The organism is Kouleothrix sp. 19917, assembly GCF_057073505.1.
Map to the genome: position 1 here is coordinate 2,941,125 of NZ_CP097099.1, position 57,671 is coordinate 2,998,795.

49 protein-coding genes and 1 pseudogene (2 of these 50 cut by a window edge) are annotated in these 57,671 nt (G+C 64.0%); 23 read left to right on the plus strand and 27 right to left on the minus strand.

Annotated elements, in window-relative coordinates; translation table 11 throughout:
• From M1P90_RS11975 to M1P90_RS12040, 14 genes are all read right to left on the minus strand, one after another.
• Positions 1–324, minus strand: the 5' portion of a protein-coding gene (locus M1P90_RS11975; RefSeq protein WP_483702886.1) for a hydrogenase maturation nickel metallochaperone HypA/HybF. The gene continues 21 nt to the left of window position 1, outside the view; 324 of the gene's 345 nt are visible here — the first part of the coding sequence; its start codon is at positions 322–324; its stop codon lies off the left edge, out of view.
• Between the two features lie 151 nt (positions 325–475).
• Positions 476–691, minus strand: a complete 216-nt coding sequence (locus M1P90_RS11980; RefSeq protein WP_483702887.1) for a hypothetical protein — start codon at positions 689–691, stop codon at positions 476–478.
• Positions 684–1,838, minus strand: coding sequence for an NHL repeat-containing protein (locus M1P90_RS11985; protein WP_483702888.1), 1,155 nt, complete (start codon positions 1,836–1,838; stop codon positions 684–686). Before M1P90_RS11985 ends, M1P90_RS11980 begins: the two co-directional genes overlap by 8 nt.
• Positions 1,839–1,934: 96 nt before the next feature.
• A complete protein-coding gene (locus M1P90_RS11990) occupies positions 1,935–2,915 on the minus strand; it encodes an IS110 family RNA-guided transposase (protein ID WP_483698797.1) in 981 nt (326 codons plus the stop codon).
• 366 nt (positions 2,916–3,281) lie between these two features.
• On the minus strand, positions 3,282–4,166 hold the full coding sequence (locus M1P90_RS11995; RefSeq protein WP_483702889.1) for a NifU family protein: 885 nt from the start codon (positions 4,164–4,166) through the stop codon (positions 3,282–3,284).
• 197 nt (positions 4,167–4,363) lie between these two features.
• Entirely contained in the window at positions 4,364–4,597 is a 234-nt protein-coding gene (locus tag M1P90_RS12000) for a hypothetical protein (RefSeq protein WP_483702890.1), read from the minus strand.
• A gap of 60 nt (positions 4,598–4,657) precedes the next feature.
• Entirely contained in the window at positions 4,658–4,852 is a 195-nt protein-coding gene (locus tag M1P90_RS12005) for a hypothetical protein (RefSeq protein ID WP_483702891.1), read from the minus strand.
• 73 nt (positions 4,853–4,925) lie between these two features.
• Entirely contained in the window at positions 4,926–6,530 is a 1,605-nt protein-coding gene (locus M1P90_RS12010) for a hypothetical protein (RefSeq protein ID WP_483702892.1), read from the minus strand.
• A 247-nt stretch (positions 6,531–6,777) separates the two neighbouring features.
• The gene (locus M1P90_RS12015; protein WP_483702893.1) at positions 6,778–7,122 is read right to left on the minus strand and encodes a hypothetical protein; all 345 of its coding nucleotides are present in this window, start codon (positions 7,120–7,122) and stop codon (positions 6,778–6,780) included.
• A complete protein-coding gene (locus M1P90_RS12020) occupies positions 7,106–7,573 on the minus strand; it encodes a hydrogenase maturation protease (RefSeq protein WP_483702894.1) in 468 nt (155 codons plus the stop codon). The genes M1P90_RS12015 and M1P90_RS12020 overlap by 17 nt, the downstream gene beginning before the upstream one ends.
• Positions 7,574–7,655: 82 nt before the next feature.
• On the minus strand, positions 7,656–9,233 hold the full coding sequence (locus M1P90_RS12025) for a nickel-dependent hydrogenase large subunit (protein WP_483702895.1): 1,578 nt from the start codon (positions 9,231–9,233) through the stop codon (positions 7,656–7,658).
• An 11-nt stretch (positions 9,234–9,244) separates the two neighbouring features.
• Complete coding sequence (locus tag M1P90_RS12030) at positions 9,245–10,207, minus strand: NADH-quinone oxidoreductase subunit B family protein (protein ID WP_483702896.1); 963 nt, start codon at positions 10,205–10,207, stop codon at positions 9,245–9,247.
• A gap of 434 nt (positions 10,208–10,641) precedes the next feature.
• Positions 10,642–12,009, minus strand: a complete 1,368-nt coding sequence (locus M1P90_RS12035; RefSeq protein ID WP_483702897.1) for a tetratricopeptide repeat protein — start codon at positions 12,007–12,009, stop codon at positions 10,642–10,644.
• A gap of 273 nt (positions 12,010–12,282) precedes the next feature.
• On the minus strand, positions 12,283–13,239 hold the full coding sequence (locus M1P90_RS12040) for an NADH-quinone oxidoreductase subunit B family protein (RefSeq protein ID WP_483702898.1): 957 nt from the start codon (positions 13,237–13,239) through the stop codon (positions 12,283–12,285).
• Between the two features lie 407 nt (positions 13,240–13,646).
• On the opposite strand from M1P90_RS12040, the gene M1P90_RS12045 reads away from it, so the two are divergent.
• Together M1P90_RS12045 and M1P90_RS12050 are read left to right on the plus strand one after the other, a co-directional pair.
• Positions 13,647–14,705, plus strand: coding sequence for a LacI family DNA-binding transcriptional regulator (locus M1P90_RS12045; protein WP_483702899.1), 1,059 nt, complete (start codon positions 13,647–13,649; stop codon positions 14,703–14,705).
• A gap of 356 nt (positions 14,706–15,061) precedes the next feature.
• Positions 15,062–15,628, plus strand: coding sequence for a hypothetical protein (locus M1P90_RS12050; RefSeq protein ID WP_483702900.1), 567 nt, complete (start codon positions 15,062–15,064; stop codon positions 15,626–15,628).
• Between the two features lie 70 nt (positions 15,629–15,698).
• Here M1P90_RS12050 and M1P90_RS12055 read toward each other — a convergent pair whose 3' ends face one another.
• Positions 15,699–16,661 carry a DMT family transporter gene (locus M1P90_RS12055; protein WP_483702901.1) on the minus strand — a complete coding sequence of 321 codons (963 nt, stop codon included), beginning with the start codon at positions 16,659–16,661 and terminating at the stop codon, positions 15,699–15,701.
• A gap of 184 nt (positions 16,662–16,845) precedes the next feature.
• On the minus strand, positions 16,846–18,336 hold the full coding sequence (locus M1P90_RS12060; protein ID WP_483702902.1) for a zinc ribbon domain-containing protein: 1,491 nt from the start codon (positions 18,334–18,336) through the stop codon (positions 16,846–16,848).
• A 306-nt stretch (positions 18,337–18,642) separates the two neighbouring features.
• Between M1P90_RS12060 and M1P90_RS12065 the strand changes: the two genes are divergently transcribed.
• The 3 genes from M1P90_RS12065 (at position 18,643) to M1P90_RS12075 (ending at position 23,237) form a co-directional block, all read left to right on the plus strand.
• On the plus strand, positions 18,643–19,449 hold the full coding sequence (locus M1P90_RS12065; protein WP_483702903.1) for a sigma-70 family RNA polymerase sigma factor: 807 nt from the start codon (positions 18,643–18,645) through the stop codon (positions 19,447–19,449).
• A gap of 118 nt (positions 19,450–19,567) precedes the next feature.
• Complete coding sequence (locus M1P90_RS12070; RefSeq protein ID WP_483702904.1) at positions 19,568–20,299, plus strand: hypothetical protein; 732 nt, start codon at positions 19,568–19,570, stop codon at positions 20,297–20,299.
• A complete protein-coding gene (locus tag M1P90_RS12075; RefSeq protein WP_483702905.1) occupies positions 20,289–23,237 on the plus strand; it encodes a CHAT domain-containing protein in 2,949 nt (982 codons plus the stop codon). The genes M1P90_RS12070 and M1P90_RS12075 overlap by 11 nt, the downstream gene beginning before the upstream one ends.
• Here M1P90_RS12075 and M1P90_RS12080 read toward each other — a convergent pair.
• The gene (locus M1P90_RS12080; protein ID WP_483702906.1) at positions 23,196–23,342 is read right to left on the minus strand and encodes a hypothetical protein; all 147 of its coding nucleotides are present in this window, start codon (positions 23,340–23,342) and stop codon (positions 23,196–23,198) included. The genes M1P90_RS12075 and M1P90_RS12080 overlap by 42 nt on opposite strands.
• A gap of 147 nt (positions 23,343–23,489) precedes the next feature.
• Here M1P90_RS12080 and M1P90_RS12085 point away from each other — a divergent pair, with 147 nt between their 5' ends.
• The 4 genes from M1P90_RS12085 to M1P90_RS12100 all read left to right on the plus strand — a co-directional run bounded on the left by M1P90_RS12085 (position 23,490) and on the right by M1P90_RS12100 (position 30,015).
• The gene (locus M1P90_RS12085) at positions 23,490–25,979 is read left to right on the plus strand and encodes a tetratricopeptide repeat protein (RefSeq protein ID WP_483702907.1); all 2,490 of its coding nucleotides are present in this window, start codon (positions 23,490–23,492) and stop codon (positions 25,977–25,979) included.
• 28 nt (positions 25,980–26,007) lie between these two features.
• Positions 26,008–28,218, plus strand: coding sequence for a S8 family serine peptidase (locus tag M1P90_RS12090; protein WP_483702908.1), 2,211 nt, complete (start codon positions 26,008–26,010; stop codon positions 28,216–28,218).
• A gap of 81 nt (positions 28,219–28,299) precedes the next feature.
• Positions 28,300–29,505, plus strand: a complete 1,206-nt coding sequence (locus M1P90_RS12095) for a glycosyltransferase family 4 protein (RefSeq protein WP_483702909.1) — start codon at positions 28,300–28,302, stop codon at positions 29,503–29,505.
• 87 nt (positions 29,506–29,592) lie between these two features.
• Positions 29,593–30,015, plus strand: a complete 423-nt coding sequence (locus M1P90_RS12100; RefSeq protein ID WP_483702910.1) for a YccF domain-containing protein — start codon at positions 29,593–29,595, stop codon at positions 30,013–30,015.
• A gap of 91 nt (positions 30,016–30,106) precedes the next feature.
• Here the strand turns inward: M1P90_RS12100 and M1P90_RS12105 are convergent, their stop codons facing one another.
• Entirely contained in the window at positions 30,107–31,876 is a 1,770-nt protein-coding gene (locus M1P90_RS12105) for a lamin tail domain-containing protein (RefSeq protein WP_483702911.1), read from the minus strand.
• Positions 31,877–32,222: 346 nt separating this feature from the next.
• Entirely contained in the window at positions 32,223–32,543 is a 321-nt protein-coding gene (locus tag M1P90_RS12110; protein ID WP_483702912.1) for a hypothetical protein, read from the minus strand.
• A 91-nt stretch (positions 32,544–32,634) separates the two neighbouring features.
• Between M1P90_RS12110 and M1P90_RS12115 the strand changes: the two genes are divergently transcribed.
• The 4 genes and pseudogenes from M1P90_RS12115 to aspS form a co-directional block, all read left to right on the plus strand.
• On the plus strand, positions 32,635–33,018 hold the full coding sequence (locus tag M1P90_RS12115; RefSeq protein WP_483702913.1) for a MerR family transcriptional regulator: 384 nt from the start codon (positions 32,635–32,637) through the stop codon (positions 33,016–33,018).
• Positions 33,015–33,899 carry a helix-turn-helix domain-containing protein gene (locus M1P90_RS12120; RefSeq protein WP_483702914.1) on the plus strand — a complete coding sequence of 295 codons (885 nt, stop codon included), beginning with the start codon at positions 33,015–33,017 and terminating at the stop codon, positions 33,897–33,899. The genes M1P90_RS12115 and M1P90_RS12120 overlap by 4 nt, the downstream gene beginning before the upstream one ends.
• A gap of 95 nt (positions 33,900–33,994) precedes the next feature.
• Entirely contained in the window at positions 33,995–34,429 is a 435-nt protein-coding gene (locus tag M1P90_RS12125) for a DUF6069 family protein (protein ID WP_483702915.1), read from the plus strand.
• 514 nt (positions 34,430–34,943) lie between these two features.
• Positions 34,944–36,716 (plus strand): annotated as a pseudogene (aspS, locus tag M1P90_RS12130) (aspartate--tRNA ligase); the annotation flags it as partial.
• Between the two features lie 312 nt (positions 36,717–37,028).
• Here the strand turns inward: aspS and M1P90_RS12135 are convergent.
• The gene (locus M1P90_RS12135; RefSeq protein WP_483702916.1) at positions 37,029–37,472 is read right to left on the minus strand and encodes a hypothetical protein; all 444 of its coding nucleotides are present in this window, start codon (positions 37,470–37,472) and stop codon (positions 37,029–37,031) included.
• A gap of 127 nt (positions 37,473–37,599) precedes the next feature.
• Between M1P90_RS12135 and M1P90_RS12140 the strand changes: the two genes are divergently transcribed.
• The 7 genes from M1P90_RS12140 to M1P90_RS12170 all read left to right on the plus strand — a co-directional run bounded on the left by M1P90_RS12140 (position 37,600) and on the right by M1P90_RS12170 (position 46,967).
• Complete coding sequence (locus M1P90_RS12140) at positions 37,600–38,481, plus strand: NAD(P)-dependent oxidoreductase (protein WP_483702917.1); 882 nt, start codon at positions 37,600–37,602, stop codon at positions 38,479–38,481.
• 63 nt (positions 38,482–38,544) lie between these two features.
• Positions 38,545–38,751, plus strand: a complete 207-nt coding sequence (locus tag M1P90_RS12145) for a helix-turn-helix domain-containing protein (protein ID WP_483702918.1) — start codon at positions 38,545–38,547, stop codon at positions 38,749–38,751.
• A 247-nt stretch (positions 38,752–38,998) separates the two neighbouring features.
• On the plus strand, positions 38,999–39,232 hold the full coding sequence (locus M1P90_RS12150) for a hypothetical protein (protein WP_483702919.1): 234 nt from the start codon (positions 38,999–39,001) through the stop codon (positions 39,230–39,232).
• A complete protein-coding gene (locus M1P90_RS12155) occupies positions 39,216–41,786 on the plus strand; it encodes an RtcB family protein (RefSeq protein WP_483702920.1) in 2,571 nt (856 codons plus the stop codon). The genes M1P90_RS12150 and M1P90_RS12155 overlap by 17 nt, the downstream gene beginning before the upstream one ends.
• Positions 41,787–42,169: 383 nt before the next feature.
• On the plus strand, positions 42,170–42,880 hold the full coding sequence (locus tag M1P90_RS12160) for an NAD(P)-dependent oxidoreductase (protein WP_483702921.1): 711 nt from the start codon (positions 42,170–42,172) through the stop codon (positions 42,878–42,880).
• Positions 42,881–42,896: 16 nt separating this feature from the next.
• Entirely contained in the window at positions 42,897–43,748 is an 852-nt protein-coding gene (locus tag M1P90_RS12165) for an RNA polymerase sigma-70 factor (RefSeq protein WP_483702922.1), read from the plus strand.
• A 303-nt stretch (positions 43,749–44,051) separates the two neighbouring features.
• Complete coding sequence (locus tag M1P90_RS12170; protein WP_483702923.1) at positions 44,052–46,967, plus strand: SBBP repeat-containing protein; 2,916 nt, start codon at positions 44,052–44,054, stop codon at positions 46,965–46,967.
• Positions 46,968–47,056: 89 nt separating this feature from the next.
• Here M1P90_RS12170 and M1P90_RS12175 read toward each other — a convergent pair whose 3' ends face one another.
• From M1P90_RS12175 to M1P90_RS12200, 6 genes are all read right to left on the minus strand, one after another.
• Positions 47,057–47,743, minus strand: coding sequence for a GDSL-type esterase/lipase family protein (locus M1P90_RS12175; RefSeq protein WP_483702924.1), 687 nt, complete (start codon positions 47,741–47,743; stop codon positions 47,057–47,059).
• Positions 47,744–48,035: 292 nt separating this feature from the next.
• A complete protein-coding gene (locus M1P90_RS12180) occupies positions 48,036–48,626 on the minus strand; it encodes a DUF445 domain-containing protein (protein ID WP_483702925.1) in 591 nt (196 codons plus the stop codon).
• Between the two features lie 175 nt (positions 48,627–48,801).
• The gene (locus M1P90_RS12185; RefSeq protein WP_483702926.1) at positions 48,802–49,302 is read right to left on the minus strand and encodes a DUF1810 domain-containing protein; all 501 of its coding nucleotides are present in this window, start codon (positions 49,300–49,302) and stop codon (positions 48,802–48,804) included.
• A 121-nt stretch (positions 49,303–49,423) separates the two neighbouring features.
• On the minus strand, positions 49,424–51,016 hold the full coding sequence (locus tag M1P90_RS12190) for a DUF790 family protein (protein ID WP_483702927.1): 1,593 nt from the start codon (positions 51,014–51,016) through the stop codon (positions 49,424–49,426).
• Between the two features lie 137 nt (positions 51,017–51,153).
• Positions 51,154–52,476, minus strand: a complete 1,323-nt coding sequence (locus M1P90_RS12195; RefSeq protein ID WP_483702928.1) for a DEAD/DEAH box helicase — start codon at positions 52,474–52,476, stop codon at positions 51,154–51,156.
• Between the two features lie 78 nt (positions 52,477–52,554).
• Positions 52,555–53,037, minus strand: coding sequence for a hypothetical protein (locus M1P90_RS12200; protein ID WP_483702929.1), 483 nt, complete (start codon positions 53,035–53,037; stop codon positions 52,555–52,557).
• Between the two features lie 511 nt (positions 53,038–53,548).
• Between M1P90_RS12200 and M1P90_RS12205 the strand changes: the two genes are divergently transcribed.
• Positions 53,549–53,953, plus strand: coding sequence for a response regulator (locus tag M1P90_RS12205; protein ID WP_483702930.1), 405 nt, complete (start codon positions 53,549–53,551; stop codon positions 53,951–53,953).
• The gene (locus tag M1P90_RS12210) at positions 53,940–56,597 is read left to right on the plus strand and encodes an SUMF1/EgtB/PvdO family nonheme iron enzyme (protein WP_483702931.1); all 2,658 of its coding nucleotides are present in this window, start codon (positions 53,940–53,942) and stop codon (positions 56,595–56,597) included. The genes M1P90_RS12205 and M1P90_RS12210 overlap by 14 nt, the downstream gene beginning before the upstream one ends.
• 79 nt (positions 56,598–56,676) lie before the next feature.
• Here the strand turns inward: M1P90_RS12210 and M1P90_RS12215 are convergent, their stop codons facing one another.
• Positions 56,677–57,105 carry a CoA-binding protein gene (locus tag M1P90_RS12215; protein ID WP_483702932.1) on the minus strand — a complete coding sequence of 143 codons (429 nt, stop codon included), beginning with the start codon at positions 57,103–57,105 and terminating at the stop codon, positions 56,677–56,679.
• A gap of 371 nt (positions 57,106–57,476) precedes the next feature.
• Here M1P90_RS12215 and cax point away from each other — a divergent pair, with 371 nt between their 5' ends.
• Positions 57,477–57,671, plus strand: partial view of a calcium/proton exchanger gene (cax, locus tag M1P90_RS12220; RefSeq protein ID WP_483702933.1) — the start only. It continues 921 nt past the right edge of the window; the window shows 195 of its 1,116 coding nt (coding positions 1–195); it begins with the start codon at positions 57,477–57,479; its stop codon lies off the right edge, out of view.

Genomic DNA, 57,671 nt, shown 5'->3' on the forward strand with positions numbered 1-57,671 from the left:
TTCGATCAGCAGCTCGCGGCCATCGCCAGTGGCCTGGCCGGTGACGCCGCAGTGCGGGCAGCGGAAGTGGCCCGGCTCGGGTGTGTACTCGCTGGCGCAGCCCGCGCAGCGGAAGCGCATTCTGGTGCGGCGGATGTGCAGCTGTGCGCCTTCGCTCAGGCGACCGGGCGTGAGCATGTCGAAGTAGAACAAGAGCGAGTCGTCGACAAAGCTGGTGCGCTCGCCGACCAGCAGCGTGATTGCGCGAACGCGCCGCGCGCCAGCCTCGCGAGCGTGCGCCTCGGCGGTATCGAGCAGGTAGGACATGACAGAGAGTTCGTGCATAATGATCAGCCGTCAGCAGAACCAAGAACCGCAGAACCGACGAAGGGCGTATTGCAATACGCCCAGACCAAGAACCACAGAACCAAGAGCCTCGAATTCAGCGAACTTGCAACGTTCTAACTTGCGAACGTGCAACCTGCAAACCCGTTATTTAGCCCTTCCGGTTGCCACAGCGCGGGCATTCGACTTCGAGCGCGAGGCCGAACCAGATGCCGTTGCAGCGCCGACACCACTTGCCGTAGAGCTGCTGGTCGAGCGCGCCGAGACGCACCGCCAGCGCGCCATAGCCCAGGAAGCTGTACGAGCTGCGCAACAGCTCGTTGAGCGAACCGAGCGGCGGCGGGCGTTGGTCGTCGGGCTCAGTCATCGCTGCCACCGGGGCCGTGCCACAGCAGCACGCGATTGTTGCCCGAGTCGGCGATGGCCAGCACGCCCGCGCAGGAACTGAGGCCATAGGGCCAGCACAGCGTGTCGCGCCCGGCGAGCTTCCAGCGGTTTTCGCCATTCTGCAAAAAGTCGGCCTGCCCGAACACGCCGTCGGCAGGCGCGCCGCTGCGCAGCCCGGCGCAGTCGTCCCACAGCATCAGGCGCGAATTGCCGGTGTCGGCAACGACGATCTGCTCATTCCAGAGCGCGACGGCATAGGGAAAGCGCAGCGTGGCCGCGCCAAGCCGGTAGCCCTGGTTGTCGCTCACGGCGGCGAAGTCGTTCTGGCCGAGCACCATGTCGGCGGGCTGGTTGCTTGTGCGCGGCAACTCGTTCCACACGAGCACGCGATTGTTGCCCGCGTCGGCCACCAGCAGGCGCGTGCCGTCGCTGGCGATGCTGTGCGGCCAGCGCATGCTGGCGGCGGTTGGCGCACCGCCCGCGTTTTCTTCGCCCTGCGCAAACTCGGTTTGGCCGAGCACCATGTCGGCGGGCTGGCCGCACGCGTCGGGCATGGCGTGCCACACCAGCACGCGCCGGTTGTTGCTGTCGGCCACATAGAGGCGCGTGCCGTCAGTGGCAAGGCCATAGGGCCAGTACATCGTGTCGGCGTGGGGCGAGCCGCCGCGATTCAGCTCGCCCGCGCCCAGCGTGGCCTGCCCAAGCGCGAAATCGGCCGGCTGGCCGTTTGCGTCTGGCAATGCGCGCCAGACCAGCACGCGATGGTTCCAGGCGTCGGCCACGAGCAGGCGGCCCTGCCAGAACAGCACGCCGGTTGGAACATACAGGCTGCTGGCGCTCGGCCCCGCGCCACGGTTGCGCTCGTCGCTGGTGAAGCTGCTGTGGCCCAGCACAAGGTCGGGCGGGGTGGCGTCGGCAGTGGGCAGCACGTGCCAGATCAGCACGCGATGGTTGCCGGTGTCGGCGACGATCAGCGGGCCGCCGGGCTGCGCCCAGACGCCACGCGGCCCAAACATGCTGCCGCGATCGGGCGCGGCCGACACCGGCACAAAGCGGCCGGGCTGTGTGCCCAGGATCGTATCGGCCGGGCGCAAGGCCACGCGCTGGATTGGCATTGCCTGTGTCATTGGCTTGCTTTCTGGAATCATCCACAGATTACGCAGATTACGCAGATATTGCTTTCCATTGCTGCCAGTCGCACCTTCCACCTAACCACAGAGATATTACGTTGAAGAACGGGTCGGGCCAAGGACTTTGTTTGGGTCAAAGGGCGTTTTATGCTTGAGTACACCATAGACCACGTGCAACAACTTGCGCATCACCGCACCGATGATCACACCCTTGGCTTTGCCGCGCGCTGCCAGCCGTTCCGCAAACGCCTTGAACCCTTCGCATCGTCGCATCGCCACAATTGCCGGCCAGTACAGCGCCGCTCGCACGCTCGCCTTGCCCACTTTCGAGAGGTGTGTTCGCCGCCGCACACTCGTTCCCGATTCGTGCTGCGCCGGTGTTACTCCCGCGTCTGCCGCCAGCGCCTTGGCCGATGTATACGCGTCGATATCGCAGAACTCCCCCAGCAACTTAGCGGCAGTGATTGTACCTATTCCGACAATCGCCGTGAGAAGCGCAGCTTGCTCGCCCAGGTCACGCTCGTCTTTGAGATGCTGTTTGAGTTGTGCCTCGACGCTTGTGATCTGCTCCTCTACGCTTGCCAGAACCGTTTCAAGCGACGTGCGCACCACCGTGTCGCTGGTATCGCCCAAGCGATTGGACAGTTGCGTGCGCGTTTGGAGCAAGTCGTCGCGATGGCGTGTGAGCGCACGCAAGCGGCGCTGGGCGGCAGAGGGTGGTGTCCAGGCTTCGGGCTGGCATTGCAAGCAGAACAACGCAATGATGCGGCTATCCTGTTTGTCGGTCTTGGTGCGCATCATCTGGCTTTGGGCAAAACCCTTGATACGGGCAGGGTTAACCACACTGACGATGTGCTGAGCATCGGCGAGGAAGGCAGCCAGCGCTTCCCAATAGACATTGGTTGCCTCCATACAGGCATGCACGTGCTCAATGTGCTGGGAGCGAAGCCACTGCTGGAGCTGCTCAAAACCAGCGGAGGTGTTCGGAAACTGCTTGTGGCGACGGTCGCCACCCTCACGCAGCAGGGTGACATCGAAGGTGAGTTTGGCGAGGTCAATGCCGAGAATGTGCATGATAGCTCTCCAAAGGACAAGAAAAGGAGCTTGTTTCGGACCAGTCTTGAGGCTACGTGCTCGTGGGCACTGGGATCTTACACGGTCTTGTGAAACAAGCGATACGATGCATCGAAAGCCATTCTCTGTGACAGCGTCGAGCGCATCGGTCTTTTGCGGCCTTGAGATGCATCAAGGCATAGGATAGCAGAGCCAAGCCACTTCTGCGAGCCTTCATTGGTCTTTTGTTGACCCGCCCCACTTGGCGGCTTTTTAGACAAGACACAGAGGCGCGGAGCTGAGACGAAGGCCGAAGGACAAAAGACGAATGACCATCTTGCGCTTCGTCATCGATCATAGCCACCAACGAATTTCTGAAGATCTCTGCTAGTGCGCGTTTGCTACCCCTGCCAGCCGCACCTCGACAATGCCCGCCCGCGCGCGCACCGGCACTGGTTCAAGCTGAACCTCGGGCGCGGTCAGGCACTCGCCGCTTTCCAGGTCGTACTGAAAGCCGTGCCACGGGCAGGTCAGCACGCCATTCTGCACCTCGCCGGCGTCGAGCGGCATGGCCATGTGCGCGCAAACATTGCGGTAGCACACCAGCTTGCCGTTTGGCTGCGCCAATAGCACATCCACGCCGTCGATCTCGGCGCGCATCACGCCCTCGGCGGGCAGCTGCGCCAGCGGCAGCGCCAGCCGCCAGCCGCCAGCCGGGTCGGGCAGGCGCGCGGCCGAGCCAGCCACGCCAATCGCGTCGAGCGCGATCAGCGCCCCGGCGGCGCGCTCTTCTTCCACCAGTTCGATACCCGCCAGCTCGGGCGCGTGCCGGCGCAGCGCCTGCTCCACGCCGTTGCGCAGCGTCATGGTCGAGCCGGGGCAGCCCTGGCACGCGCCCGAAAGGCGCAAACGCGCCGTGCCTTCCACGAGCTCCACCAGCTCGACATCGCCGCCGTGTGAGTGGATGTAGGGCCGCACCTCATCGAGCGCGATCTGCACGCGGGCGCTCAGCGGCGGCTTGATCAGCTCGTGGAGCATCAGCACCATGCGCACGGCCGGCTCACGGGCCAGCTCGCGCAGCGCCGCCAGCGTGGCGTCTTCTTCTTTCAGGCGGCGCACAATCTGCACCAGCGCCTCGCGGTGAATCGCCTCGACGGCTTCTTTCAGGCGAATGGCCGACTCGCGCGCGCCCTCGTCTTCGATCCGCAGCACCTCTTCAGTGAGCCGATCGACCTGCTCTGCGAGCTGCTCGAAGTCCATAGTTGCTCCCATGTGCTGCCTTCGCAACGCTTTGAAATGCGCCACTTACCACGAAGGCACGAAGACACGAAGGCCAGTACAGCACTGTAAAGTACGTTTCTGGCTGCTGAGACGAAGGACGAGGGACGAATGACCAAATTGGCTTCGTCATTCGTCTTTCGTCTTTGGTCATACCCAGCGACGCAATCTCGAAAGTAGATGAATCTCGCTCAGGCAATCTTGATATTCCGCAGCAGGTAAGGCGTGAGCGCGCTGGCCACCAGGCTGCCCAGCAGCACCGCCAGCCATAGCGGCGCGCTGGCAAACAGCAGCGCAATGCCCAGCACGGTGCCGGCCAGCGTGGCGGCGGCGGCGCGCAATACCGTGCCCCACATGTCTTGCAGCAGCGCGCCACGCAGCGCCAGCGTCGTCGACGACCACAAAAATTCGATCAGGTCTCGCATGGTTCTTTTGCTCCCTCTGGCAGGCCGAATTACACAGGTATGTCGAATAGCACGTGGCGGCTAGCGCCCGCCCAGCAGCAGCGCGACGATCAGCACCAGCACCGTGGCGGCGACGCCGCTCGGCAGGCCCATCATGCCGCCCAGGGTCGCGGCAAGGTCGGCACCCAGGGCTTTGCGGCCAATCAGCAGGCCGCCGGCCACCCCGCCCACAATCGTGGCGAGCAGGCCAACAATTCCGGCAATCAGTAGTTGCATGGTTCCCTCTCGTGTTTGGGCTGAGGCGTATTCAATACGCCTGTACGATAGCCAAAGAATGCAATACGCCCGTTTAGCGCACCGCAAGCTGACCCAGGTCGCGCCGCACCTGCGCCAGCGCCTGCTCGACGGTGGCGGCATGATCGGCGAGCTGGTGTTCCGAAAAGATCTCGTGCGCTTCGCCATAGCAGCGCTCGGCCAGGCCCAGCATCTGCTGGCGCTCCTCGGCGGGCACGTTGGCGTAGGCATTCGCCAGGTTGCTCATTGTGACGGCATATTCCACCGGCGCGCGCGTTCGGCTGCGCACGCGCAAAGCTTCGTGGTAGGCCTCGATTGCGCGGTCGAGCTTGTCGACGCGGTCGCCCGAGGGCATATACTGGTAGGCGTTGCCGAGGTTGTTCTGCACCATCGCGTACTCACGCGGGAAATCCTCAAGGGTGTAGACCTTGAGCGCCTCCTGCATCGACTGGACGGCCAGCGCCTGGCGCATGACGTCCTGCTCGCCGCCCATGGGCAGGCGCTGGTAGGCGGCGGCGAGGTTGTTGTGAATAAGCGCGTACTCGCCCGGGTGCGTCGCCAGCGTAAAGACGCGCAGGGCCTGGTGGTAGAAGTTGATCGCCTTGAGCAGCGTGCCGCGCAGGTCGCCGCCCATGCCCTGCCACGCGCTGCCCTGGTTCATCTGCACCGCCGCGAGGTCTTCGGGCGTGCCGTGCAGGGCGAACAGCGTGGCGGCGCGCTCGTAGCACGCCAGCGCGCGCTGGAGGCTGCCAGCATCCTGTGCGTGGGCCTGGATCAGATCGCCCAGGCTGGTGTGCAAACGCGCCGCCAGCAGCGGGTTGGTGTCGGCCGGGCAGCGTTCGGCGGCTTCGGCAAGCTGCGCGGCAGCTGCGTCGCGCTCGGCAGCGTCGGAATTGCCCAGCAGGCGCATGTTCGCAAGGCCCGCCAGCAGCAGCGCGGCCACCCCCGGCGCAGCTGCCATGTCGAAACGCAACAACGCCTGACCCGCCACGCGCCGCGCGCCGTCTTCGTCGCCCTGGCGCTCCAGCGCCTGCGCCTGCGCCCAGCTCGCCAGCGCGGCCTGTGGTTCCAGCCCAAGCTGGCCGAAAATTTCGGCGGCGGCGGCGGCGCGTTCGCCCGCAGCGTCGGCGGCTTCGCCCGCTTCCAGCGCAAGCACCGCCAGCGCGAATTGCGCGCAGGCCAGCTCGGCGCGCGCCAGACCGGGCCGCGCCACCAGCGCCGCCGCCAGCGCCAGCGCCGCTTCGAGCTGCTCCCACTCGCGGGCCAGCGCCGCCGCCCAGCCGGCGATCACCACGCGCCACAGTTCGGCGGCCACCGTTTCCAGCGGCGCAAGCGCGGCCTGCGCGGCAGCAGCCGCCTCGGGCGACGGGCGATCGAGCAGGGCGGCCAGCGCGCGCGTGCATTCGGCCGCCTGTTCCGGCGCAAGCACCAAGTCGTCGGGCGGCAGCAGCAGACCCAGGCCGCCCGCCACCAGCCCCAGCGGCGGCGCGGCCGGCGTGATCACCGCCGCGCCCCAGCGCGGCCACGCCACCACCCGCGCACCGCGCTCGCGCGCCAGCCCCTGCGCGTGCATCACCAGGGCCGGGCGCTCGCCCGCGCTTGGCAGGCCCGCGTCGGGCAGCCCGCCCGCGATCAGCGCTGCGCTTCGCTCGTCACTCATACACGAATCCTTTTACAGTTGCAGGTTTACAGGTTTGCAGGTTGCAGGTTGTTGCCGACGACCGACAACCAAATAATCACCACAGAGACGCAGAGGCACGGAGGTTTGGGAGTTACAAGTTTACCGGTTACAGGTTGCAAGTTTACGAGTTTCAGATTTGAAGGTTGTAAGCTCAATCCCAAAACCCCAGATCCTAAACTCCTGTGCGATTGCAGGTTGTCGGTTCTGCGCTCACCCCGTCACCCTTTCACCCCTTCACCGTCCCCGCCACCTCATGCAGCTCAAACGCCAGCCCCTGGCGCGCGGCGTCCCAGCGCGGCAGGATCTCACGCTCGCAATCGTCGGGGATGCCGTGGTCGCGGAAAAAGCCGTGCGCCGCCGCCGACCGATCGCCGCGCAGGTTGGCCTGCTTGAGCACAAAACCGCCCGCCCGCGCCGCCCGCACCGGCAGCACCCACAGCCGCTGCGGCTCGGCCTCATACAGCAGCACCACGCTCTCCATGCCGCCAAAATAGCGCTCGTAGCACGCCGCGTTCAGGCGCAGGTTGCCGCGCACGAGCCATGCGCGCGGCTCGTCAGGCGCTGCGCTCATGCAGCACCTCGCCCGCAATCATGTCGGCCACCTGCGCCACCGCCTCGCGCACTGCGGGCGTCATGTCCAGCCCGAAATCCAGGCTGGCGATCTGGATCAGGTAGACGCTGATGTCGGCGGGGAAGCGATCTTTGTAGATCATCCGCCCGACCGCCAGCGCGTGCTGCCAGCGGAAGTTATGCAGCGACAGGTTGTTCGGCGGCGGCAGCGTTTCGAGCTGTTCGCCCGGCACGCGGAAAAGCGTCCCCGGCGCCGCGCCCGTCTGCGCCGCGTCGATGATAATCACGCGCTGCATGCCTTCCAGATGGAACATCACGTCCATGCCGCCCGTGCCCGCGTCGATCAGGCGCACCTCGGCTGGCAGCTCGCGCGATTGCAGCTCGTGCACCACGCGCACGCCCGCGCCGTCGTCGCTTCGGTTGGTATTGCCACAGCCAATAATTACAATCATAGTGATTTACGATTTACGATTTACGATTTACGATTTACGAGCTGCCAATCGTAAATCGTAAATCGTAAATCCGAAATAGGGCTTATGGAACCTGGAAACGCGCCAGCTCCTTGTCGGTCTTCGAGTCGTGGACATGGACGGTGCAGACCAGGCAGGAGTCGAATGAGCGCGCACAGTGGCCCACTTCCACCGGGTCGGTTGCGTCGGCGATGGGCGCGCCAATCAGCGATTGCTCGATCGGCCCGAGCTGGCCCGAAAGGTCGCGCGGGCTGACGTTGATCGTGGTGGGGGCCATGATCTGGTAGTTCTCGATCTTGCCGCCCTTGATCTTCACCCAGTGCGCCAGCGCGCCGCGAATCGCCTCGGTCGCGCCCCAGCCCTCGCCATCGGTTTCGCGCGGCTTGATGTAGAAGGGTTCGCGCAGCTCAACCGCGTCGAGCATTTCGATGGTTTTGTCGTAATACTTGCAGGCTTCGTGCATGCGCGCCCAGGCCCGCAGCATCACGCTCGGCCCGAGTTTGTCGAGCATGTCCTTGAAGAAGGGATCGTAGTCCTGCCAGTCCTGCGCGCCCGGCCGGGCGGCGATCACCTCGCGCGCCAGCGCGCCCGCCTCGACCACAAGGTCGCCATAGCGCGGCGCTTTGTCCCAGGTGTATTTGTCGGGGCCGGCGCTGGCCGGGTCGAGCGGCTCGGTCACGCCGTCGAAGGGGTGGCGCGCCGTGTTGCCGGCGTAGTACGAGTGCGCGACGTGCTCCAGCATTTTGGCCTGGTCGAAGTCCATCCAGTTCTGGCCGTCGTACACGCCGCCGCGATAGATCAGCGCGCCCTGGCGGTTGGCGATGGTTGGGCGGTTGTACTTCTGGTGGTGCGGAATGTAGCCATAGGCAATGTACTTGCCCACGCCGCCGCCATACTTGTCGAGGCCAACATCCTGGCAGAAGCGCACAAAGAAGCCCAGGTCGGAATCACGATGCTTGGGCGATTCATCCAGCCATGCCTGGAAATCGGCCCAGCTTTTGATCGCGCGGTAGCGCTCGATCGAGCAGCCCAGCCAGTATTTCTCCAGCCACTCGTTTTTCCAGTATTCCAGAATGGCCCGCGAGCGCGTCATGTCGGAAAGGGTGGGCGCGCACATCACGCCGCCCGGCACCATAAAGCTGGAATGCGGCCACTGCCCGCCGAAGATCGCATACACCTCGACCGGCTTGTTCGAGAGCGTGACGCCCGGCTCGTACGAGCTGCCCACGAAGGGCGCGAAGCGCCGCACCGCCTCAGGGTACATAGGGCTGTTGGCGTATTTCTTGTTGGTGAAGTCGATCGCGAACAGCGCGTAGAACCAGCGCGGCAGGCTTTGCAGGCTCTCGGTGAGCTGGCCGATATTGCGGATCAGAATGGCGTTCGGCGGCACTTCGGTCTTCCACGCCACGTCGAGCGCCCAGGCCGCGCAGGTCAGGTGCGAAGCGCCGCAGATGCCACACGCGCGCGGCGTGACGATCAGGCCGGCCTGCGGGTCCTTGCCCTTCAGAATGATTTCAAAGCCACGGAACAGCTCGGCCTTGGCCCAGGCGTTGGTCACAAAGCCGTTTTCGACTTCGACCTTGATGTCGAGGTCGCCCTCGACACGCCCAACCGGCGAGATATCCAGGGTTTGTACTGCCATCGTCGGTTCTCCTATACCACAAAGATGTCGTGCTCGACCCACTTCGGCGCCGAGTCCTTGGCCTTGGCGGCGTGAACAACGTACTTTTTCCGATCCACGCCTTCGGGCAGGTCCACCGGCACGCCCATCACCGTTTGTGTCTTGAACACCGTGCCGACCTTCAGGTCGTGGTGCGGGAACTCGGGCTCGGTGCAGCCGATGCACGGCATACCGGCGCGGGTTTTCGACGACTGGCGGTTCCACAGGATGCGGTTGCAGGGCGAGTGCGTCATCGGCCCGCGGCAGCCCAGGTCGTAGAACAGGCAGCCGTTGCGCTGCGCGAACTGCGTGGTGCTGACTTTGTAGGCGAAGTGCATGTTGCGCGTGCAGCCGGTTTGCGTGAAGGTGGCGAAGAAGGTCGAAGGGCGCTGCACCTCGTCGAGCGCCAGGTCTTTGGCGCGGCCAGTAGCGACGGCGACCAGCACCTGCGTGACCCAGTCGGGGTGGCAGGGGCAGCCGGGCACGTTGATCACCGGCAGGCCGGCCTTCGACTTGTAGCTCGGGCCGAGAAAGCCGCCTTTCTGGCGCTTCAGGAATTGCAGCCCAACCGACTGCGTGGGGTTTGGGTCGGTGGCGGGGATGCCGCCCCAGGTCGCGCAATCGCCCAGCGCCACGGTGAACTGCGCCACGTTCGCCAGCTCGCGCACCCAATCCTGCATCGGGCGGCCGGCGAACATGTTGAAGCGCCCGGTTTTGTTCGGGCCGGTCACCACCGTGCCTTCGAACACAAACACATCAAGCGCCAGCTTGCCGCTCACCAGGTCGTTGAGCATGGCGCGCAGGTTGTCGCCCAGCTCCAGGCCCAGCGAGGGGTGCCAGAGGATATTGAAGCCGAAATCGGTCACCAGGTCGCAGGCGCTCGGCTCTTCGGCATTGAGAAACGACATGGTATTGCCGCTACAGGCACCGCCCTGCAGCCAGAGAATGTTTGCCATAATGTGCCCTCTCTTGTGGCTCTGGGCTGGCGAACAATGCGCCGCCGCGCCCAAAACCATGCTGGCTTGCCCAATCGCGTTGGATCGGATACCATGAGGGCATCGCACGGCGAGGCTGGACTGGCAGGTTTCGCGCTCGCCGTACGGTGCCGGGGGCATAGAGCACAACTCTATGCCCTCACTTTTTATTCAGCTCGATAGGCCCCCTTCCTTTCGCCTGTTCCTGTATCCATCCGCCAGCGCGGCGATCGTTTGAATGTATCCACAGATTGCGCAGATTTCACAGATATAAACTGGCGTATTTGTGTACAGATTTTTGCGCTTTACGCGAATAATCTGTACATAGGAATAAAAACGAGCATCGAATTGCACGAAAATCGCAAATCGTCAATCGTAAATCCAAAATCGGCAATCGTAAATCCAAAATCGCACATCTACTCGGCAAATACGCCGCCCTGAATTTCGGCAAGCTGCTGGCGGGCCGCGTGAACAAGCGCCGGATCGCCGCTTAGCTCAATCGCCTGCGCGAGGTCATTCGCGGCGGCTTGCAAGTCGGTTGCTGCGGGAACAAGCTGGCCGCGTGCGCGTTCGTGGAGCGCCGCGCCCCGGTTCAGCAGCGTGCTGGCAAGCCGTTCGCCAAATGCGTCTGTGCCACCAGAAAGGCGCAACTGCTGCAAGGCGCGCGTGTAATCCTCAATTGCCGCGTCGAGGTTGCCGCTGTAGTGGTAGGCCAGCCCACGATTGTTGAAAATCTCGGCGCGGCGCTCGCGCGTTTCGGCGCGGCCCTTCAGGCCAGGGGCGCGGCGCTCGAGCTCGGCGCTGAAGTCGGCAATTGCGCCAGCGAAATCGCCGCACTGCAGGCGCGCGCAGGCCCGGTTGAAGTGCAGATGCAGCGCCTGTGGTGCCTGCCCGATCGCCCGGTCGAAGTCGGCAATCGCGTCTTCCGGCGCGCCGGCCTCCATGCGCGCCATCCCGCGAATATTGAAGCCATCCTCGATCCAGGGGTTGAGCCGCAGCGCCGCCGTGTAGTCGGCCAGCGCGCTGGCGAGGTCGCCACGCTCGGCGCGGGCGTTGCCGCGATTCATCAGGCAGTCGGCGTCGTTGGGCTGAAGTATTAGCGCGGCGTCGTAGGCCGCAATCGCGCCGGGCAAGTCGCCCTGCTGGCGCAGCAGCATGCCCTGGTTGTAGCCAATCGCGGCGCGCTGGGCGGGCGCAAGCGCGGGAAATTCAAGCGCCCTAACATAATCGGCTGCCGCGCCGGGGTAGTCGCCACGCTGAAAGCGCGCTACGCCCCGGTAGATCAGCGCGTCGGCAAGCTGTGGGTCGAGCGCGAGCGCAGCGGAGTAGTCGCTTTCGGCGGCGAGGTAGTCGCGGCGCTGGTACTGGGCGTTGCCGCGGTTGAACAGGGTTTCGGCCAGCAGCGCGGGCGCGGTTGCGGCGCGAGAGTAGAGCGCGATGGCGGTGGAGAAATCGGCAACCGCCTCGATGGCGCGGCCAGTCTGGTAGCTGATCAGGCCGTGGTAGGCGTGCGCCTCAGCCAGCGCGGGATCGCAGGCAATCGCCTGGCGGTAGTCGGCGGCGGCGGCAGGCAGCTCGCGCCGGATAAAGCGGGCGTGGCCGCGCCGGCTGAACAGTTGCGCCGCCAGCGGGGCATAGGCCGCGCGCGCCGCATCGTCGAGCGCGTCGAGGGCAGTGCTGTAGGCAGCCGCCGCGCTGGCGTGGTCGCCATGCCCGAAAAACGTTTCACCGCTCGCTAGCGCCGCAGTGGCAAGGTGCTCCCAGCTCATCGACTGCTCTGTCATGGGCGTGCTCCAGCCACGCGGGCTACACTGCTACCAAACACATACCAATTTTGGGGAAACGGCAAGCAACAGGCAGACATACGCGCTATGCACTGCAATTTGGCTTTATAGTGCGTAGTGCGGAGTACGAAGAATCGATACCTGCCAAATATTCATGAAAACTCGAAGAAACCGGGATGGATAGAAATATGAAGCCCTTCGTGTCTTCGTGGTTATCGTTCCTGCTGCCGCATCTGAAAGGTCTTGCGCGTAAAGCTGGCAACTCGCGCTGCCCTAAAACGGCTGATCGTCTTTCACCCAGTCGGGCGCGGACGACTTGGCCGCGCCGGCCAGCGCCACATATTTGGCGCGCTGCACGCCCTGCGGCAGATCTTTCGGAACGCCTAACACTGTCTGCGTTTTGAAGACCGTGCCGGGAGCCAGGTCGTAGTGTGGAAACTCGGGCTCGGTGCAGCCGATGCAGGGCATTCCAACGCGGGTTTTCGACGACTGGCGATTCCACAGGATGCGGTTGCAGGGCGAGTGGGTCATTGGCCCGCGGCAGCCGTAATCGTAAAACATACAGCCGGCGCGCTGCCCAAACTCAAAGCCGATTTTGTAGTGGTGGTGCTGCGTGCGCGGGCAGCCTGCCTGCGTGAAGGTGGCGAAAAAGGTTTTCGGGCGCTGCATCGTATCGAGCAGCACATCGTCGCCGCGCCCCGTCACCAGCGCCACCAGAATTTGCGTGATCCAGTCGGGGTGGGCCGGGCAGCCAGCGATGTTGATCACCGGCAGGCCGGCCTGGGCGCGGAAGTTGCGCCCCAGAAAGCCGCCCGCCCGCGTTTTATGAAACTGCAGCCCGGTCGAATCGGTGGGGTTGGGGGGCGTAGCCGGGATGCCGCCCCAGCACGCGCAGTCGCCAATCGCAACGACATAGCGCGCCAGCGGGGCAAGCTGCTGCAGCCAGGTTTTCATGGGCTGGCCAGCGAACATATTCATGCGCCCGCTGCCGCCCGGCCCCAGGATCACCGTGCCTTCAAACACCAGCACATCCAGCGGCTGCCGCCCAGCGATGATATTCGCCAGGATGGATTGCAGGCCGTCGCCCAGCGCCATACCCAGCGAAGGATGCCACAGGATCTCGATCCCGAAGTCGGTGACGAGATCGCACATGCTCGGCTCTTCGGCGTTGAAAAACGACATGGTGTTGCCGCTGCACGCGCCACCCTGGAGCCAAAGAAGCGTCGCCATTGTTCCGCTTGCCTCGCTGCTAGCCTGCCGCCCGGAGCCCGCCCGAGCTTATGAAACATGTTTTATTGAAACGTTTTCATTGGATGGCGGTAGTATATCTCAAAACCTTTGCTTGTCAAGTCGCAACTTTTGGCGGGCATGACGCAACCGTTTTGGCGTGGCGCACCTGGGCAGGTTGCAGTCGGCAGCATGCACGAGGCAGTTAGTTTTCCGCTCTACCACGCGTTTCTCGCAGCACATGAATGGTCAATCGTTCACCAAACCGCTGCCATACATTGCCAAAGAAAACGCATGGTGGGAACAGGTATTGAGAAATCGCGCACAATTGCCAATTTCACCCCTTCCGCCGCACACAGCGTGTTGTATAATATGGGCGCACCCAGCCATTACGACACGACGAGGAGCCCTTGGCTCGACGTACAGGCAATGTCACAATTCGCGACGTAGCGCAGCTAGCCGGCGTGGTGCCGAGCACTGTTTCGCACGCGATTAACCATACCGCGCCCGTCAGCGAAGAAACGCGCCAGCGCGTGTTTGAGGCCATCCAGAAGCTTGGGTATCGGCGGAACACGCTGGCCAGCAGCCTGCGCCAGCAGACAACGCAGACCCTCGGCTTGCTGCTGCCCAATATCGCCAACCCGCTCTGCGCCGAAATTGCGCGCGGCGTCAGCGAAGTGGCCGACGCCGAGGGCTACAGCCTGCTGATTGGCGAAACGAATGACGACCCGGCCGACGAAGATCGCCAGCTTGCGCGCATGCTCGATCGCCGCGTGGATGGGCTGGTGATCGTTTCGACCGACAGCGAGCGCCGCCTGCATGCCTACCACGACATCGACGTGCCGCTGGTGCTGGTGAACCGCCAGACGCCGCTGCCCCTGATCGACCTGCCCTCGGTTGAGATCGACAACGTTCAGGCCGGCTACCTCGCCACCCGCCACCTGATCGACCTGGGCCACAGCGCGATTGGCATCGTTACCACCTCGCTCGGCAACGAGCGCTACGAGGGCTACCGCCGCGCCCTGGAAGAAGCCCAGCTGCCACTGCGGCCCGACCTGATCTACTGCGCGACGCTTGAGGAAACCGACCTGATGGCGCAGGGCTACCTGGCGATGGATGCGCTGCTGAAACACCAGCCGATCACTGCCTGCTTTGTGGTGGACGATCTGCGCGCGATTGGCGCAATGGAGGCGCTGCGCGAGCGGCAGCTGCGCGTGCCGGAAGATATTGCGATTGTCGGCTGCGGCGACCTGAGCCTGGCCGCGCTGGTCTGCCCGCGCCTGACCACCGTCGGCCACCCCAAGCAGCACCTCGGCGCGCAGGCGGTGTACCTGCTGCTGGAGCTGTTCAACAACAGCCTGATCGATCAGCGCGTGGTGCTGCCCTGCGAGCTGGTTGTGCGCGAGTCGTGCGGCGCGCACCTGCGCCCCGACTGGCACGCCTCGCGCACGCGCCTGCGCCTGAGCTAGGCGCACGTCTTTTCAACTCACGAGAGATCGGATATTTCACCGCAAAGAGCGCAAAGGGCGCAAAGATTTGAGACACAACGCGTAACTTGCCAACCTGCAACTCGCAACCTGCTAACCTGCAACTCGCAACCTGCAACTCGCAACCTGCCAACCTGCAACTCGCAACCTGCCAACCTGCAACCTGCCAACCTGAAACTTCCGAACTGCCCCTGTTACCCACGCAATTATTTCGACTTAGGAAATAAGTACTGCCAGGCGCAGCAGAAAGCTTCACAGCTTCTTCACAACTCGCGGCTATAGTTGTTCCGACGACACAACCCGGGGCGTTCAGCGCCCCCACACAGCAAGGAGCAACCATGGCAACACCCTTCGCCGCCCGTCGCCTGACCATCGCCCTGCTTGCCGCACTGGTGGCCGTTCTGGCCAGCGCCGGCAGCGCCTTTGCCGCCCCGCGCACCGAGCGCAACGAGCCGCCCAAGCCGCAAGAGCCGCCGAAGGTGAACGTCGTGCTTTCGCGTTACTTCCGCGAAGAGCAGCAGCGCCACAAAGCGCAGGATTTCCGCCTGAAGGGCGCGCTGTATCAGGCCACCTACGTCGACAAAGTCATCGCCAGCATGCAGGCCAAAGGCAAGGACACCACCGCGCTGCAGGCAGCCGTGGACGCCTACCGCGCCGGCATCGCCAGCGCCCGCGCCGAGTGGCAGCTGGCCGACAACACCCTCGCCGCGCACGCCGGCTTCGACGCCGACGGAAAGGTCATTGATGCCGACGCCGCCCGCGCCACGCTGAAGGACGCCCACAGCCACGCCGAGCAGGCCACCAGGCTGGCGAACCAGGCCGCCGAAGCCTTCCGCAAGGCAATGGAAGCCTTCCGCAAGAGCATGACCCCCGAGCCGAAAAACCCCGAACCCAAGCGCCCGTAATACTACCCAGCAACGCGCCACAGCCCGACCACACAAACGTGGCCGGGCTGTTTTTCTGTGCTGGGGATACTTATTCCGCCAAACCCGGAACGCCTAACGTCTCAGCCGCAGGTGCGCTGGCCCGCTCGCCCCTCGCCGCGATCAGAATGCCCGCCAGCAAAATGACGAATCCAACCAGCTGCAACGGCGCAAAGCTTTGCCCGAAAATCAGCAGTGCCAGCAGCGCCGAGCCAATCGGTTCGCCCAGCGTGGCCACCGCAACGAACGTGGGCGACAGGTGGCGCAGCGACCAGTTCAGCGCGGTGTGGCCCAGCAGCTGCGGCCCCAGGCCCAGCAGCAGCGCCAGCAGGTAGGCCCAGGCCGGGAAGCCCACAAACGCCGCCACGCCGCCACCTGCCAGCAATGCCAGCAGCACCAGAAACACTGCCGAGCTGGTGTAGACCAGCGCCACATATGCCAGAGTCGAAAGGCGGCGCTGCAGCGTGCGCCCTACCAGAAAATACCCCGCCACGGCAATCGCCCCCAGCAGCGCCAGCGCGTCGCCAAGCAAGGCGTTGCGCGCATTCCCGCCGCTGCCGTCGCTATAGCCAATAATGACACTGCCGGCCATGGTACACAGCACACCCAGCCAGGTCATGCGTCCCAGCCGCTCGCGCATCAGCCAGGCCGCCAGCGCCAGCCACAGCGGCGAGCTGGTGACAAGCGCGACCGACGAGGCCACCGAGGTGTATTCCAGCGACGATATCCACGCGAAGAAGTGCACCGCCAGGCACGCGCCCGCACCCATGCCAAGCAGCAGCTCGCGGCGGCTCAGGCCAAACAGCTCGGCACGGGCGCGCAGCAGCGCCAGCGGCAGCAGCACCAGCGCGGCAAAGCCCAGGCGCAGCGCCGCAATCGTGCCCGAGGGCATGCCAAGCTGCTGCGCGCCGCGAATCATGATCGAGGCCGAGGCGACCACCAGCACGCCCCCCAGCAGCACAAAGTAGGGGGTCGAGCGCTTCACCGGCGCGCCGGGGAAAGGATTGGTTGGCATATAGCGTTCCTTTTGCGCAATTCAGGCTCGCAGTATACCGCACCTTCCTTTCTGTGTGGCTGTTTAACCTCTGCTAATCGGCAGCAGCACGCGCTCGCCGCCCAGAAATGTGCTATACAGATCATGCGACGGCCAGCTGCTCACGCCATAGTCGGCGATAATAATGCGAGGGCGCATCCTGCGCCTAGCCCAGCCGCGCGCCACAGCCGGCGCAGAACTGGTAGCCGGGCAGGTTTTCCGCCCCGCAACTGGCGCATTCTGCCGCCGTCGTGGCGGGCGCAACCGCCACCGCGCCGCCCGACACAGGCGCGGCCAGCGGCGTAAATGTGTGGCCGATCGTGCCCGCGCTCACCCGCTCGATCACCTTGCGGTACACCACAAAGTTCAGCAGGCACATCGCCGGCAGCATCACCGATCCGAGCAGCGGCACCCATTGCAGGCCCAGCAGCACCAGCGTGCCCAGCCGAATGCCCCAGCGCGCCACACAGCCGATTGCGGGCGGCACATAGCCCTTCAGGCTGGCAATTAAGTTCAGGCGGTAGTAGATAACGCCGGGGACGATGCCAACGACCGGCACAAGCCCAAACAGAAAGCAGAACAGCAGCGTCTTGGGCAGGCGCTGCGCCAGCGCGCGCAGATACACATTCACGGCAGCGGTGTCGGCAAAGGTGATGGTGCCACAGGCCGGGCAGGCTTGCCGCACAGCGCGCTCGGGCAAACGCGTGGCACAGGCCGGGCAGCGCCTGCGCCCAACCAGCGCCAGCCGGTGCGCGGCCATGTCGGCAGCAAGAACGCCAGTAGGCTGGCCGAACACGCCAACCTGCTGCACCTGTGCCTGCGGCTGGCGACAGCGCGAGCAGGCCGGGGCAGTTGGCAGAACCGGCTGGCCGCAATGAGCGCAGGGTTGGAGCATCTGGCGCTCGCGATGCTCGAAGTAGCGGCGCACTGCAAACATCGCCGCCACGGCCAGGCCAGCCAGCACCAATGTGGCAAGCGGCAGCACAACCATCAGCACCACGCCCGCCGCCACCCAGCTCGTTTCCACCCAGCGCATCACGGTCTGCAAACCGAGCGCATTGCCCTCGTCGACGGTATTCACCAGCTCGACCAGGCTGGCGCGCACCCGCCCAAGCAGCCACGCGCCCAGCGCCAGCAGGCCCGCCCAGATCAGCGCCAGTGCCGGCTTGAGCAGGGCCAGCGCGCCAGCCAGCGCCAATGCGCTACCCGCGTGCGTGCCCGCCGTGCCCGGCCCGCCCAGCGCCAGCGCCGGCGCAGCGTGCTGCTGCACCATCTCAACAAACGAGCTTAGCTCCCAGTCGGCATAGCTGTAGTTCACCACAAAAGCGCTGCCCGGCTGCAAAAAGCCAATGCCCATGTCGTACCAGTAGCGCAAATCTTCGTTCACAAACGAATACAGCTCGATCAGCGCCAAAATCAACAACACGCCAAGCGCCACGTTGCCGAGCAGCAGGGGCAGTTCGCCAGCGCGCGCCGCGCCATCGAGCACAAAGCCATTAATATTCAGGCTGGTTGCCATCGGCACGCCACCCGAATCGGCAATCAGCCGCCCGATCAGCGCCATGCCAAAGGCCGAAGCGATCGGCCGGGCAGTGAAAAAGGTAATGCTGCTGACACCCTGGAACAAAAAATTCAAAAGTGCGCTGCTCGGCTCCATGCTGCCTTCTTTCTTCTCACGTATCACAAAGCGATGATGGCTTCTCAAACGAGTGCGCACCCGGCGGGCATCGCATTCGGCGCGCATTTTGTAACACCATATTCATCAACAGCGGCCTGCTGCTCACCCGCTGTTCATCTCATGCCGCTATAATGAGCACACCCACGAAATCTTTTCAATCGCTATGTGGTATGTATCGCTTGGCGAAAAAAACGCTTATGGCACCGACGCCCGCCTGCGGTATCTGCCCGCCGCGCCGCTGTGCCTGCCCGCAGCCGGCGCGCACTGAATCTGGAGCCACAACCAGTGAATCATCGCACGCCACTTGCTCGCTGCCTGGCGGTGATTCGGGAACGCAACGCAGCGCTGCGCTGGCGTCTCGACGACGAAACTGTGCAGCAGTACGCACAGAATCTGGCCGCGCACATTTCCGAGCACACCACCGACGACATGCTTTCCGACATGGCGGTAAACTACCGGCTCGACCATGGCGTGGTGGCGGCATTGCGCGCCCACGCCCACCCCGAACACGAGGCGCAATGGGCACAGTGGATGCAGCAGGTGCTGGTGGTACTGCGCTCGGCTGGCTTGCACTGGGCCGACGACCCGGCGATCAGCGAGGACGACCTGGCGCAGATCGCGCGCGCTGAGCTGGTGCGTGCCCTGCCCGCCTACCGCTACCAGAGCCGCTTCAGCACATGGGCCTATGGCGTGGTGGTGCAGATTGTGAAACGCTACCTGCGCGACCGCCGTGCGCTCAAGCGCGCCGCCCGCCCCGAATCGCTCGACACCGTAGCGGAAAGCGCGCTGCCCGCCGGGCTGGGCCAGGCCGAAGCTGCCGCGCAAAGCGCCAGCCTGCTGGCCGCAATTAACGCCGTGCTGGGCGAACACCCGGATGGGCGACTGCGCCAGATTTTTCACCTGTGGGCCGTGGAAGATCGCCGCGTCGCCGAGATTGGCGCGCTTATTCACCTGCACCCATCGCGGGTGCGGGCACTGCTGGCGCTGGCACGCACGCTTCTGAGCGAACACCCCGACATTCGCGCATGGCGCGCGCCAGACAAGGCCCCGCCAGAAGATTCGCAGAATTTGCCACGAATTGAAACATATTGAACGGCGGGCTTAAAAGGCAGAACTATTCCTGCCGCTTTCCCACGTTTCTCCGAAAGCTTCAGAAAGCCACCAGCAGAGTGATCGCTTCTGAATACTCCAGATGAACAGGATACGCTTCATGGCAGAACCAGATTGCGCCGCGCTGCGGGCGTGGCTCACCCAATCGCAGGCGCTGCGCCCGCCACCAGCGGAACTGGCCGCGCACGTGGCTGGCTGCGCAAACTGCCGGGGCGCGCTGGCCGCGCTGCTGGCCGAACTGGCGCTGCCCGGCGGCACGCCCGCGCCACTACCCTGCGCCGATTGCCAGGAGGCGCTGCCCGCCTTCGCAGACATGGCGCGCGCGCGCGGCGAACGCGCCGCGATTGAGCGCTACCCGGCGGTGTGGTGGCATCTGTGGACATGCGAAGACTGTGCCGACGACTACCGGCTCATCCTGGCGCTGGCCGCCGCCGAAGCTGGGGGCGCGCTTGCACCGCTGCCACTTGCCACGCCGGCACTGCCACAAATTCACCTGCCGCGCAGCTTTTTGTATGGCGCGCTCGCGCCCCACGCCGCGCTTGGGGCACATTGGGGTGGCGGCGACGACGAGCTGCTGGTGGCCGAAGAACAACAGGCCGGCTACCAGATCGCAGTGCTGGTGCAGCCGCGCAACGATGCCTGGCTCGTTGGTGTGACGGTCGCGCCACCGCTGGCCGGCTGGGTCATTGCGCGCTTTCACACACAAATCTTCCGCGCGCCGCTCGACGCAAATGGCGTAGCCCACTTCACTGACGTACCGGCCGACCTGCTGACCGGCGCGGCAGGCCCCGACCTGACCATTACCATCGAGCCCGATGCCCATGCCGCCTAACGAATCCGCCACGCCATCCCAGCTGGCCGCGCGCTTCGCCCGCCTGGAATGGCTGGCCCGCCGCGACCCGCGCCGCGCCGGGCGCGTGGCTATGCGGCGGCTCGCCAGCGCCCGCAACGCCGACGCGCTCTTCGCCTGCGGCTGGGCGCTGGCGCGCTGGGAGCGCATTGCGCTGGCGCGGCCCGCGCTTGAACGCGCGCAGGCGCTGTATGCTGCCGGGGGGCAAGCCGCCGCCGCGCGCCGCTGCGAGCTTGCGCTGCTCAGCGCCCGCCAAACCATGGGCGTGGGCGCGGCGCATCAGGATGCCTGGCAGGCGCTGCTGGAACGTTGCGCCGAAACCGAAGACTGGGCGGTCGCCGCCCCGGCACGCTGCGAGCAGATCGCCCACCTGAATGTACTTGGCCGGCACGCGGCAGCGCTTGAGCTGGCCGAGCAGGCCGCTGCCCTGATCGACCAGCATGCCCCGCCCGCCGTTCAGGCGCGCTACGCCCATGTGGCAGGCGTGGCCGCCGCTGGCTGTGGCGACCTCGCGCGCGGCGAGCAGCTGCTGCACCGCGCGCTGGCCCAGTATGCCATGCTCGGCCAGCCCAGCGATCAGGCGCGCGTGCGTTTCGAGCTGGCGTGGCTCTGGCAGCGCCAGGAGCGTTTCGGCCAGGCGCGCGCCGAGCTTGAGCAGGCGCTTGCCACCTTTGAAGCGTTCGACATGCCGCTGCGCGTGGCGTTCTGCTGGAAAGACCTCGGCACCGTGGCGGGATGCGTGGGCGATTACCCCACCGCCATTGCCTATGCCGTGCGCGCCCGCGAGCAGTTTGCCCGCTGCGCACGCCACGACATGGCCGCGCGCTGCGGCCTCAACCTGGGCGTTGTGGCGCACTACAGCGGCTTGTTCGAAATTGCCCGCGCCGCCTATCGCCAGGCCGAATCTTTCTACACCGAGCTTGGCGACCAGCGGCTGGCACTGATCTGCGGGCGCAACCAGGCGCTGGCGCTGTGCGCCGAAGGCCAGGCCGCCGAGGCACTGGCACTGCTTGATGCACTCCAGCCCGCCGCGCAGGCCGCCGGCGACCGATTGGAATGCGCCGAAATACTGCTGGTGCGCGCCCGCGCCGAGCACCAGCTTGGCCTTCCAGCCAGCCTTAGGACGCTTGAAACCGCCCAGAACGAATTTCGCGCCTGCGGCAACCCGGCTGCCGCTGCCAAATGCCAGCTCGATCAGGGGTGGCAGCACGCCGCCGCCGGGCGCTGGGCCGCAGCCGAATCCTGCTTTGCCGCGGCCCAGCCCGAGCTGGCCGACCGCCCGGCGCATCGCTGGCGCATCCGGCACGGTTTGGGCCGCACCGCCGAGCAGCGCGCCGAATACGGGGCTGCGCTTGCACACTACTACGCCGCCGGAGCGGATGTGGCCACGCTGCGCCAGGGCCTCGCCAGCGAACACGCTTCGAGTGGCATTTTTGCCCAGGCCGCCCAACTCTATGCCGACGCGCTCAGCCTGGCCGCGCAGCAGAACGACGCGGCAATGGTGCTGGCCTTTGCCGAGCAGCAGCGCGCGCTGGTGCTTCAGCAGCAAATCGCAGCGTGCGCTGCCCCGCTGCCGCTCGAACAGGCCGAACGGCGCGAACAGGCCCGCCTGCACCTGCGCAATGCGCTTGCCGCATCGGATGGCGCGGTCGCGCTCGATCACGCCATGCACACCTATCTCGATGCGTTGCTGCAAACGCGCCATCTTGCGCCCGTTGCGCCGCCCAACCTTGCCACATTCGATCTGGGCGCGCTGCGCGCAACGCTGCGGGCGGCCTACGCGAACGACTGGACGGTGCTCGCGCCGATGGAGCGTGAGCACGAGCTGCTGCTTGCCATCATCACTCCGGATAGCCTGGCGCTGGCGCACGTGCCGCTCGACGCCACCCTGCGCGCCGCGCTTGCCGCGGCCAGCCAACCGCGCCAGCGCATGCTTGTTTACCGCGACCTGGCGCGGCTGCGCGGCACGCCCGCCCGCTCGTGGGATGCGCTCTGCACGCTTGGCGAACGCCTGCTGCCCCCAGAACTCTGCGCCCGTTTGCACCCCGGCCACCGCCTGCTAATCGCGCCGCACGGCGCACTGCATGCCCTGCCCTGGGCTGCCCTGCGCACCGGCGCCGGATGGCTGTGCGAACACGCCGTGATTGAGCTGCTGCCCACGCTGGCGCTACGCCCGCTGCCCGCGCGCCGGCCGGGGCCGCGCTCGCCGGCATTGCTGCTTGGCTGCGGCAGCTTTGGCGGCCGCGCCGCCAACCTGCCCGGCGTCGCCACGTCGCTCGATCGCGCGGCTGCCCACTGGCCCGGGCCGGCAACCCGGCTGGAAGGCGCGCACGCCACCCGCCAGGCGCTGCTGGCGCTGGGGCAGCACGGCGCGCTTGCCGAGTACGAGCTGATCCATATTTCCAGCCATGCGCAGCTTGGCGCAGCGGGCGGCCTGCTTGGGCATATCAAGCTCTACGACGACGATGTGTGGGTCGACGACCTGCTGCGGCTGCGGCTCAACGCCACGCTGGTGATGCTGACGGCGTGCGAAGGCGCTGCCGGCGAAGTGCTGCCCGGTGACGAAGTGCTGGGCGTGAGCCGCGCGCTGCTGGCCGCCGGGGCCGCGCGCGTGATCGCCAGCCTGTGGCCGATCTACGACCGCGCCGTGGAGCATGTGTTAGAAGCTCTGTATGCCGCCTATGCCGCGCACGGCGATGCGGCGCTGGCGCTTGCCCAGGCGCAGCGCGCGCTGATAGCAAATACATATGGCACACCGGAGATGGCGATCTTAAACACACCATTTACCTGGGCCAGCTTGGTTGCGACAAGTGTTGGCGTTGCGGCAAATGCTCCGGCGGGTGGTACCAGGCCCGCCGGGGCCAGCAATGGCGCGGCCCTAGCCGCCGCCGCCGCTGCCGTTACCGGGGTCGCTGGCTAGCAGCGGAGCCGGGGCCACGCGCGTGGCTGGCTGCGCCACCACACCCGCCGCCAGCGCCACGCCCAGCAAGCCCAGGGCCAGCCAGCGTGCCAAACGCTGTCGCATTGCAATCACCTCCTCGCTCAGTTCTGCGCGGCGCTCCAGCAGCACCGCATAGCTGAACAATAGCGGGAAGGGCCTGGAAATAACCGCCAGGGCTGGCGAAACCGCTCGCCATTTTTGGCGGGCGCGGGCGAGCAGAAGGGGCTACCAATGGCGACACAAACGCCCAAGCAGGCCGTAGCGGCGCTGATCCGCAGCTGGATCAAGCGCGCGGGCGAGCAAAAGCAGCACGTGGCGGCACGCGCCGGTTTTGCCGATTACAACGAGTTCTACCACGCCTACCTTGCCCAGGGGCGCAACCTGAACATCGACCCGTCTGACGCGATTCGGGTGGTGCGCGCCTTCACCGAGGGGCGGCCAGCCCACGCGCGCTGCACTGCCGACGAAGCGGTGGCGTTTTTCATCCTCACGCAGCTGCCACTCGATCGCTATGCCGAGGTCTGGGCGCTCGAACTGTTTCCGCCAGCCGAATGGCGCGCCGCAATCGAGCACCGCCTGGCTTTTGCGCCAGCCGAGCCAGCGGCTGCTTCCGCCGACCAGCACGAGCTGCTTGCCCAGATTGCGCGCCTGCTCGACGCCCGGCCAGCGGCTGTGCCCGAGCTTACGCTGCCCGATGGCCCTGCGATCCCGCCGCCCGCCCCGCTGCCCACGCCTTCGCGCATGCCGCTCGCGCGCAACCCACTGTTTTGTGGGCGCGTGGGTGATTTACAGGCACTGGTGGCGCAAATTGCAGCGCAGGGCGCGGCTGCCAGCGGCCACGCCGCCGCGATCACTGGCATTGGCGGCATGGGCAAAACGAGCCTGGCGGCCGAATTTGCGCACCGCTACGGCCAATTCTTCGCGGGTGGCGTGTTCTGGCTGAGCTGCGCCGATGCGCAGGCCCTGCCCGCCGAGGTAGCCGCCTGCGGGGCCAGCGGCCTGATCAGCCGCGACGACTGGGCCGACCTGGCGCTGGAAACGCAGGTGCAGCTGGTGCGGCAGGCGTGGGAACAACCCATCCCGCGCCTGCTCGTGTTCGACAACTGCGAAGACGAAACGCTGCTGGCGCAGTGGCGGCCTGCCAGCGGTGGCTGCCGGTTGCTGCTCACCAGCCGCCGCGAGCGCTGGCCGCAGCAGTCGGGCGTGGCCGGGCTGGCGCTGGCCATGCTGCCGCGCGCCGAAAGCGTGGCGCTGCTGCGCCAGTATCGGCCCGACCTGCCGGCCAATCTGCCCGCGCTCGATGCGCTGGCCAGCGAGCTTGGCGACCTGCCGCTGGCGCTGCACCTGGCCGGCAGCTACCTCGAAACCTACCGCCACGACCCGCCCGGCCGCCCCGAGCAATTCCTGGCCGAACTGCGCGCTGCTGGCCTGATCGAGCACGACGCCATGCAGGGCGTGGATGTGGCCGACACCGCCACCACCCACACGCGCAGTGTTGGAAAGACGTTTGCGCTCAGCTTCGAGCGGCTCGACCCAGCCGACCCCGCCGACGCGCTGGCGCGGGCCATGCTGGCGCGCGCGGGCTATTTCGCGCCAAACGCGCCCTTCGAGCGCGCGCTGCTGCCGGCGGCGCTGCCCGGCAATGCGGGCGAGCGGCTGGCCTTGCGCGCGCTGCGCCGCCTGATCGAGCTGGGCTTGCTCAACGAAAGTGGCGACCGATTGCTGATTCACCCAATTGTGGCGGCCTATGCGCGCCGCACCGCCCCGCCCGAGCCGGCCCGCGCCGCTATCGAACAGCTCCTCGCGGCCCAGGCAGCCGCGCGCTATGCCGACGACGACACCGCAGGATTGCGCGCCCTGCTGCCACACCTGCACCTGCGCGCCGATGCCGCCGCCGCCCGCGACGACGAGCTCGCCATTCAGATGCACAACTGGCTGCCATTTCTGCTGGATGCGGCGGGCGACGCCACCGGCGGCCTGCCCTACCTTGAGCGCGCGCTCGAAATGCTGCAACACGCCGAAACGCTTGACACCTTGCTCGCCGCCGAGGTGCTGAATAACCTGGGCGAGTGGGTGCGCGCCGCCGGTGCCGCCAGCCGCGCCGAAGGCTACCACCAGCAGGCGCTGGCCATTCGCCGCCAGCTGCTGCCGCCCGACGCGCCCGACCTGGCGGAAAGCTACAACAACCTGGCCGAACTACAGCGCCAGCAGGGCAACCTTGCGGCGGCGCGCGCCAACTATGGGCAGGCCCTGGCAATCTGGCAGGCGCGCTTTGGCGATGAATATCCCTACACACTGCTGGCGCGCAACAACATCGCGCTGCTGCTGCTGCGCGAGCAGCAGCCCGCCGCCGCTGCCGAGCAGTTCGCGCAGGTGCTTGCCACCGCGCAGGCGATCATGCCGGCCGGCGACTCGCGGATTGGCCGCACGCACAACAACCTGGGCGAGGCGCTGCGCCAGCTTGGCGAGCTTGAGCGCGCCGAAGAGCATTTCGGCCAGGCCCACGCCATCCTGCACGCCAAGCTCGGCGACTCGCACCCGGAAACGATGCTGGTGCGCATGCACCAGGCGCAAATCACCGCAGCACAGGGCGATTGCGCCAGCGCCCGCGAGGCGATCGCGGCAGTGCTGGCGCACTACGAACGCACGCTTGGCCCCGGCAGCCCGCTTGCCGGGCAGGCCCGCCAGGCGCTGGCCGAGCTGCCGTGCGAGCAGGCATAAGCTCCATTGCACTATGAAAAGGACGATCATGCCATTCTTCACCCAACACCAGCGCCACGCCATGATCGGCCTGTGCGCGCTGATGCTCAGTCTCCTTGCCGTTCCGGCATTTGCCCGCCAGCCCAGCCCGCCACCGCTCTACCTGCATAGCCACGCGCTGGCGCCTAGCGCAGCACAACCTACCATCGCGCTGCGCGCCAGCGCGCCCGACCTCGCCATTGTGCAGTTTGGTGGCCCGCTTGGCGCAGCCGAGCGCAGCGCCCTGCGCGCAGCCGGCCTGGAAGCGCTGGAATACATCCCCGATTATGCCTTCCTGGTGCGCGGCACGCCCGCCGCGATTGCAGCCGCCGCACAGCTGCCCGGCGTGGTCGCGCGCCTGCCCTTCACCGCCGCCGACAAGATCGCGCCGGGCTTGCTCGAAGCCCTGGCCGCCGGCACGCTCGACGCCCCGGTGGCCCTGCGCGTGCGCGCGTGGCCCGGCCGGTCGCAGGCGCTGGCCAACGCTCTGGCCGCGCGTGGCATGCCCGCCGGGCCACGCGTCAGCGCCGCCGATCTGCTGGCGCTCGCGCAGCAGCCCGATGTGCGCTGGATCGAGCCGGCCACGCCCATGCGCATCTTCAACGACCGCGCGCGCGCAATCATTGGGGCCGACGCAGTGTGGCAGAACCACGGCCTGTTCGGGCAGGGCCAGATCGTCGGCATTGCCGACTCGGGGCTCGACACGGGTGACATGAACACGCTCAGCCCCGACTTTGCCGGCCGTATTCACGCCACGCACATTCTTTCCGACGGCGGCGACCTGGCCGACCAGTTTGGGCATGGCACGCATGTGGCTGGCTCGCTGCTCGGCGCGGGCATGCAGTCGGGCGCGCACCCAGCCCAGCACCAGTACAACGGATCGTTTGCCGGCGTTGCGCCCGAGGCCAGCCTGGTGGCGCAGGCATTCGAGGTCGACGCGCTCGGGCAGATCCTGGGCCTCGACGACCCGGTTCCGATCTTCGCGCAGGCCTATGCCGACGGCGCGCGCATCCACTCCAACAGCTGGGGCGGCCCAACCGGCTCGGCGCTTATCGAGCTGGAATCGACCTTTGGCGGCTACCCCGACGCCTCGCGCAGCACCGACCAATTCGTCTGGGAACATCCCGACATGGCGATCTTCTTTGCTGCCGGCAACTCAGGCAACGATGGCTACTTCACCGCTTTTGGCTGCCTGCCCTTTGGTGATGGCGTGATCAACCCCGACTCGCTGTATGCGCCCGCCACCGCGAAAAACGTCATCACCGTCGGCGCCAGCGAGAACGAGCGCGCCGACGCGCCGCGCAGCAACTCGCCCTACCGCGAGCTCGACCCAACCTGCTACAGCGCCGACCCAATCGCCAGCGACACGCCCTCGAATGATCGCAATGGCATGGCACCGTTTTCCTCGCGCGGCCCCGCCGACGATGGGCGCATCAAGCCCGACATGGTTGCGCCGGGCACGAATATTCTCTCGAATCGCTCGCATGTGCCGGGTGCCAACCCGCTGTGGGGCACCTACAACGCCAATCCGAACTACGTCTTCTCGGGCGGCACCTCAATGGCCACGCCCATCGCCGCGGGCGCGGGTACGCTGGTGCGCGAATGGCTCGGGCTGCACGGCTTTGCCCAACCCAGCGCCGCGCTGCTCAAGGCCACGCTGCTCAACACCACCGACGACATCGCGCCCGGCCAGTACGGCAGCGGCGGCAAGCGCGAAATTCCCACCGCGCGCCCGAATGGTGTGGATGGCTGGGGCCGCGTAGCACTGGGCTTTATCGATGCGCCGCCGCCTTTCCGCACCTGGTTCGAGGACCACAGCGCCGGGCTGGCAACCGGCCAGACTGTGCGCTACCCCACAAGCGCGGCCCACCCGCTGCTGGTGAGCGGCGCGCTGCCTCTGCGCATCGTGCTGGCCTGGACCGACCCACCCGCATCGCTTTCGGCTGCGCGCCAGCTCGTCAACGACCTCGACCTGGTGCTGATTGGCCCGGATGGCCGCGAATACTGGGGCAATGCTGCCAGCGGCGGCGACCGCATCAACAACGTCGAAGGCGTGATTGTTGCGCGGCCACAGCCCGGCACCTACCGCATCGAGGTGCGCGCCCACAACATCCCGATCGGCACGCAACCCTACGCCCTGGCCGTAAGCGGCGCGCTCAGCACCGGCCCGGCAAACACGCCCGCGCAGCCGATCTTCGTGCCAGTTGCGCGCGCGCGCTGAGCCGCGCAGGGTTGTGGTGACACCACGGCAATGATATAATCTGCCGGATTTCGCAACGACACAGTAGGCCAGAGGAGCAGCATGCGCGTTTTGATCTTGTCCTGGGAATACCCGCCACACATCGTCGGGGGCCTGGGCAAGCACATCATGGATCTTGCGCCCGAGCTGGTTCGCCAGGGAATTGAAGCCCATGTGGTGACGCCACTGCTGCGGGGCGGGGCCAAGCGCGAAACCACCAGAGAAGGTGTGCACGTCTACCGGATCGAGCCGCCGCATATGGATGCCTACGGCTTTGTTTCGTATGTGCAGCACGCGAATGGCCTGATGGAATATGCCGCCCGCGCGCTGCGCACCGAGGTCGGGCCGTTCGACCTTATTCACGCGCACGACTGGCTGGCCGCGCACGCCGGCGTGTCGCTCAAGCACGCCTGGCGCCGCCCGCTGATCTCGACCATCCACGCCACCGAGCGCGGGCGGCAGGGCGGCTACATTGGCGGCGGCCACGCCGAGCAGGTCAACCATATTGAGTGGTGGCTCACCTACGAGTCGTGGCGGGTGATCGCCTGCTCGCACTTCATGGCCCAGCAGATCAACACGTATTTCAGCACCCCGCTCGACAAAATCGACGTGGTGGCGAATGGCGTGTATGCCTACCCCGACCCATTCGCAAGCGAGGACGAGCGCCTGACCTTCCGCCGCCGCTACGCCCAGGACGACGAGCCGCTGGTGTTTTATGTCGGCCGGCTGGTGTACGAAAAGGGCTTGCACACGCTGCTCGATTGCTGGCCGCAAGTGCAGGCTGTGTTCCCGCACGCCCAGCTTGTGATCGCCGGCACCGGCTCCTACCTCGACACGCTCAAGCATCGCGCATGGGCGCTTGGCATCGGCTCATCCGTCAATTTCGCCGGCTTTATTTCCGACGAAGAGCGCGACAAGCTCTACCATTGCGCCGACGTGGCGACCTTCCCTTCGCTCTACGAGCCTTTTGGCATTGTGGCGCTGGAAGCGATGGCTGCCGGCTGCCCGGTGGTAGTGGCCGAAACTGGCGGGCTGACCGAGGTGGTGAAGCTGCACGAAACTGGCCTGACGGTACACTCGAACGACCCCGCCTCGCTGGCGTGGGGCATTCTGCACACGCTCCAGCACCCCGAGTGGTCGCGTTCGCGCGCCGCCAACGCGCTGCTCGTCGCCCGCGATGCCTTCAACTGGCGGCAGATCGCCAGCGAAACCGCCGCCGTCTACCACCGCGCCACCGACGAGTGGGCGCGCAATCGCTGGGGCAAATAAGCCCTGCAACCTTTTGCGCGCAGCTGCGTATCATGAACAGAACCCGGCGATATTTCAGGACAACCCGCCGGGCAGGAGATTGATACAATGCAAACACAACCCGTTGTGGTCGTGCGCAACGATGGCGCGAATCTGCTGGTGCGCGCACTTTATTTTGTGCTGGTTGGCTGGTGGCTGAGCGCGGTCTGGGCCGTGATCGGCTGGGTGCTGTGCGTCACGGTGATTGGTCTGCCATTCGGCCTGTATATGCTGAACCGCCTGCCGCAGGTCGTGACGCTCAAGCCGCGCACCACCGACGCAATCGTAATGCCGGGCGGCCATGTGGTGTATCGCAACGCGCGCCAGGTTCCGTTTCTGCTGCGAGCGATCTACTTCCTGCTGGTTGGCTGGTGGCTGAGCGCGCTGTGGATCGCGGCAGCGTGGGCGCTTCACGCCACGATCATCGGCATGGTGCTGGGCTTCTGGATGTTCGACCGCGTGCCGGCGATCGTTACGCTGGCGCGAAACTAACGTTCACACGGCGAATCAAGCGAGGTGCGTGGCGTACCTTTTGAAACCTTAGGGCCGTACCCAAAACGGGTACGGCCCTTTCTATACTGTATCACTTCAGGGGGCGCGGCGGGCGCAGCTGGAGCTCTTTGGCGTTGTGCACGCCCACAAATGCTGGATTCGATCCTGTGACCTTCAGGCCATGCACTTCGGTGCGATTGTTCGCCTCGTCGCTTTCAGCTACTGCGCCAACAGCGGCTCCAGGGTAGTAGCTGTCGGCGTACACGTAGATGTCGGCGGTGCCAGACACAAAGTAGCCGGGCCAGACCGAATAGCCCAGTGGCAGGTTCCGCGACGATAGCGTGATACTCTCGCCCGGTGCCAGCCCGTTGCTTACCTTCCACGCCATGCCAAAACATGGTTGCATACCACAGCGGCTGTTCCATAGCTGGTTCGCCTCAGTTGGTGGGGCTGAGGGGTTGAGATACAAATCAACCCAGAAAGCGCCAGCAGGAGCATTTCCCTGATTCGTGATCGTCACCTCGATCTCGACTGATTCACCGGCCACAAACGCCTGTTTCGCAGGACTGATCTGCACTGAGCTTATTAAATCTGGTAAGCTGGCTACCTGAAAAAATGGTACATATACGCGTAGCATACCTTGCGGCCCTGGTGTGTTCGTCGGCGTGTCAGTCGGTGTGCTGGTAGAAGTAGTGGTCGGCGTATCTGTCGGCGTGTCGGTCGGCGTGTCGGTCGCTGTGTTGGTGGGTGTGTTGGTAGAAGTAGTGGTCGGCGTCGCGGTGTCGGTCGCTGTGCTGGTCGGCGTCGCGGTGTTGGTGGGGGTGCTGGTAGAAGTAGTGGTCGGCGTATCTGTCGGCGTGTCGGTCGCTGTGTTGGTAGAAGTAGTGGTCGGCGTCGCGGTGTCGGTCGCTGTGCTGGTGGGGGTATCGGTCGCCGTGCTGGTCGGCGTCGCGGTGTTGGTGGGTGTGTTGGTAAAAGTAGTGGTCGGCGTCGCGGTGTCGGTCGCCGTGCTGGTGGGGGTATCGGTCGCCGTGTTGGTCGGCGTGTTGGTTAGAGTATTGGTGGGAGTGTTCGTCGGGGTATTGGTGGGCGTGTTCGTTGGCGTGTTCGTCGGCGTGTTCGTTCGTGTATTGGTGGGCATGTTCGTCGGCGTGTTCGTCGGCGTGTTTGTTGGGGTATTGGTAGATGCCAAACACGGATTGAGCGCCGTAGCCGAGTTGCGCGGATTGGGAGCGCCAGCCGCGAAATCTGCGCTGTTATTGTCGGTGTCGGTGCAGCCGCTGCCGATGCGTATATCAGCGGTCGTGATCGAGGGCGCAGGGGCGTTCGCACCACCTTCGTTACAGTTCGCCGCTGTTCCAAAGCCAGCAAAATCCACGATGGCAGCATCTGCAGGGCAAGCCCCGGAAAGGGCCGTGGTCGTACTGACGAGCACCACTTTCCCGGCCGTGGCACTCATCGCAATAGCGCCGATCACGTCAGGAGTAGGAAGGTCGTTGACACCGTTTGCGCCCGCCCCTTCAGCCACCAGCAAATACCCGCCCGCTGGCACTGAAACATTCGGTAAGTTGGTGACTTGCCACGTAGTACCCGTCGCCGCCGCATACTGAACCGACCAGCCGTTTACCAAGACAGCGATACTACTCCGGTTGAACAGTTCGATGTAATCATTTTTATAGGTGGAACAGCCAGCTGTGCCGCAGCCGGCCCCGCCATACACCTGGCTGATGACAATTGTTGTGGACACCGCTTGCGCCGAAGGAATATTGCCCGCCCCTGCCCCAGCTAGCCTGGCGAGCGAGAGCAGCACGACCAGCGCAATGCCTCTTCGTAACACATTCGTCGTGAATGATAGGCGCACGATGCAAAATCCTTCCTACGACGAGCAGCCTGGTAATCGGGCCAGCCGCAGACGCCCGGACAGGTTGGTTGTGTCTGCTGAGTTTCCTGATAGGGGGTTTGGAAGAATGTACTCGGCTTTTCCACAGGAAGTTCGCAACAGTTTAGCAGAAGCGAAGATCCTGACAGGTCCGGAACGCGATCAAAACAGTAGCGAGGCGCTAGTATTAGGCGCGCCCGTAGCGCAAAGCCAAGCCTTGAAACTCGCCTGCGTGCCGGCAATCGTGCTGCTGGCGCGAAGCTAGCTTTGATACAGCGAATCAAGGGAGGTGCACGGCAATGCTGCGCATCTCCCTTGATTCTACTCCCTAATCTACCAGCCCCATCAGCTCGGCGCGCAGAAACTCCTTCACGCCCGCTGCGCCGCGAATACGCAGCTCAATCGGCCCGCCACCCGGCGCAAGCTCAAGCGTGAAATGAAAAAACGGGCAGCACTGCCGCTCGCGCCCGACGAACCCGGCCAGCGCATCGTACTGCTCGGCGGCAAAACTCCAGGCGTAGCCATCGTCCAGCTCACGCGCTCCATTCCTGCCAAACAGCTCGCGCCCCAGCGCCGCGTGCGCGATGCGCTCGCTTGCCGGCAGCGCGCCCAAATTGCAGGCGAACGCGATTTCATGGTTGTGCTTCATACACCTTCCTTTGGCTATTGGCCAGCTTTCTTGCGCTGTGCCCGGCTTGAGCGTATCATTTGAACCACGCTTCAAGTCAAGGGGCAATCGCATGGACGAACTGACGATTGGCGAGCTGGCGCGCCGGGCCGGGCTGCGCGCCTCGGCGCTGCGCTTCTATGAGCGCGCCGGGCTGCTGGCCGCGCCGCGCCGCGTGGCCGGCCAGCGCCGCTACCCGGCCGCCGCGCTCGGCACGCTTGCACTCATCCAGCTTGCGCAGGGCGCGGGCATGTCGCTGGCCGAGATTCGCGTGCTGCTGCACGGCTTTGCGCCCGGCACGCCGCCCGCCACGCGCTGGCAGGAGCTCGCGCCGCAACGTATCGCCACGCTGGACGCGCAGATTGCCCGCATGCAGGAAATGCGCGAGCGCCTGGCGGCGACGCTTGCGTGCGAATGCCCGACGCTCGACATCTGCGCGCAGGCCGCGCAATCGTGACACGCGAAACAATTGATTATGTCGACCTCGCCAGCCACAGCGCCGACCAGCCGGCGACATGTTCGCTTGAGCGCATTCGCGGCACCACACTGCCCACGCCGTGGGACGACCCACCGCACCGCCACAACTACCAGGAGCTGATTGTGATTGAGTCGGGGCGCTGGCGGCACCGCATCGACGGGCAGCTGACTGAGCTGGCTGGCCCGATGCTGGCGCTGATTGCCCGCGGCCAGGTGCATATGGTCGAGGCCGGCGCCGATCTGCACGCCTGGATCGTGCGCTTCACCGACGACTTCCTGCCCGCCAGCCTGATCAGCCCAAGCTGGAACTACCACGCCACGCTGTTCAACCAGCTTGGCGCGTGGCAAACGCTGGCGCTCACGCCATCGGCGCTGGCCGAGTTACGGCCGATGCTGGAGCTGTTCGAGCAGGAATACGCCCAGCCGGCAGCATTTCAGCAGGGCACGGCGCTGCGCCACCTGCTCGCCGCGCTGATCATCCGCATCGAGCGGATCTACCAGCGCGCGCTCACCGCCGCCGAGGCGCCCGGCGATAGCTACCGCATCTACCAGCAGTTTATGGCCCAGCTCGAAGCCGAGTTTACCCGCCACCACGATGTTGAGTTTTACGCGAGCGCGCTGGGCATTGCGCCAGTGCGTCTTTCCAGGGCGCTGAGCAGCATTCTTGGCAAGCCCACCAAGCAGCTGATCGCTGAGCGTCTGGTAATCGAGGCCAAGCGCTTCTTGCAATACACCAGCCTGTCGGTGACCGAGATCGCCGCCGCGCTGGGCTATGCCGATATGTTCCACTTCAGCAAGGCATTCAAGCGCGCAAGTGGCCTGGCGCCGCAAGCCTTCCGCGAGCAGCAGAAAATGACATAGCGCCGGCAGCTTCTGCCATTCTCAGGCGCGCGCTGGGCTGCTATGCTCGGGCGCACAGGCTGGCACAGGCCAGCTTCCGAGGAAAGGACTGCCCAATGGTTTCTGCTGCTCCGGCCGCCCCCGCCGCCGAACGTGTCGATTTTCGCCGCCTCTTGTGGGTCGGGCCGCTCGCCATCGCCGCAGCTGTGATTGCCAACGTGATCATTCGCTTTGTTGCCGTGGCCGCGCTCCAGCCCGACCCGGCCTTTATGCCGCTGAGCGTAGCAATGCCGATTGTGTTCACGATTATTGACGGGCTTGGCGCGGTGATTGTGTTTGCGCTGCTGGGCCGCTTTGCGCGCCGCCCGATCACGCTGTTTCAGCGCATTGCGCTTGGCGTGCTGGTGGTTTCGCTCATTCCCGACCTGCTGCTGCTGAATGGCGGCATGCCCGGCGCAACTGTGGGCGGCGTGGCGACGCTGATGCTGATGCACGTGGTCGCCTGGGCGATCATCGTGCGCGTGCTGACCACAATGGCGCGGGCGGCGTAGGGCGTTTTATCCACAGATGGCGCAGATTTCCTTCTTATGGACTTCAGACGACCGACCACTGACGACACGTTCGTGGCCGGTCGTCCGTCGTCTGTCGGCAGCAGACAGGTGGCGGTTAGCACTGAACCGCACAGGGTTTAGGGTCTGGGGTTTTGGGGTTAGACCTGCAACCTGCAACCGGCAACCTGTAACCCTCCGCGCCCTTTGCGGCCTTTGCGGTTCATTCTTTCGTTCGTCCTTCGTCCTTCGTCGCCCTCAACATGCAACCGGCAACATCCAAATCCTCTGCGCTCTTTGCGCCCTCTGCGGTTTATTCATTCGTCCTTCGTCCTTCGTCGCCCTCAACCTGCAACCTTCAAACCTGCAACCTGTAACCCTTCGCCCCTCGCCAGGCGCAAGCAAGGCCTGTGGTATAATACGCCGGTTCACTTGGCATCAACGGCGAGCGAGCGAGCGCATATGCGCGGCCGTTCGTCGTTCTTATTATTCGCTGTCGCAGGAAGAGGAGCTGTTCATGTTTCGCACGCACACGTGCGGCGAGCTGCGGCCCGAGCACGCCGGCCAGGAAGTGCTGCTGGCGGGCTGGGTGCATCGCCGCCGTGACCATGGCCCGCTGATTTTTATCGATCTGCGCGATCGCTATGGCATAACCCAGGTGGTATTCGACTCGGCCACCGCGCCCGAGGCCCACGCCGTCGCCAGCCAGGCGCGCTCGGAGTTCGTGCTCCAGGTGCGCGGTCTGGTCGGCAAGCGCCCCGACGAGTCGCTCAACCCCGATCTGCCAACCGGCGCAATCGAAGTGCGCGCCGGGGTCGCCAACATTCTGAACGCGGCCAAAACCACCCCGATCTATATCAGCAAAGAAGGCGGCGAAGACGAGATGCTGCGGCTGAAATACCGCTACCTCGATCTGCGCCGCGAACGCATGCAGAAAAACCTGATCCTGCGCCACCGCATGATCAAGTTCATCCGCGATTTCCTCGACCGCGAGAATTTTTTGGAGATCGAAACCCCGATTCTGATCAAGTCGACGCCTGAGGGCGCGCGCGACTACCTCGTGCCCAGCCGCGTGCACCCCGGCGAGTTCTACGCCTTGCCACAAAGCCCGCAGCAGCTCAAGCAGCTGCTGATGGTGGCGGGCTACGACCGCTACTTCCAGATCGCGCGCTGCTTCCGCGACGAGGACTTACGCGCCGACCGCCAGCCCGAGTTCACGCAGCTCGACATGGAGATGAGCTTTGTCGATCAGGAAGATGTGCTGAATCTGATCGAGCGCCTGCTGATCGAGCTGGTGCGCGAGGTTACGCCGCACAAGCGCGTGGTCGCGCCCTTCCCGCGCCTGAGCTACGCCGAGGCGATGGAGCGCTACGGCTCCGACAAGCCCGACCTGCGCTATGGCCTGGAGTTTGTGAACCTGAGCGAAACGCTGGCTGGCAGCCAGTTTGCCGTGTTCGGCAATGCGCTTGGCAGTGGCGGCCAGATCAAGGGCATTCGCGTGCCCGGCGTGGGCGGCTATTCGCGCAAGCAGCTCGACGAAGTGGTGGACATTGCGCGCCAGGCCGGCGCAAAGGGCCTGCTATGGGCCTCGCTCCAGCAGGGCATCGCGCCCGAGCAGATCCGCTCCAGCTTCGGCAAGCAGGTGAGTGCCGAGGAAATGAGCGCGATTGTGGCGCAGATGGGCGGCCAGCTCGACGACCTGCTGCTGATCGTGGCCGACACGCCCAAAATCGTCGCCGCCGCGCTCGACAAGCTGCGCCGCGAGTTCGGCAGCCGCCTGAAGCTGGCCGACCCCGACCTGCTGTCGTTTGCGTGGGTGATCGATTTCCCACTGGTGGAGTGGAATGCCGACGAAAACCGCTGGGACGCCGTCCACCACCCCTTCACCGCGCCCAAGGACGAAGACCTGCCGCTGATGGATAGCGACCCGGGCAAGGTGCGCGCGAAAGCTTACGACGTGATTCTGAACGGCTACGAGGCGGGCGGCGGCTCGATTCGTATTCACCGCCGCGATGTGCAGCAGAAGCTGTTCGACCTGCTGGGCATCAGCCGCGAAACGGCGCAGTCGCAGTTCGGCCACATGCTCGAAGCGTTTGAGTATGGCGCGCCCCCGCACGGCGGCATCGCGCCCGGCATCGACCGGCTGGCGATGCTGCTGGCCGACGAAGCGACCATCCGCGAGGTCATGGCCTTCCCGAAGACGCAGCAAGCGTCCGACCTGATGACCAACGCGCCCTCGCCGGTGGATGAGCGCCAGCTCAAAGATTTGCACATTCGCTTGCGCGCCGAGGCCACCGCAGCGACCGCCGACAAGCCCGCCGCCCACGACCCGCGCGAGATCGTGCCGAAAGACAACTAGCGCGGGCGACCGCCGACGACAGACCACCGACAAACGACCACAATACACGCGGCAGCCGCTCGGCTGCCGCGTGTGTTTTTACCAAATCCGGGCAAATACTTCTATTTTGCCCATGCTGAACGGAGCGTCGAATAGTTCAAACCATATCTTCAAATCTCCGTGCCTCTGTGTCTCTGTGGTGACTTTCGCTGTCCAAAACCTCCGTGCCTCTGTGTCTCTCTGGTAAATTTTCTTGGTCTGCGCTCACCCCTCAAGCGGCTCCAGCGCCCACACAATTCGGCTGGCCGGGCTGTAGGCCACACGGTAGCGCGCGCCATTCTGCCCCGTCTTGTACGCCGCACGACTCAGGCGCATGCGCCCAAGCCGCTCGAAGCGGCCATGGAACGCCTGCGGCCCGCTGGCGCTGCGCGAGCGCACCAGGCGCTCCAGCCGGTCTTCTTCCACCAGCGCCACGCCCGCCATCAGGTCGCGCAGCCGCTGCAATGCGATCCATGCCATCACAGCAACCACCAGCCCCAGGAACAAAATCAACGCCACCGATGGCGGCGTGTTGGTCAGCCTGGGCAGGTAAAACACCACAAACAGCAGCGCCAGCACAAAAAAGCCCAGCGGCACCATCTCAATAATCAGCCGCGCCCGCTGGCCCGCCGAAAGCGGAACCGTGCGCGCCGCCTGCGATTCGATCATTCACTCGCTCCTTCACTGTTGGCCCATTCTAAAGTATGCGTCAAATCGTGGCGCGGCGCATTCCCACGCGCCCGGCCGAGGTGGTATCATACCCGGCGGACAAGTGCGAGCACAGCGAGAGGTTTTCATGAACACGGTAGCGTTTCTGGGCCTGGGCATTATGGGCGGAAGCATGGCGGCGAACCTGCAAAAGGCCGGCTTCCCGGTGAATGTGTACAACCGCACCGCCGCGAAAACCGCGCCGCTGGCCGCGCGCGGGGCGCGGGTGGCCCCCACGCCGCGTGAGGCCGCGCACGGCGCCAGCATTATCATCGCCATGGTTGGCGACGACACGGCCTCGCGGGCGGTGTGGCTGGGCGAGCACGGCGCGCTCGGCGGCGCTGAGCCCGGCGCGGTGCTGGTGGAATGCAGCACGCTCTCGATCGCGTGGGTGCGCGAGCTGGCCGCGCTGGCGGCTGAGCGCGGTCTCCCCCTGCTCGACGCGCCCGTGACGGGCAGCAAAGATGCCGCCGCCAATGGCGCGCTGCGGCTGCTGGTGGGCGGCGACGCGGCGTCGCTGGAGCGCGCCCGCCCGGCGCTGAGCGCGGTCAGCCAGGAGATTCTGCACTTCGGACCAAATGGCGCGGGCGCGACAATGAAGCTAATCAACAACATGATGGGCGCGGCGCAAACGGCTGTGCTGGCCGAAGGGCTGGCGCTGGCCGAGCGCGCCGGGCTGGATATGGAGCAGGTCGGGGCATTGATTCGTGGCGGCGCGCCGGGCAGCCCAATCGTGCAGGGCAAGATCGGTTTCATGCTGGCCCACAGCTACGCCGACACAAACTTCGCACTGCGCTGGATGCATAAAGACGCCACCTACGCCCTGCGCGCCGCCGACGAGCACAGCGTGCCGATGCCCACGCTTGCCGCCGCGCGTGAGCTGTATCGCATCGCCATCAACCTGGGCTACGCCAACGACGATTTTGCGGCTGTGTTCGAGGCGTTGCGCCAGCACAGCCCTGAGAAATGAACCCTTGACAACCGCAAAGCACCGTGCTACACTCTCAGGGATGTATAAGCAGCAGGTGGGTTTATGAAACGCGAACCAATTCATCCCGACACGGTGTATTCCCGTGAAGAGGCCGCCGACGTGCTGGGCGTTAGCTTAAGCACGATCAAGCGCCTGATCGCCTCGGGGCAGCTCGTCGCCAGCCGCCCCGACAGTATTCGCCGGATTTTTATCAAAGGCTCAAGCATTCTGGCGATGCTTGAAGAAACCACACTCGACATCAGGAAGTAGCCATGCGCGCCACATCATTCAGCCATCGTCCATATCGCTTCCAGTTACCCGCCACCGAATGCGTGGGTATGCTCGGTTGCGCATGGATTCTGCGCAGTGAGAATGATTCGCGCATAGGTTCCGCCGCAGAGGGATATGGCTAATACTCATTCGACACATTAGCTCTCTCTGCGGCGTGAAGCGCGAGCTTCACGCTTTTTGTTTGCCCACCCTGCTGCCCTATTTGCCAACCAGAAGAGGTGCCACCATGAGCGTTCCGACGCCGGCCCTAACCGAGCGCATCCGCCGCGACTACAGCGCCGAAGGAATGGAGGAGCTGGCCATGCGGCTCGACCTGCTGCACGACTACGCTTCGGCGGGTCGGCTTGCCGACGCCACCACCCTGCCGCGCGCCGAGCTGCGCGCCTGGCTTGAGGAAATCATCTACATCGCACGCGAAACCCTGCGCGAAATGGAGGGCGCCGATGTTTACCTACGTTAAGGGCATCCCCGTCTGGGGCGAGCACGACGACGCCACCCTGGCGCAGATCGCGCGCTGCGCGGCCGACGCCGAAGTGGCCGGTGCCGCACTCATGGCCGACGGCCACAAGGGCTACAGCATGCCAATTGGCGGCGTGATCGCCTACCGCGAGGCGGTAAGCCCCAGCGGCGTGGGCTACGATATTTCGTGCCTCGCGGCGGGCACGCTCGTCACAACTCGCGACGGCTACACCCTGCCGATCGAGCAGGTTGCGGCCCAGCACACAATCACCTGCTGGGATGGCGGCCGCGTGCGCCTGGTCGAGCCGTCGTTCGGCGCAATTGCGCGTGGTGTCAAGCCAACGCTTGCTATCACGCTGGCGAATGGCCGCGTGCTGCGCGCCACTGCCGACCATCATGTGCGCACGCTGGCAGGCTGGAAGCCAGCTGGGCAGCTCCACAGCGGCGATGTGGTAGCATGCGCGCCATTTGTTGGCCTGCCCTTCGAGCCGCAGACTGGCGATCTTGCGCCTGCGCTCGCGCCCGAACATGCCGCCGCGCTGGCTCGCCACGGCCTCTACCCGCTTGCCACCGACGGCGCGCTGTTCCCGATAATGGTGCGCCTGCTTGGCTACATCAGCGGCGGCGGGCACCTTTCGAAGGATGGCAAGCATATCGCCATTTACACAACCAGCCCCATCGATGCCGCCGATATCATTGGCGATTTTGCGCGCCTGGGCTTTCAGGCGCTCCTGCATCGCCGCGAACGCCACCCGCAACGCCAGGCCGAGCTGCTGGTGCGCGTCAACTCGCGCGCCCTGCATGCGCTGTTTGCGGTGCTCGGCTCGCCCGTGGGCAAGAAGGAATGGCCCGCCGCGCCAATGCCCTGGCTGTTCGTGCTGGCGCCGTGGCTGCGCGCGCAGTTTCTTTCGGCCTTTTGCAGCGCGGAAATGGTGACGCCGCGCCTCCTTCGCGCGCAGATGCCAAATCTTCAGCTCAAGCAGGCTGGCGAGAACCAGCACGCCATTCAGTTCATCGCTCGACTATTTGAGTCGCTTGGCTTCTCAACTTCCGTTGCGCCAAGCGGGCCGGGGCGCGGTGTGCGCCAGGATTATGTGCTGCAACTGCTGGGCGGCGAAGCTGCGCAGCTGCGTTTTCTTGGCGAAGTTGGCTTCTGCTACGCCCACGCCAAGCGCGTTCGCGGCGCTGCGGCGGCCAGCGTGCTCTGGCAGCGCGGCGCGCTTGTGCAGGCGCGCACGGCCGCCCGCGATGCCGCTCGGGCGCTCAAGGCGCAGGGCATGCCCTGGCGCGGGATTGTCGATACGGTTGCAGCGGAATACGACGTTGCGCCAGGACTCGTGTACCACGCGATGTACGACGAGCGCGGCACACCGCGCCGACCGGTCGGCACTACGCTCACGCCCCACAGCAGCGAAGAAATCTGCTGGGTAAGTGTCGCGTCGGTGCAGGCCGGGCCAGAGTTGCCTGTGTACGATATTGTCACGGGCGACGCCGCTGAGGCATTTTTCGCGCAGGGACTAGTAGTGCATAACTGCGGCAACAAAGCCGCGCGCACCAACCTGCGCGCCGCCGACGTGCGCCCGCACATGGCGCAGATCATGGATCAGATTGCGCGCACCGTGGTGTTTGGCGTGGGCCAGACCAGCGGCAAGGCGCGCGATCACGCCTTGTTCGACGACCCGGCATGGCGCGATATTCCGCAGCTTGGCAAGCTCCAGCAGCAGGCCCGCGAGCAGCTTGGCACAGTCGGCTCGGGCAACCATTACGTCGACCTGTTCGAGGATGAAGAGGGCTGGCTGTGGGTGGGTGTGCATTTCGGCAGCCGTGGGCTGGGCCATCGCACTGCCAGCGGCTTCCTCAACCTGGCGGCCGGCCGCGCCTTTGCCGACAAGGCCCCCGGCGAGCATATGGACCAGCCGGCAACCGTGCTGTCGCTGCGCACCGACCTGGGCGAAGCCTACTGGCAGGCGATGGAGCTGGCCGGTCGCTACGCCTACGCCGGGCGCGATTTCGTGGTGAGCCAGGTGCTTGGCATCCTCGGCGCGGAAGCCACCGACGAAGTGCACAACCACCACAACTACGCATGGCGCGAAGAGCACGGCGGCGAATCGGTGATTGTGGTGCGCAAGGGCGCAACTCCGGCATGGCCGGGGCAGCGCGGCTTTATCGGCGGCTCGATGGGCGACATCAGCGTGATCGTCGAGGGCGTGGCGGGCGACGAAGCCACCGCCGCGCTGCATAGCACCGTGCACGGCGCGGGCCGCGTGATGAGCCGCACAGCAGCAGCCGGCAAGCGCCGCTGGGTCAAGAAGGATGGCCGCCGCGTGCAGGAGCTGATCCGGCCCGGCGCGGTCTCGCCCGCGATGATGCGCGAGTGGGTGACACGCGCTGGCGTTGAGCTGCGCGGCGCGGGCACCGACGAAAGCCCGCACGTCTATCGCCGCCTGCCCGAAGTGCTTCAGGCCCACGCTGGCAGCATCCGTGTGCTGCACACGCTCACGCCGCTGGGCGTGGCCATGGCCGGCGAAGACGTGTTCGACCCGTACAAGGATTAAGTTGAGCCACAGAGAATACAGAGAACACGGAGTTATCTGGTGTTTGAGTAAGTGATAAGCATGCGCATCCAGTACTCTGGAAAATAAATTTCCTTGTACTCAGCTTCCAGGAAGCTCAAGCCAGTTTTACTTCAACCCGATACTCAGATTAGCTTCCTGGAAGCTTGCCCTGGCTTCATGATTGCACAAAATCTTGGTGCCTTGGTGGTTATTTGAGGTCTTTCCGGTGGCTCAGTCGTTTTCTCCAGCAAGTGCGGGCGCTGGCGTGGCTGGCGCTCGCATTTCTGTGTCAAAAAGCTCGCGCCGCTTGTCCCAAAATCGCCCTGCTTCCCGTCTTCTGTATACCTGCGGCAGCGCGCCGCAGCCACAGCACGGAGAAACTGATGAAGATCGCGATTTTTGGCGCCAACGGCCCGACCGGTCGCATTCTCACCGAGCAGGCGCTGGCGCAGGGCCACACCGTCACCGCCGTCACGCGCCACCCCGCCGCCTTCCCAATCGCGCACAAACTGCTGCGCGTCCAGGCCGGCGACGTGTTCGACTACGCGCAGGTAGAAACAGCCGTTGCCGATCAGGACGCCATCATCTCCACGCTCGGCGTGCCATTCAGCAGCCAGCCAATTTCGGTCTACTCACGCGGCGCCGAGCACATCATTCAGGCCATGCGCGCCCACGGCGTGCGCCGCCTGGTGTGCGTCAGCTCCAGCGCAACCGACCCCGAAGCGCTCCACCACGACACTGGCGGCGGCTTTGTGTTCGAAAAAGTGCTCAAGCCCTTGATCATCGGGCGTTTCGGGCGTACCCTGTACGAAGATATGTGGAAGATGGAAACGCTAGTGCGCGCAAGCGGGCTCGACTGGACGATTGTGCGGCCGTCGGGCCTGTTCGAAACGCCCAGCGTCACCGACTATCGCGTGGCGATTGGCATGCTCGACGAGCGCTACACCTCGCGCGCCGACCTGGCCGATTGCCTGCTGCAACAGCTTCACACGCGCCAGTACGTCCACCAGGCCATCGCCGTCACGACCGTGGCCGCGCAGCCAAAGATGCTCCAGTTTATTTTGAAAGAAGCGTTTCAGCGCCGGCCCAGCTAGCCGCAAGGGAACAGCCGTGGAATCATTCGAAACGCACCGCGCCTACCTTTTCGCGATAGCCTACCGCATGCTTGGCAGCGCAATGGACGCGGAAGACGCCGTGCAGGAAACATTTCTGCGCTACCAGGGCGCGCCGCCGCAGCCCATTCGCTCGCTGCGCGCCTACCTGACGACGATCCTCTCGCGGCTCTGCCTCGACCAGCTGCAGCGCGCCCGCCACCAGCGCGAGCAGTACATCGGCCCCTGGCTGCCTGAGCCCATCCAGACCACAAGCGACGACCCCGCGCAGCGCGTCGACATGGCCGAGTCCCTCGCGCTGGCCTTCCTGGTGCTGCTTGAGCAGCTGCAGCCCTTTGAGCGCGCCGTGCTTCTGCTGCGCGAGTCGTTTGGCTACGAGTTTGCCGAAATTGCCGACATGCTGGGCAAAAGCGAGGTGGCTTGCCGGCGCTCGTTCAGCCGCGCGCGGGAACATCTGCGCGCCCAGCGCCCGCGCTTCACGCCCTCGCGCGAAACGCACCAGCAGTTGCTCAGCGGCTTTATTCACGCCGTCCAGCATGGCGACATGGCTACCCTCACGCAGCTGCTCGCCAACGACGTCACGCTCTGGACCGATGCGGGCGGCAAGCGCAAGCAGGCCGCGCTGCAGCCGATCCACGGCCCCGACGCGGTTGGGCGCATGGCGACCGGCACATTGCGCTTCCTGCCGGATGGCTACTCTATTGAGTTCGGCGAGGTGAATGCCGAGCCGGCTGCAATCATTCGCGCCGAGGGCGAGGTCTTTTCAGTGCTCACGGTTGCGGTCGAGAACGGGCGAATTCACGCGGTGTATGTGATGGCAAACCCCGACAAGCTGGCACGCGTGGGCTAACACAAAAACGCCGCAATCCTGAAGCGAAACATACGGTACTGCGACTTTGGCTTTGTAGTGCCGTATATTTCGCTCTATACGTTCAGGCGAACTGACAACACTTCCATAGAGATGTCAAAATATTCATCGCCCCAAATATTGACAGCAGCGCCCACGATCCGCTATAGTATACCTATTCCAGTGCCCAACAGAATATAGAAGCCGCGCAACGAACGCGCAGCGCCAGCAGATGCCCAGCTGGCGAGCCTGTGTGTTCCGAGCAAAGGAAAATTGACGCCCCGCCAGCTTCGAGGAGATTCTGCTATGCCCCGCAGCCTGCACACTGCCGCCCTGGTTGGGTGTTTCGTCCTGCTCGTGACACTGCTGCCCGTCGCTGCGCGCAGCGCGCCCGCCGATCCTCCCGCGCCGGTAGCCGAAGCACCCGCCCAACCGCTCACCTTCGTCGAAAACGTTGGGCAGTTTGCGCCCGGCGCGCGCTTTGCGCTGCAAGGCGCAGGCGGCACACTCTTCGCCGCCGACGACGCAATCTGGCTGGCGCAGGCTCCGAAGGACGAGCAATCCCGTGGCGCAAACATTCGGCTGAGCTTCGCCGGCGCGGCACTTCACCCGCAGCTTGAGCCTTTCGGCAGGCTCGACCAGCAGATCTCCTATTTCCGCGGCTCGCGTGAGCGCTGGCGCAGCGCGGTGCCAACCTGGTCGGGCGTGCGCTACCGCGATCTCTACCCCGGCGTCGATCTGGAGCTGACTGGCGCAGATGGTCGGCTTGCGCCGCGCCTGGTGGCGCGCAGCAGCGCCGATCTAACAGCGGTGCGCCTGCAGATCGACGGCGCAGACGCAGTTGCGCTCGACGCGCAGGCCATTCACCTGCAAACAGCGGCTGGCCCAATCGCCCTGCCCTTGTTCAGCGCCGCCACGCCCGGCGGCACGCCCCTGCTGCCGCTTGGTGGCGCGCGCCCAAGCCTGCACGGCAGCACTGTGCAGCTGCCTGTGGCCGCCAGCGCCGCACCTGCCGCTGCCAGCGCCCCCGCCGCCAACAACGACGACAGCCTGATCTACAGCACCTACTTGGGCGGAAGCGCAGTTGATATTGGCACTGCGATCGCTACCGACGCCAATGGTTTTGCCTATGTTGCAGGCGATACATACTCGCTCGATCTGCCTACGTCGCCCGGCGCGTTCGACCCCGGCGATCTCAAATATCGCGATGTCTTCATTATTAAATTCCAGCCTGGCATCAAAACCTTCGTATACGAAACCTTCCTGGGTGGCTCGCACGAAGACGACCACAGCCGCAGCATTGCAGTGGATACGGCCGGCAATGCCTATGTGACTGGTTTTACCTACGCCGACGACTTCCCCACCACCCAGGGCGCATTCGATCGAACGTGCGGCACAAACGGCGAATGTATACCTGTTCCAAATGCGTTAGGCGATATTTTTGTGACAAAATTAAATAGCACTGGCACCGACTTATTCTATAGCACGTATATCGGCGGCAACGAGCACGATGCCGCATATGACATTGCAATTGACGCAAGCGGCTCCGCGTATATCACCGGCAAAACTGAATCGAGCAGTTTTCCGCTTGCTAGTGGCAGCCTGCATGGTGCTTCAGATGCCTATGTCGCAAAACTCAATCCGGCTGGCTCCAGCTTGCTCTACAGCCGGTATATTGGCGGCAGCGGCAAAGAAAACGATCAGGTTGCATATGAAGATCTGTACACAACAACACTTGTCATCAGTCCTACCAGCTCTATCGCTGTCGAACCGAACGGCACTGCCTATGTGGTTGGCACAACCGACTCGCCCGATTTCCCCGCCAGCATCGGCAGCGGCGCAGCGAATAACATCGACACTTTTCTGCTCAAGCTAGCTGCTGGCACTGGCGAAACATTGCTCAGCCGCTTGTATGGCGGCGACGGCATCGACTTTGGAAAAGACATTGCGCTTAGCCCAAGTGGCGTTTATATCGTGGGCAGCGCCAATAACCCCAATAACTTTCCCAGCGCCGGCACGCCCTACGATAGCTCGTTCGATGGGGGCACAGATGCGTTTCTGCTGAAGCTTGGCAAAACCAGTGGCGAAGTCGCATACAGCTCGTGGTTAGGCGGAAATGGCCTGGAGTGTGTTGAAATGTGCGCGCTTGCGCTTGGCCCAAATAGCGATATTGTTATCACTGGAGACACAGGCTCAAACGACTTCCCGACCACCAGCAATGCCTACCTGCGCGAATATAACGACTCCAACGACATATTCGTGGCGCGCATTGCCGCAAATGGCCAAAATCTTGTCTATGGCACCTATATTGGTTCGCCCAAAGAAGGCAATATCTCCAAGCAGGATTATGCGTTCGGCATTGCGCTCGACAGCTCGGCTAATGCTATGGTTGTGGGCATGACCAATGCCAACAACTTCCCAATCACCGAAAATGCCTTGTTTGGCGCAGGGCGTGGCGGTTTGGAAGACGCCTTCATGCTGGTCGTAGCAACACAAACCACCTATAGCATCCGTGGATTTGTTCTTAACAAGGCCAAAAAGGGGTTAGAAGGAGCAATTGTTCGCGATAATGCTGGCCATGCAGCAACAACCGATAGCAATGGCGAGTATATCCTGCGCGGATTGCTTGCCCGGAATTACACTATTCAGGCAAGCAAAATTGGTTATACATTCACGCCACTCAGCCTCAGTGTCACAACGCCAACAAATACAACCTTCAACTTCATTGGCACCCCGTCGAAAATATATGTGCCAATCGCGCAGAAAAGTCCGCAAGCCCCACCCGAAATCTGCCCGAACGACAAATATGAAACCAATAATGACGATCGCTCAAATGTAGGCAGCCTTCCCTTGTTAACTGCTGGCATAAGCATCAACGCCGCAATTTGCTTCAAGGAAGAGCATATCGGCAATAGCTTACGGCAGGACAACTATCGAATCAAAGCTCCCCCCGGCAGCAAAACCATGGTGGTGTCAATAACAAACTTGTCGCTCATCGTCAAAAATACTAATGATTCAGCAATTGTCGTATATAATGCGAGCAATACAAATCAACCTATAGAGGGCTGCTTTTGGACGAAGCCTGCTGAAATCACGTCTCCACGAACATGTAATAATATAACAGGCGGGAACGAATATATTATTCGTTTCTATATCAACGATGATAAGTTTAATGTGCTAGGCGACAATTACTCATACATGCTAAAGGTCGATTTCTCATAGATTTCGTGCCGATCTGCTCACAACAGAAAGATTTTGGTTCTGCGGTTCTTGTCTGGGCGTATCGCATACGCCCAAGCCGCTTCTCCGCGCTATTCCCGCCCCAGCGCGCCCAGCGCCTCGGGCAGCGCAAGCTTTGCCCACTCGGCGTACATCGCGCCGGCAGGGTGCAGCCCGTCGCCAGCGACCAGCGCAGGCTCGCTGGCGGCGCGGCGCGCAATCGGCGCAATATCGACGTAGCGCGCGCCGGCGGCCGCAGTTTCGGCGCGGTTGATCGCGTTGAAGGCGTCGGTCTCGGCGGCGATGCGCGCGGCATCGCGCCCGGCGGCAAAAGGCGTCACGCCCCAGTCGGGGATGGCCAGCACCAGCACGCGCCCGGCGTCGCCGCCGGCAAAGCCCACCGCCCGCGCCAGCAAGCCGCGAAACTGCTCGCGGTATTCTTCGGCGCTGCGCCCGCGATACTGGTTGTTCACGCCAATCAGCAGCGACACCAGCGCAAAGGGGCCACGCGGCGCGGCGGCGTCAATCGCCCGATCCAGCTCATCGGTCGTCCAGCCTGTGCGCGCAATGATCTGCGGCTCATCCAGCGCCGCGCCCTGTGCGCGCACAAGCGCCGCCAGCCGCACCGGCCAGCGTTCGGCGGCGGGCACGCTTTCGCCAATCGTATAAGAATCGCCCAGCGCCAGAAAGCGCGCGTCAGCTGCGGCCCCACCCGCCGTCGGCGCTTCGGCCATACGCGCCGGCACAGCCGCGCCGCACGCCACAAGCATAAAACTCATCACAACCCCTGCAATCACAAAACGCATAGTGTTCCCACACAGTATACAGCGGCGCGCTCGCCGCCCGTCTACTAGGCAATGCGAGCGCGCCGCCTTCATGGGTTGGTCGCGATGAGATTACAGGCCTGACGCAGCCAGCGTATTTCGCCTTCGATTCGGCAAGCTCACTGCGGGCGGCAGAAATATGTGCCCATTTTAGTGCTCGCACCAAAATAGGCACACAAAAGAAGAACGTACCGTAATCTGTTGCTTGGGTTGCAGTTATCTCGCAAATAGCGCCCAGCGCAAATACTTACTCGGCGTCGACGGCCGCAACCTCGTCGTCTTCTTCGTGCTCGTCGTACCAGCGCGAAAGCCCGCCGACCATCATCTGCACCAGCAAGGGCGTGTTGGCGTCGCTCATCACCGTGACGTAGGCGTTATAGTTGATCGCCAGCGCCTCGTTAACCAGCCCTTTATCGACATAGTCGGGTAGGAAGCGCAGCACCTGACCACTGATGGCGCGGCGCACGCGCGAGGTCGCCGTCCACTGCACGGCGGCGCGCAGGTAGTCGGTAAAGGCGGTGTCGGAAGGATCTTCGGTCACCGGCGGCTCGCCAAAGCGGTCGAGCACTTGTTCAACCACCCAATCTTCAAAGTGCAGTGGTGCAAAGCGCTCGTCGCGAAAGATCTCCAGGCTGAAGCGCTGCAGCTTTTCTTCATCGTCGCTGAGCGCGGCAGCAGCGGCCCGGTGCGGCTCAAGTGCCTTTTGCGCGGCGCGAATACGGGTTGCTTCTTCGTTGGATACCGGCTGCTCGAGCCAGGTGCCCTCGCATGCGGTGAGCGCAGCAATAAAATTGGTTGCCGCGCGGCGGTCGCGCTTGGCGCGAGACTTTCGACCCATGATAGTTCTCTCTGTGTTGCTTTGATTGAGACGGTGACGAAGTGTACTCGATCTGGACGTATTCGGCAACTCGCCCTGTGCGCTTTCAGCGCAGGGGTTAGGGATGGGGAATAGAGATTGGCGATTGCAATGCTGGCGCTCTTCCCTGATGTCCGCATCACTTCTTGATATTGCGCTACCCGTGCGACCTGAGCAGCGCCAGCGTGCTCGCGTCCGGCATGCCAGCGTAATATTTGCCGAGCACGCGCGCAAACACCGACTCTGGGCCAGCTACTGCGGCAAATAGTGTCATCGACGAATGGAGCTTCATGTCGTCGGGCGAATCAAAAATCGCCCTGGCCGAGCGCCCTTCTACCGCCAGCACCGCTTCGGCGCACTCGTTCAATCGCTGCCCAAGCATTGGGTGTTCAACATACTGACGCGCTTCTTCGCGGCTGTGGATCGCGTAGCGCCGCGCCATTTCGCTGCGGCCCAGGCCAGCAATCTGCGGGAAAATGAACCACATCCAGTGGGTGCGTTTAGAGCCCTTCTTCAATTCGCACAGCGCGGTTTCATACACAGTTTTCTTTGCGTCAGCAGTACTATTCCACGCGTCCGGCGCAGCATTTTGCGCGTCTACAAAGCGTTGGAGATCAAACGGGTCGGAGTTGCTGCCTGCATCAGGTGCTGATGACATCGCTGTCTCCTTTCTGCGAGTAGTTGACTCATGGCAGTATAGCGCGCCGCACAGCCCACTTCAAGCAACACAAAAGCGCGCAGGGAGCAAAACTTCCTGCGCGCCTGTACAAATGGCATTCCTATGCCGCGCGCGGCAGCAACTCGTTTTCCTCGATCAGTGCGCGGATCTCGCCCAGCGCCTCGGGCGCACACACACCCAGCCCCGGCAGGGCGTGGAGCGCCGGCCCACCCCAGCGCTGCACCATGCGCGCCGCCTCGTCGGTCGAACAGCCCATCAGCGCGGCGACGGTTTGCTCTTCCACAAAGCCTTCTTCGGCCACGCGCTGCTCAAGTTGCTGCCAGGGTGTCAGCACTTCATCCGGGCGGCGGCGCGGGTATTTGCGCTCCAGCAGCGTCACCAGCGCGGCAATTGCCTCGGCCGGCTGCTGCTCGTAGGTGGCCAGCGGGGCGACGCAGGCGCGCAACCCTTCGGCGACGTGCGCGGGCGCAACGACCAGCGCTTGCGGGCGGCCACCCAGCGCCGCCAGATCGCGCGCAATGGCGACTGTGGTGGCCTTGCCCGTGCCAATGCACAGCGCCAGCCGCTCGCGCCCGCGTTGCAGTGCGAAATCGGGCACCACCAGCGCGCCCTGCCCAATCAGCGGCTCGGGGTCGCGCCGCAGCCGCCAGCCCGCCGTGCGCCCACGTACCATTGCGCGGCCCCAGGCCTTTTGGAACGAGTCGGCAAAATCTTCGTCCCACGGCTCGCTCGCCACACCGCTCTGGCCGGCCGCCACGCCCAGAATTTTGAGCGCGCGCTCGTCGAGCTTGAGCTGCAAGGTTTGCCCACGCAAGTGCACCACCGCCGTTCCGCCGCTCAGCGCGTCGGGGTGGGCGGCCAGCAGGCGTAGCAACACGCGCGCCACCCGCCGTCCGGTGCGGCTCCAGTTCCCTAACGCATCGCGCGCGCCATGGATCGTCAGGCCCAACCGTTCGTCGAACAGCGTGCTCGGCGCGCCGCTCACGTCGTAGCGCAGCCGGTAGCGCCGCGCCAGGGCATGCGCACTGCGGATGATATTCCACACTGGGCCCCGCAATTGCAGGTGCAGCGCCTCGCAGTGGCAAATCGCCGTTTCAATCGAGTGGTAGTTGTACAGCGCGACAATCGCCTCGGGCGTGGGCGTTGCGCCTTGCTTCACCAGGAGCTGCTGGTCTTCCGAATCTAAGGTCAGCGCGCGCTCAAGCTGCTTGGGCGTCAGGCGTGGCGCGTCGGGCGGCGCGGGCCGGTCGGCGTCGGCTGCTTCCTGCTGCAACTTTGCGCACAGAAATTCGAGCGCCTCAGCGCGCTCGTTGGGCAGAATCACGCCGCCGTAGCGTCCGTTTGCAAGGCCATACAGCCGGGCGCGCATATCTGCTGGCGCGCACACGCCCGCGCAGCGCAGCACCTGGGCCAGTTCATCGCCCAGCGCCTCGGCAAAGGTTTGTTCGCGCCACGAGTAGGTGCGCGCCAGGCACGCCACCAGGCCGCGCGCCAGCCGGGCATCGCCAAAAAACTCCAGCAGCGTCTCGGCTTCGAACTCAGCGCGCCGCCGCCCAACCATTCGCTCGTAATACGCGATGGCATAGCCAATCGAGGCGGTGTAGCGGTCGTCGCGAATGGTGTATGGGTACAGCATGCGCTCGTCGCCGGCGCTGCGCGTGGTTTTCTTGAAATCTGCCGTTTTGAAAGCCATGGTTCCCTCAGAATATATAAGCAACTACCGTGTTGCGCGAGAGAAATGAGCCACAGAGAACACAGAGATCACCGAGCAAAATGCTCAAAGCGTGCGCGCACGCCGCAATGAATCGCCTGTATTTCCCATCGCCCACGCTACGCCGCCTTGCTCTTGCTGTCGGGCTTCTGCCGGCGTTTACGCGCCGCGCTCACCTCGCTGGTATAGCGCGTCACCAGTTCGTACAGCACCGCCTCGGTCTTTTTCGGGCGAATCACGCGTCCCAGGCGCTGAATATGCTCGCGCGCCGTGCTGTTGCCGCTCACCACAATCGCAATATTCGCGTCGGGCACATCCACGCCTTCGTTCAGCACCCGGCCTGCCACCAGCTTGGAATACGCGCCGCTGCGGAAGGCCTGCAAGGTGCGCTTGCGCTCGTCGGGCGCAGTGCGATAGGTGATCGAAGGCAGCGCCAGCGAGCGGCTGATCGTATCGACCAGCGCGGTATATTCCGAAAATACCAGCACTTTGTCCTGGCGGTGCTGGGCCAGCAGCCGCGCCACTTCGCCCAGCTTGGCCTCGGCGTTCAGCGCGATCATGCGCGCCTGGTGGTGCGCACGCAGCGCCTGGCGCGCGGCCGGGTCGCTGCCGCTGCGGCGAATCAGCTCGCCAAAGAAATCGCCGCCGCGCGCCAGCATGCCGCGGTTGCGCGCCACGAACCATTTCCACTCAGTTGTCAGCGCGGCATAGCGCAGGGCTTCTTCCGGCTGAAGGTTGACATAGATGCGCTTCTCGCGGAACTTCGCCAGATGCCCATCGGCCGAAAGTTCAGCTGGCGTGCGCTGGTACACCACCGGCCCCATCAGGCGGTACAGTGCGTTTTCCGCGCCGTCGCTGCGCTCGGGTGTAGCGGTAATGCCTAGCCGGTAAAGTGCGCCGCAGCGTGCCGGAATGACGCTGTACGACGGCGACGGCAGGTGGTGCGCTTCGTCGCAGATCAGCAGGCCAGTACCGGCAATTGGCGCTTCGGGCATTGCCGCCGAGGCGTAGGTGCTGATCGTGATCGGGCGCAGCTCGCGATGGCCGTCGCCCAGAATGCCAACATTGCTTTTCGCCACGCCCAGGCGCTCGATCATGGCGTCGCGCCACTGGTAGAGCAGTTCGATGGTGGGCACAACCACCAGTGTGCGCAGGCCCAAACGCGCCGTCGCCATCAGCGCCAGCACGGTCTTGCCCGCACCGGTTGGCAGCACGACGACGCCACGCCCTTCGGCAGCAAGCCAGGCCGCCAGCGCATCATCCTGGTAGGGGCGCGGCGTCAGCGCCAGCTTGGTGCGAAATCCGCCGGCCATATCCTGCGCGTCGGCAGAGCCGGGCAGCGGCTCAATCGTGCTTTGCTCATCCAGCGTTGCGTCAAGCAGTCCATCTTCAGCTTCTTCCAGCTCGTCAAACAGTTCGTCGAGCCCTCGTTGGCGTAGCATGGTGCTCCTATCGGGGCAAGCAGCCCTGGCGCGCAGGGCAAGCGCCGCAAACCGCGCCCGCCCCACGCTCGAAATTCCTTACAGTGGCAATCGCTCCTGGCGCAGTTCGCTCCCGCCGATTGCATCCAGAATTGCGGCGGTGCGCTTGGGCCCAACCCCCCACACGCGTTGCAGCCGACCGGTGGCGGCGGCGCGGCGCAGGCTGGAAGCGTCGGTTTCGCCAATATCCTTGTGGATGCGCGCCGCAATAGTCGGCCCAAGGCCGCGCACATTCAGCCGCATCAGGCCGCGCTCTTCGGCTGGCAGCTCGTCGCACAGCGCTTCGTAGAAGGGCAGCGCGTCTTTCTGCGCCAGCGTGCTGATCTTGCTCGTCAGGCTTTTGCCGAGGCGCGGCAGGCCAAGCGGCTGCCCGGCTGCCACCCGTGCGGCAACGGAATGGCGTGCCCGCAGCAGGTTGCGCGCCGCCTGCCGATACGCGCGGATGCGATAGGGGTTACCTTCCTGGGTGGAAAGAATCGTGGAGATGTTGAATAGAATGGCGGCGATCTCGCGGTTGGTCATGGCTCCACCTCATGTTCATACTCGTATTTCGCATAACATTACTCTGGTAATAATAGAACTTTTGTGCTAAAGTATACCACTCCTTTACCCAAGTGTCAACGAATTTATGTGAAAAAATCGCCGCGCCTGCGCCCGTTTGTTCGCGGGAATAGCCCTATCTGATGCGCATAATGCGAGCAGTATTGGGCATTCCATGCCCTTTCCTGATAATTTCCTTATAATCAAGAAGATACCAAATTGTGACTCAGGTGCAATCCTTTTGTGACACTAGTGTTACCTAAACCACTTTACAGAACGACCCGCTTTCGATACTATTAGAGTTAGTATTATGATAAGTAATTATGTAAGGCTCATGCGCCTTGCGGCGCGCCCTGCAATTCCAGGAAGAATGCAGTGAGCAGTACACACAGGAAGGAGGGCACACCCAGGCGAGGCATTATGTAACCCTCAATGGAGTACCAACCCCTACCTGCTCTTCACACCACGACGTTGAACTCAGAGGAGGTAAACCATGCCCGTTGAAACAGTCCTTGTCGTCGATGACTCGACCGATATCCGCACCGTCGTCAAATATGCACTGCTCGATCAGGGTTTTCGAGTGATCGAAGCGTCAAATGGATACGAGGCAATTCAGCTCGCGCGCCAATGGCGTCCCACCGCAATTTTGTTAGATCTGTGCATGCCTGGTATCGATGGCTGGGAAGTTACGCTTCAACTTCGCTCCGACCCGGCGCTCGACGAAGTGCCAATTATTGCTATGACGGCATATGACGTCGCGCCAGCAATTCTCACCGCAAAAAAAGTAGGATGCCAGCATGTTGTGGCAAAGCCATTTGATCTTTACGACATTACGCAAACAATCAAACATTTTCTTACGAATCAAATTGAACTAACGGTACGTTATGCAGGATGTTGAAACAATAGAGGCACTTCAACGCCAGCTAGCAGTCCATCGCCGAACGATCGAATTACTGGAGATTCAGCGCGCCCAGTTTGGGGCTTTCACTCCGCCATACATCTGGCATCAATTCGACGAAACGCGAAACGATATTGCTCGCATCAAATACGAGCTGCGCGATCAGGGGATCGAGGTAAGCGATCATCCTGGTGATGCCGCCGCAGTGGTGGCCGCACCCACCAGCAGTGCCGTGCCTTCGCCCGACGGCGCGGCGCTGCTGCGTGCTTATCAATCCATGCTGCTCGACCAGCTGCGCTATCTGCCGCTGGCAGGGCTCAGTGGCTGGGAAGACGAATACCGCCAGCTTTCGGCACTGTATGTCGACCGCACGCTGACGGCGCTCGCCATACCCGCAGCGCCCGAGCCCGGGCAGCAAATGGCGGCGAGCCTTTTTGTGCACGCCAGCAAGCCCGGCGCGCGCCTGATCATTCAGGGCGAACCTGGCAGCGGCAAGACAACCAGCCTGCATGCGCTTGCTCTTGCATGTGCCGCCCAAGCCACCGGCGACCCCGAGAGCAGTGTGCTCGCAGCAGCCTGGAGCGCGCCAGCCCCGCTGCCGATTTCTCTCTCGGGCTCGAACATCGCCGCAGCACTTGCGCGCAGCAACGCCGCCCCAAACGAGCAGTCGATTCCAACACTGGGCGCTTTTTGGGAAGCGATTGAAGGGTGGCTGCAATACAGCAACCTTAGCGACCTCGTGCCCACCATTCAGGCAATGCTCGAACGCGGCGAGTGCCTCATTCTGATCGACGATATTGATGACCTGCCCCGCAATGCCAGCGAACATGCCTATATGATGGCGCTGGGCCGTTTTGTAGCGCGCTATCCGCTCAATCGCTATGTGCTGAGCTGCACATCATTCCGCCCTGTTTCTATGGCGCCGCTCGCAAGTTTCGCGCGTTTCGCCTTCGCCCCACCCGATCAGGCGCAGACTGCGGCGATGATCGAGCGGTGGTACTCAAGCGTTGCCGATCGGGCCGCTTTGATCATCACCAACGAGCGTATTGAACAATTTCAAGCGCTGCTGCTTGGCGATGAGCGCCTGGGCGTATTTACCCGCACACCACTAACCCTGGCGCTTAGCGTGCTGGTTCATGCCGAAGGCTATGCCTTGCCGGCCAACCGGCACATGATTCTGCAGCGGCTCGCAAACCTCTTCCTAAGCGGTCGGCAAACTGGCCAGGCCGACGCTGCTCGCCAGGTCAATCAGGGATTGGAAGGTACTCAGTGGCTCGCCCTTAGCAATCGGCTCGCGCTGGTGGAACCACTGGCGCTGGCCTTGCAGGTTCAGTCGCAGCGCAATCCCGACAACGAGCCGACCATGCTGATGGCCGAGATTGAGGCATTGATTAGCGCCGAACTGCAAAAACTGCATCTGCGAACACAATCCAATCCTGCGGCCTGCCTGAACATACTGGACTGGTGTTGTCGGAATTTACTATTAGTGCAGACCAGTAATGGCACCTATGCCATGCCAAACACGCAGCTTCGCGAATATCTGGCTGGCCAGGCGCTCGCTGCCCAACCCGATTTCCCAACCCGCGCCTACGAATATCGCCACGCGGCCCACTGGCGCGAAACACTGCTCCATGGAGTCCGCGAGCTTGAGCTGCGCGGCATTCCGCATATCGCGCGTTTATTTGTGCGCCTGCTTCTCCACCCGCCGGCTGGTACCATCCCGAGCACCAGCGAAATATTTTTTGCCGCTACCTGCCTGCTCGAAATGCGCGAGCTGCCCTGGGCAAATCGTTCGCTGCGCGGCGAAGTGCGCGAACGCCTGGTGGCCTGCATCACAAACCCGGAACTGAGCGTGGCTGAGCGCATCGAAGCCGGGCTGCTGCTTGGCAAGCTTGGCGATCCGCGGCTTGCACATGCAGTGCCACACATGGCCACAATTCCTGGCGGAGAGTTTATTCTCGGTACAGCTGAAGGATATGACGATGAGCGCCCGGCCCAAACCTTTGTGCTACCGTTATTTACCATCGGTATCTACCCGGTCACAAACGCAGAATACGCCCGCTTTCTCGCCGCCATGCCGCTGCAAGCGCCACCGCGCCACTGGTATGATCCACGCTATAACAACCCGGCCTGCCCGGTTGTCAGCATTAGCTGGCACGATGCAGTAGCCTACTGCCGCTGGCTTACCGTGCGCCTGCGCGCCGACGGGCTGCTGCCCGCCGGGCAGATTGTGCGCCTGCCAACCGAAGAAGAGTGGGAAAAAGCAGCCAGCTGGGACGCGCAGCAACAAATCAAGCGCAAGTTCCCGTGGGGCGATGAGTGGGGCGCATCATACGCCAACACTGCCGAAGCGCGCGGCAACTGGACAAGTTCGCCAGTAGGATGCTACCCGCATGGAGCCAGCCCATATGGCCTGCAGGATTGTGTGGGGAATGTTTGGGAGTGGACGGCCAGCGAATACGCCAGCTACCCTGGCGCCCAGCGCAGCTTTCGCGAGCAGGGTGTATATACGCTGCGCGGCTCGTCGCACGCGACTAACCCCACCCACGCGCGCTGCACCTATCGCAGCCGCCTGCCCGCGACGTCATGGCGCAATCACCTGGGGTTTCGCATTGTGATCGGGGCGCCGCTACCCGAGCATTAGCAGTGGGCTGGGAGGGGAAGGCCGCGGGGAAGCGAAAACTGGCAGGCACCTGCCTACCTCTGCGGGCGAGGCGTAGCAGCTAATACAGGACGCTTTCGACTTCGCGCATCAGCCGGCGATGCTCAATCGCCAGGCAGCGATCCATCACCACCTGCAACCCAGCCTGCTTGGCGCGCACAGCTGCAGTCGGGGCAACGATCCCGAGCTGCATCCACACTGCCGTCGCGCCGATCGCAACCGCATCATCGACCACGCCGGGCACATACTCGGGCCGCCGAAAAATATCAACAATATCAACCGGCTCGCCAATATCGCGCAGGCTTGCAAACGTGCGTTCACCAAGCACGCGCCCATTCAGGTTCGGGTTGACTGGGATGACGCGGTAGCCGCTGCGCTGCAGAAAGCGCGCAACCGCAAACGAATCGCGCTCGGGGCGGTCGCTCATGCCCACCACTGCAACCGTGCGTGCACGCTGCAACAAATCACGAATTTCATTATCAGAAAGCATCTCTTCTCTCCCTCCACAAAACAACACGATGATGTGTACGGCCCAGGAAAGGCCAGCACGCATCATCGCGTAAACGGCAAAAGAAAACACAGCAACAGCCATGGTGCGGCTGCATTGCCGTGTTCAAGGCTGGGCGCATATTTGCCGCGCCCTAATGCATATATCCTACTCCTTTCCCCCGCGAAACGCAAGCCATGAATAAGGAGCAAAACTGTACGAGCGCATATCGTAGTTCCATCTTTTCAGGGCCTGCGATCCATATAGCAGCGGCATTCGCAGGGCGGCAAGAGAAGTATGGTATCATAGCGCCGCCCACGGAAACGAAACTTTTGCCGAATTTTTGGGGAGCTTGAAGGAGAAGGAGCGCGCCCTTGAAGTACCTGCGCTATCTGCTCATTTTTGTGCCACTTGCGGTTGTGGCCGAGTTCATGGAATGGAGTCCACTGCTCATTTTCCTGTTCTCGTGCGTCGCGCTGATTCCGCTCGCAGGTTTACTGGGTGAAGCAACCGAAGAGTTGGCGATTCACACCGGCCCGAAAATCGGCGGTTTGCTGAATGCCACCCTC

What these genes read in the sequence shown, in the direction of transcription:
- M1P90_RS12085 (WP_483702907.1), top strand. Translation starts at nt 23,490, where the DNA reads ATGGCGACACAAACGCCCAAGCAGGCCGTAGCGGCGCTGATCCGCAGC.
- M1P90_RS12175 (WP_483702924.1), bottom strand. Translation starts at nt 47,743, where the DNA reads ATGAGTTTTATGCTTGTGGCGTGCGGCGCGGCTGTGCCGGCGCGTATG.
- M1P90_RS12125 (WP_483702915.1), top strand. Translation starts at nt 33,995, where the DNA reads ATGGTTTCTGCTGCTCCGGCCGCCCCCGCCGCCGAACGTGTCGATTTT.
- M1P90_RS12180 (WP_483702925.1), bottom strand. Translation starts at nt 48,626, where the DNA reads ATGGGTCGAAAGTCTCGCGCCAAGCGCGACCGCCGCGCGGCAACCAAT.
- M1P90_RS12010 (WP_483702892.1), bottom strand. Translation starts at nt 6,530, where the DNA reads ATGAGTGACGAGCGAAGCGCAGCGCTGATCGCGGGCGGGCTGCCCGAC.
- M1P90_RS12095 (WP_483702909.1), top strand. Translation starts at nt 28,300, where the DNA reads ATGCGCGTTTTGATCTTGTCCTGGGAATACCCGCCACACATCGTCGGG.
- M1P90_RS12000 (WP_483702890.1), bottom strand. Translation starts at nt 4,597, where the DNA reads ATGCGAGACCTGATCGAATTTTTGTGGTCGTCGACGACGCTGGCGCTG.
- M1P90_RS11990 (WP_483698797.1), bottom strand. Translation starts at nt 2,915, where the DNA reads ATGCACATTCTCGGCATTGACCTCGCCAAACTCACCTTCGATGTCACC.
- M1P90_RS12060 (WP_483702902.1), bottom strand. Translation starts at nt 18,336, where the DNA reads ATGGAGCCGAGCAGCGCACTTTTGAATTTTTTGTTCCAGGGTGTCAGC.
- M1P90_RS12100 (WP_483702910.1), top strand. Translation starts at nt 29,593, where the DNA reads ATGCAAACACAACCCGTTGTGGTCGTGCGCAACGATGGCGCGAATCTG.
- M1P90_RS12205 (WP_483702930.1), top strand. Translation starts at nt 53,549, where the DNA reads ATGCCCGTTGAAACAGTCCTTGTCGTCGATGACTCGACCGATATCCGC.
- M1P90_RS12215 (WP_483702932.1), bottom strand. Translation starts at nt 57,105, where the DNA reads ATGCTTTCTGATAATGAAATTCGTGATTTGTTGCAGCGTGCACGCACG.
- M1P90_RS11980 (WP_483702887.1), bottom strand. Translation starts at nt 691, where the DNA reads ATGACTGAGCCCGACGACCAACGCCCGCCGCCGCTCGGTTCGCTCAAC.
- M1P90_RS12090 (WP_483702908.1), top strand. Translation starts at nt 26,008, where the DNA reads ATGCCATTCTTCACCCAACACCAGCGCCACGCCATGATCGGCCTGTGC.
- M1P90_RS12135 (WP_483702916.1), bottom strand. Translation starts at nt 37,472, where the DNA reads ATGATCGAATCGCAGGCGGCGCGCACGGTTCCGCTTTCGGCGGGCCAG.
- M1P90_RS12160 (WP_483702921.1), top strand. Translation starts at nt 42,170, where the DNA reads ATGAAGATCGCGATTTTTGGCGCCAACGGCCCGACCGGTCGCATTCTC.
- M1P90_RS12075 (WP_483702905.1), top strand. Translation starts at nt 20,289, where the DNA reads ATGCCGCCTAACGAATCCGCCACGCCATCCCAGCTGGCCGCGCGCTTC.
- M1P90_RS12200 (WP_483702929.1), bottom strand. Translation starts at nt 53,037, where the DNA reads ATGACCAACCGCGAGATCGCCGCCATTCTATTCAACATCTCCACGATT.
- M1P90_RS12040 (WP_483702898.1), bottom strand. Translation starts at nt 13,239, where the DNA reads ATGGCGACGCTTCTTTGGCTCCAGGGTGGCGCGTGCAGCGGCAACACC.
- M1P90_RS12190 (WP_483702927.1), bottom strand. Translation starts at nt 51,016, where the DNA reads ATGGCTTTCAAAACGGCAGATTTCAAGAAAACCACGCGCAGCGCCGGC.
- M1P90_RS12155 (WP_483702920.1), top strand. Translation starts at nt 39,216, where the DNA reads ATGTTTACCTACGTTAAGGGCATCCCCGTCTGGGGCGAGCACGACGAC.
- M1P90_RS12055 (WP_483702901.1), bottom strand. Translation starts at nt 16,661, where the DNA reads ATGCCAACCAATCCTTTCCCCGGCGCGCCGGTGAAGCGCTCGACCCCC.
- M1P90_RS12035 (WP_483702897.1), bottom strand. Translation starts at nt 12,009, where the DNA reads ATGACAGAGCAGTCGATGAGCTGGGAGCACCTTGCCACTGCGGCGCTA.
- M1P90_RS12110 (WP_483702912.1), bottom strand. Translation starts at nt 32,543, where the DNA reads ATGAAGCACAACCATGAAATCGCGTTCGCCTGCAATTTGGGCGCGCTG.
- M1P90_RS12115 (WP_483702913.1), top strand. Translation starts at nt 32,635, where the DNA reads ATGGACGAACTGACGATTGGCGAGCTGGCGCGCCGGGCCGGGCTGCGC.
- M1P90_RS11995 (WP_483702889.1), bottom strand. Translation starts at nt 4,166, where the DNA reads ATGGGAGCAACTATGGACTTCGAGCAGCTCGCAGAGCAGGTCGATCGG.
- M1P90_RS12050 (WP_483702900.1), top strand. Translation starts at nt 15,062, where the DNA reads ATGGCAACACCCTTCGCCGCCCGTCGCCTGACCATCGCCCTGCTTGCC.
- M1P90_RS12080 (WP_483702906.1), bottom strand. Translation starts at nt 23,342, where the DNA reads ATGCGACAGCGTTTGGCACGCTGGCTGGCCCTGGGCTTGCTGGGCGTG.
- M1P90_RS12020 (WP_483702894.1), bottom strand. Translation starts at nt 7,573, where the DNA reads ATGATTGTAATTATTGGCTGTGGCAATACCAACCGAAGCGACGACGGC.
- M1P90_RS12030 (WP_483702896.1), bottom strand. Translation starts at nt 10,207, where the DNA reads ATGGCAAACATTCTCTGGCTGCAGGGCGGTGCCTGTAGCGGCAATACC.
- M1P90_RS12005 (WP_483702891.1), bottom strand. Translation starts at nt 4,852, where the DNA reads ATGCAACTACTGATTGCCGGAATTGTTGGCCTGCTCGCCACGATTGTG.
- M1P90_RS12170 (WP_483702923.1), top strand. Translation starts at nt 44,052, where the DNA reads ATGCCCCGCAGCCTGCACACTGCCGCCCTGGTTGGGTGTTTCGTCCTG.
- M1P90_RS12150 (WP_483702919.1), top strand. Translation starts at nt 38,999, where the DNA reads ATGAGCGTTCCGACGCCGGCCCTAACCGAGCGCATCCGCCGCGACTAC.
- M1P90_RS12145 (WP_483702918.1), top strand. Translation starts at nt 38,545, where the DNA reads ATGAAACGCGAACCAATTCATCCCGACACGGTGTATTCCCGTGAAGAG.
- M1P90_RS12025 (WP_483702895.1), bottom strand. Translation starts at nt 9,233, where the DNA reads ATGGCAGTACAAACCCTGGATATCTCGCCGGTTGGGCGTGTCGAGGGC.
- M1P90_RS12210 (WP_483702931.1), top strand. Translation starts at nt 53,940, where the DNA reads ATGCAGGATGTTGAAACAATAGAGGCACTTCAACGCCAGCTAGCAGTC.
- M1P90_RS12185 (WP_483702926.1), bottom strand. Translation starts at nt 49,302, where the DNA reads ATGTCATCAGCACCTGATGCAGGCAGCAACTCCGACCCGTTTGATCTC.
- M1P90_RS12195 (WP_483702928.1), bottom strand. Translation starts at nt 52,476, where the DNA reads ATGCTACGCCAACGAGGGCTCGACGAACTGTTTGACGAGCTGGAAGAA.
- M1P90_RS12015 (WP_483702893.1), bottom strand. Translation starts at nt 7,122, where the DNA reads ATGAGCGCAGCGCCTGACGAGCCGCGCGCATGGCTCGTGCGCGGCAAC.
- M1P90_RS12140 (WP_483702917.1), top strand. Translation starts at nt 37,600, where the DNA reads ATGAACACGGTAGCGTTTCTGGGCCTGGGCATTATGGGCGGAAGCATG.
- M1P90_RS11985 (WP_483702888.1), bottom strand. Translation starts at nt 1,838, where the DNA reads ATGACACAGGCAATGCCAATCCAGCGCGTGGCCTTGCGCCCGGCCGAT.
- M1P90_RS12070 (WP_483702904.1), top strand. Translation starts at nt 19,568, where the DNA reads ATGGCAGAACCAGATTGCGCCGCGCTGCGGGCGTGGCTCACCCAATCG.